The following is a 54,805-nucleotide window of genomic DNA, read 5'->3' on the forward strand; positions in this document are numbered from 1 at the left end:
GATCTGCACAGTCTAGTTGAGGGGCGTCGCCATGTTTCATTCCAGATTGCATTCGTTCTCCCGTCTGATGATCTCGCTGACGCTTGCAGCCGGGTTGGCTGCATTGGCCGGTGGCGCCAAGGCCCAGGACAAGCGGCAGAACACGCCCGGCGAATTCGATTTTTATGTGCTGTCGCTGTCGTGGTCGCCCTCCTTCTGCGAGGAGGCGGCGGAGCGCGGCGGCCGCTCGCAGATCCAGTGCAGCGGACGGCCCTACGCTTTCGTGGTCCACGGTCTGTGGCCGCAATATGAGAACGGTTTTCCGGAATATTGCCAGCGGCCGTCGCCGCGGCTGAACCGCAGCATCGTCTCCTCCATGCTCGATCTGATGCCGGCGCCGGGGCTGATCTTCAACGAGTGGGACAAGCACGGCACCTGCTCGGGGCTGGCCGACCGCAGTTATTTCGAGACGATCCGGAAGGCGCGCGCTGCAATCAAGATTCCGGCCGAATATCTCGATCTATCGCAGGCCAAGACCGTGGCGCCGGCGGAGGTGGAAGAGGCCTTCATCAAGGCCAATCCGGGCCTCAGCAATGCCGCCGTCTCGATCACCTGCAACCGGACGCGGCTATCGGAAGTCCGCATCTGCCTCAGCAAGGACCTGCAATTCCGCGCCTGCGAGGAGATCGACCGCCGCGCCTGCCGCCGCGACCAAGTGACAATGCCGCCGATCCGGGGTGGGTAGCCCAGGCGTCGTGCCTCTTTGCTCAAGCCGTCACGTGGCGTAGTGCTCTTGCATGAATTACCGCCACGCCTTCCATGCCGGCAGCTTCGCCGATGTCATCAAGCACATCGTGCTGGCACGCATCATCACCTACCTCCAGGACAAGCCGGGTGCGTTCCGCGTCATCGACACCCATGCCGGCGCCGGCCTCTACGATCTCGAAAGCGACGAGGCACGCCGCGGCGGCGAGTGGCTGACGGGCATTGGGCGGCTGATGCAGGCGCGGCTGTCGAACGACGCCATGGCGCTGACCAAGCCCTATCTCGACATCGTCCGCGCCTTCAATCCGAAGGGCGAGCTCAAGGCCTATCCGGGCTCGCCGCTGATCGCGCGCGCCCTGATGCGGCCGCAGGACCGCCTCGTCGCCTGCGAACTCGAGCCGAAGGCGCGGAAAGCGCTGATCGGCGTGCTCCGCCACGACGAGCAGGCCCGCGTGGTCGACCTCGACGGCTGGATGGCACTGCCGGCTTTCGTGCCGCCAAAGGAACGGCGCGGGATCGTCCTGATCGACCCGCCGTTCGAGGCCAAGGACGAGTTCGACAAGCTCGGCGAGGCCTTCTCGGCGGCCTTCGCGAAATGGCCGACCGGTATCTATGTAATCTGGTATCCCGCCAAGAGCCGGCGGGCCACTGATGCGCTGGTGCAATCAGTGGCGCGGCTCGCAGCCGTCGCAAAGCCGCCGGGAAAATGCCTGCGGCTTGAATTCAGCGTAGCGCCGCAAGCCGACGGCGCAGCCCTCACCTCCACCGGGCTCTTGATCGTCAATCCCCCTTACACATTGCACGGCGAGCTCAAGACGATCCTGCCGGAGCTGGAAATGCCCCTCGGCCAGGGTGGCGCTGCCAGATTCCGATTAGAGGTGCCGAGGCCGTAACACTCCGGCATCTTGGGAAAAATATGCAGGAGCGGTGGTCAATCTGCAGAGAACCGTATTATGCTGTTTCAGTGACTGGCTTTACGTTCCGCTTCCGCGAATGGTTGCGGCGGAGTGAAGGCCTAAGAAAGATCCAGTCGGACCGAATGGTCTGCCCAAGGATGGCCAGCTCCCGGGCTTCGTAAGGCCCGGTCATGTCGTGACGTGCGTCTGCGTCACGACGGAGGAGCAATGAGGGGGAGTTTCCCGATGGCCATGACGGGAACGGTCAAGTTTTTCAACGGTGAGCGCGGCTACGGATTCATCAAACCGGACGACGGGGGCCGCGACGTCTTCGTGCATATTACTGCTGTGGAGCGGGCCGGACTGAAGGACCTTGCCGAAGGACAGCGTATTACTTTCGAAGTCGAGCCGGACAAGAAGGGCAAGGGGCCGAAGGCGGTCGATTTGGTCATCTTGTCCTAGCGAGTCCGACGCGAAAACACCGGCGAAAAAAAATCCCGGCCGCGAGCGGCCGGGAGGCTGTAGTCCGGTATTTTCTTCTTTGGGTATCAGAAGTGATAGTTCACGCCTGCGCGCACAACGCTGGCGCTATAGCCGTTTGACACGCCTGTAATCGCGAACTGACTCGTCGACAGATCGATGTAGAGATATTCGAGCTTGGCGCTCCAGTTCGGCGCGAAGCCGACTTCCGCACCAGCACCAATGGTCCAACCGGCGCTGGTGTGCGACTCCGTCCAGCCGAACGTCTGTGCACGCAGCTCGCCGAAGGCGAGGCCCGCCGTGCCGTAGAACAGCACGTTGCTGAAGGCGTAGCCGGCGCGGCCGCGCAGGGTGCCGAACCACGGATTGGAGAACTTCCACGGCGCGAAAGTGTCGTCGGCACCGGCGGCCTGGATGTCGCCCTCGACGCCGAACACCCAAGGACCGTTCTGGAAATTGTAGCCGGCCTGAACGCCGCCGACGAAGCCCGACGGTTTTGCGGGATTGTTGTTCACCGAGCCCCATTCGTAGCCGAGATTGGCACCGAGATACGGACCGGCCCAGCTATAGGCGTTGAGCGGCTGATTGACCGTGTAGGGCGCACGCTGCCCGTAATTGAGATCGGCGGCCTCTGCCGAAGCCGTCCAGCCGACTGCAGCCAACGCGGCTGCGCCCACAACGAGCCCCTTCATCACACACTCCAACGCAACTGTCCCAACCGGTGCGATGCCCGCGCCGCCGCGCGAGGCAAAACCGCATGGTTACGGAACCACGACTTTTTCGCGTACGATTTATCGAGAGTTTTAAGTTAAAGGCCTGTTAAGTCGGGTTACCGCGCTGTTAACAGGCTTAAGTAAGCGTTACCGGGAACTGCGCCGCCATCCTGTGCGTGCCGCACGGCCGGAACTTCAAATCGGCACCCGCAGCGCCTAAATTCGCACCATGGTTCACGATTCCACCGACAATCCGGGCGACGCACGCGTACGCAAACCCGTGCACGGCAACGCGCCCGATGTCCCGCCCCAGGAAACGGAAGCGGCGCCGCCGGACCTCGATCCCGCCACCGCAAGCGGCGACGACGAGGACGACGCACGGCTGCCGGACATCCTGGAAGAGAGCGGCACGGTCGGCGAAGAGCCACTGGCGACCGGCCACGAGGCGATCGAACGCGCGGTCCGCCTCGCCCCCACCTCGCCCGGCGTCTATCGCATGCTCAACGCCAGTGCCGACGTGCTCTATGTCGGCAAGGCCAAGAACGTCAAAAAGCGCCTGTCGAACTATGCGCGCCAGAGTGCGCCGCAGCCGGCGCGCATCCTGCGCATGATCGCCGCCACGGTTACGGTGGAAATCATCTCGACCCACACCGAGACCGAGGCGCTGCTGCTGGAGGCCAACCTCATCAAGCAGCTTCGGCCGCGCTTCAACGTGCAGCTGCGCGACGACAAGTCGTTTCCCTATATCCTGATCACGGGCGACCATTGGGCGCCGCAGATCTTGAAGCATCGCGGCGCGCAGACGCGGCCCGGTCGCTATTTCGGCCCGTTCGCCTCCGCGGGCGCCGTCAACCGCACCATCACCGCACTTCAGCGCGCGTTCCTGATCCGCTCCTGCACGGATTCCTTCTTCGAGAGCCGTTCGCGGCCCTGCCTGCTCTACCAGATCCGCCGTTGCGCCGGCCCCTGCACACGTGAGATCGACTTCCCCGGCTACACGACCCTGGTGCGCGAGGCGAGCGACTTCCTGTCCGGCAAGAGCCATGCGGTGAAACAGGAGCTTGCTAGCGAGATGGAGAAGGCCTCCGGCGAGCTCGAATTCGAAAGCGCCGCGCTCTACCGCGACCGCCTCGCTGCGTTGTCCGCGATCCAGTCGCAGCAGGGGATCAATCCGCGCACCGTGGAAGAAGCCGACGTGTTCGCCATCCACCAGGAGGGCGGCTTCTCCTGCGTCGAGGTATTCTTCTTCCGCACCGGGCAGAACTGGGGCAACCGCGCCTATTTCCCGCGCGCGGAGAAGACCTATACGCCGGAAGAGGTGCTCGGCTCCTTCCTCGCCCAGTTCTACGACGACAAGCCGCCGCCGAGGAATATCCTGCTCTCGCACGAGATCGAGGAGAGCGAGCTGCTCGCCAACGCGCTGTCGATCAAGGCCGGCCGCAAGGTCGAGGTTTCCATGCCGAAGCGCGGCGAGAAGAAGGAGCTCGTCACCCACGCGCTCACCAACGCGCGCGAGGCCCTGGGCCGCAAGCTCGCGGACACCGCGACGCAGAGCCGGCTGCTGGACGCCATGGCCACGACCCTGAGCCTGCCACATGCGCCGAAGCGGATTGAAGTCTACGACAACAGCCACATCCAGGGCACCAACGCAGTCGGCGCCATGATCGTTGCCGGCCCGGACGGTTTTGTGAAAAACCAGTACCGCAAGTTCAACATCAAGTCGGAAGGGATCACGCCGGGCGACGACTTCGCCATGATGCGCGAAGTGCTGGAGCGCCGCTTCAAGCGCCTGATCAACCCGCCCGAAGAGGGCGCGGCCAAAACCAAGGACGACGACTTCCCGCAATGGCCCGATCTCGTGATCATCGACGGCGGCCGCGGCCAGCTCAACGCGGTCCGGGAAATCTTTGCAAACCTCGGCCTGACCCAGGTGGCGCTGATGTCGGTCGCCAAGGGGCCGGACCGGGATGCCGGCCGCGAGACCCTGTTCATGCCGGAGCGCGAGGCGATCAAGCTGGAGCCGCGCGACCCCGTACTCTATTTCATCCAGCGGCTGCGGGACGAGGCGCACCGCTTCGTCATCGGTTCGCACCGCAAGCTGCGCAAGAAGGACATCCGCGAGGCCGGCTTGCAGGAGATTCCGGGCATCGGTCCGTCACGCAAACGTGCCTTGCTGCACCATTTCGGAACCCTGAAGGAGATCGAACGGGCTTCGATCACCGATCTCGGCAAGGTTCCGGGGGTGAGCGCCGAGAGCGCCCGCAGGATTTTCGAGTATTTCCATCCCCAGCCGGGGTGAAATAAAGGGGGGCCGCGGTCATATGGTCGTCGCATCCCGCACCCCATTTGGGGAGCGGAACGGTTGACCTTCAGGCTGCAGCGGTATTGGTAGGACGGATGAACATCGCCACGACACGAGGGACCACCAGCCGCGCGATGTCCCTCCCGAACATCCTGACCTACGGCCGGATCGCCGCGATCCCGGTCGTGGTCGGCTGCATCTACGCACAGTCGATCATGGACGGCCCGCTGTGGCTGCGCTGGGTCGCGGTCGCCATTTTCATCGCGGCTGCGGTCACCGACTACCTCGACGGCTATTACGCGCGGATATGGAATCAGCAATCGGCGTTCGGCCGGATGCTCGATCCGATCGCCGACAAGCTGCTGGTCGCCTCGTGCCTGCTGATGCTGGCTGCCGACGGCATCATTCACGGCTGGTCGCTATGGGCCGCCATCGTGATCCTGTGCCGCGAGATCCTGGTCTCGGGCCTGCGCGAATATCTTGCCGCGCTGCGCGTCAGCGTGCCCGTGACCAAGCTTGCGAAGTGGAAGACGACGGTTCAGCTCATCGCCATCGGCTTCCTGCTGGCTGGTCCGGCCGGCGATGAGGTGGTGCCCATGGTCTCGATGATCGGACTGGCGCTGCTCTGGGCCTCGGCGATCCTCACCATGTACACCGGCTACGACTATTTCGGCGCCGGCATCCATCACCTTATCAAGGAGGATGAGGGATGAAGGTGAAGTACTTCGCCTGGGTGCGCGAGCGCGTCGGCAAGGCCGAGGAGACCATCGAGCCGCCCGCAACCGTGCGCACCGTGGAAGAGCTGATCGCCTGGCTGTCCGGCCAAAGCGAAGCCTACGCCTACGCGTTCGAGAAGCCGAAGGTGATCCGTACCGCGATCGACCATGCCCACGTCAAGTCGGACGCCGCGATCGCGGGCGCTCGCGAGATCGCGTTCTTCCCGCCGATGACCGGCGGCTAGACCATGCCCGGCACCACCTGCCCCGTCACCATCCGTATCCAGCAGGACGATTTCGACATCGCGCGCGAGATCGCGGTGCTGACCGGGAACCGCACCGACATCGGTGCGGTCGTGAGCTTTTCCGGCATCTGCCGCAGCGACGAGGACAGCGCGAAGATCGCCGCGCTCTCGCTCGAGCATTATCCTGGCATGGCCGAGGAGGAGATCAGGCGCCATGCCGACGAGGCCACCTCGCGTTGGCCTCTCAACGGCGTCACGGTGATCCATCGCGTCGGCCGGTTCATGCCCGGTCAGAACATCGTGCTGGTGCTGACCGCCTCGCAGCACCGCCAGGCAGCGTTCCAGGCAGCCGAGTTCCTGATGGATTATCTCAAGACCACCGCGCCGTTCTGGAAGAAGGAAGAGAGCGCCTCCGGCACCGGCTGGGTCGAGGCCCAGGCCCGCGACGATGAAGCCGCCGCACGCTGGACCCGATCCTGATGGCAACAACATCCAAAAAGAGCGTGCGCGGCCGCGCCGCGCCAAAGCTCGCGAAAGTAGGCCGCGGAGAGCTTCTCACGCTGGTCGATTTCGTCCGCTATGCGGTGAGCCGCTCCAATGAGGCGAAGCTCGCCTTTGCTCATGGCACGCCCGATCCAGTCGCGGAAGCGGCCTTCCTGGTCTGTGAAGCCCTGCATCTGCACCCCGAGCAGTTCGAGATTTTTGCTAACGCGCGCGTCACGGCCGCCGAGGGCAGGACGATCATCGATCTCATCCATCAGCGCGTCACCACGCGTAAACCGGCTGCCTATCTCGTCAACAAGATCTACATGCGCGGCCTGCCGTTCTATGTCGACGAGCGCGTCATCGTTCCCCGCTCCTTTATCGGCGAGTTGCTGGAATCGCATTTCGGCGGCGACGGCGAAGCCGGCTCGCTGATCGATGACCCCACCGCGGTCGAGCGGGTGCTCGATCTCTGCACGGGGTCGGGATGCCTTGCGATCCTCGCCGCCCAGCATTTTCCGAACGCCACGATCGACGCCGTCGATATCTCCAAGGGCGCGGTCGACGTCGCCAGACGGAATGTCGGCGAATACGGGCTCGATGACCGGATCAGCCTGCATCGCGGCGACCTGTTCGCCCCGCTCGGTGACACCAAATACGACCTGATCATCACCAACCCGCCTTATGTCGACGCCGAAGGCATGGCTGCGTTGCCGCCGGAGTGCCGGGCCGAGCCGAAGCTCGCCTTTGACGGCGGCGCCGACGGTCTCGACGTGGTGCGCCGGATCCTGCGCGACGCGCCCGACCACCTGACGCCGCATGGTGGGCTGATCTGCGAGATCGGCCGCGGCCGCGAATTGGTCGACGAGGCCTTTCCTGAACTGCCGCTGCTCTGGCTCGACACCGAGGACTCCGAGGGCGAAGTGTTCTGGATCGCGGCAGCCGATCTCGGTTGATCCATCACGGCGGTCCGACCTCGTTCGGAACAAGTCAAATACCGCCACGTTCATCCCCCGACGAATTTTCTCGCACTCGGAGGATAACCGCATGCTTGCGCCATCGGGCGAATTGCTGCGCGCTGGCGTCGCGCTCAAGCTCAACCATCTCAAGCGCGCCGCCCAATCCTATGCCCGTGACCGGAGCAATCAGGCCACTGGGCGCATGACCTCGTACGCGACTGCGGCCGGACTGCTCGCGGTTGCGGGCTTGTTCGTCGTCGCAGCCTTCTTCGTCGGCCTGATCGCGCTGTACCGCTGGGTTGCAATCCATTACGGGCAATTCTGGGGGTTCGGCGCCGTTGGCGGCGTGCTCCTGATCCTGGCCGCCGCCTGCGCGGGCGTGGCCATGGCCCAGATGAAGCGCAAGACCAAGCCGATCGTGCCGCTCGCCAGCCGCCTGCGCGTGGCGATCGCCACCCCGCGCATCCCGCGCGGAACGGTGAAACAGGCGGTGAAAGAGGTCGCGACGACAATTCCCCTGGCGCCGCTCGCGCCGGGCGAACGAGGGCATGAACCAGGACATGGCGGCAGCACGTGGCCGGCTCGGTCCAACCGGCCCGTGCAAGTCGGGCTGATGCTCGCAGCCGTTGGGCTGGTCGGCCTCACGGCCGCGCGCCGGCGGCGTCACGGCCACGGAGCGGAGACCTGAAATGCCTATACGGCGCGCCGAACAATTTGACAGCTGGCTGTTGGTGGCAGCCACGACCGTGTTCGTGCTCACCGCGGAACGGTATTTCCAGGATTCCGGCATGGTCCGGGCGGGACCTCCGCACGACCACCGCAAAGGCGAGGCGAATTCGCCGGAAACGAGCCCGGTGGGTGCAGCCTCGCAGCCCGGCCGCGGCCGCCGCGCGAAAAGCCCGTTCGCGATCCCTTGGGCGGGCTGGAAGGACGTCTTCTGGCGCACCTATCAGCGCATCGACGACGATCGCCTGCTCGCGACCGCCGGCGGCGTCGTCTTTTTCGGGCTGCTCGCGATCTTTCCCGCCATCACGGCTCTGGTTTCGTTCTATGGCCTCTTCGCCGACCCCTCGAGGATCAGTTCCAACCTGCAATCGCTCGCGATGATGCTGCCCGAAGGCGCGTTCCAGATCGTCGAGGACCAGGTCGCCCGGGTCGTGTCGAACGGCGGCGCGACCCTTGGTTTCACTTTCCTGTTTGGCCTCTTGCTCGCGATCTGGAGCGCCAATGCCGGCGTCAAGGCCATCTTCGACGCCATCAACGTCGCCTATGAAGAGCGTGAAAAGCGCAGCTTCATCCGGCTGAACTCAGTCTCGCTGGCTTTCACGGTCGGTGGCATCGTTGCCCTGCTCCTGATGGTAGGCGCTGTCGTCGCCTTTCCGCTCGCGCTCAATCACCTCGGCATGGCGCCCGAAAGCAAGACGATCGTGGCGCTGGCGCGATGGCCAGTGCTGTTCGTCATTCTCCTTGCCGCGCTCGCCGTCCTCTACCGCTTCGCGCCCAGCCGCGACGCCCCACGCTGGCAATGGCTGAGCGTCGGAGCGGTGGCGGCCGCGATCCTCTGGATCGCCGGCTCGGCGCTGCTGTCCTGGTATCTCTCGGAATTCGCCAATTACAATGCGACCTACGGCTCGCTCGGCGCTGCGATCGGCTTGATGATGTGGATGTGGATGTCGGCCATCGTCGTCATGTTCGGGGCCGAGCTGAATTCGGAGATCGAACGGCAGACCCTGCGCGACACGACCACCGGGCCGCCCAAGCCGCTTGGCACCCGCCAGGCCGTCTCGGCCGACACGGTCGGCGCTGCGGCGCCATCCTGACTCCGAGATCGGGCCGCTATCCCCTCGAATCAACAATGATGTTAAGCTCATGCCGCTTGGGGGAGCATGCGGCGTGACGGGTTCGATACGCCACCCGTGTTTTCCCGGTCAGGCAGTCAGCTCTTGAGGCGTAACGCGCGGCATGATTCGTATTTCGACGATCTTCATCGCCATCTGCATGGTTCTGGTCGCCGCCTCGCTCGGGCTCGTGCTCTACGCAGTCGCCGGCATCAGCGGAACCGAATCCGCGATCGTGGCACTGACGGTGCTGACCTTCCTGATCCTCTACAATGCAGTGTCGATGCGACTGCGCGACCGCAGCGACGTCGGCGGCCAGATCACCGACCTTTCGCGCGGCACCGCCGACCTCGCCCGCCAGGTCGCCGAGTTCGGCCGCCGGCTTGCCACGATCGAAGCACGCATCGCCTCCTCCAATTCGACCAACTCCGACCGCATCCAGTCGGTGGTCGGCGAGATCAACGAGCTCGGCGGGTTGGTCAGGCAGCTCGCCACCACCGTGTCGGCCCATGAGGATCTGATGGCCGGCCACGCGCCGGTGCCGGCCCCCGCTCCGGTCGCAAGGCAGGAGCCGGAGGCGCCGCTCGACCTGATGGCCACGTTCGAGGAGGAGCGCCCGGCTGCCCCTCCCCCGGCGCCCGCGCCGCAGCCGCGGCCGTCAGCGCCGGCGATCCAGACCCAGACCGCCAATCCGGTTCAGACCGCCAACGGCCGCAACCCGACCCAATTGCTGGCGACGCTCCGCAACGCGATCGACGAGAACCGCATCGACATCTTCCTGCAGCCGATGGTGACGCTGCCGCAGCGCAAGGTCCGCTTCTACGAGGCCGTGACGCGCCTGCGCGACGAGCGCGACCAGTTGGTCGCGGCTGAGGAGTTCATCAGCATCGCGGAGGCCTCCGGCCTGATCGGGCGCATCGACAACATGGTGATGCTGCGCTGCGTGCAGGTGCTGCGACGGCTGATGGTACGCAACAAGGAGGTCGGCGTGTTCTGCAACGTCGCGGCTTCCACGCTCGGCAATTCGACGACCTTCGCGCAATACCTCGATTTCCTCGAAGCCAACCGGGCGCTGGCGCCCTCGCTGGTGCTGGAATTCAAGCAATCGACCTTCCGCAATCTCGGCCCGGCCGAGACCGAGAATCTCGCCGCGCTCGCCCAGCGCGGCTTCCGTTTCTCGATCGACCATGTCACCGATTTGCGTATCGAACCGCGCGAGCTCGCCGATCGCGGCGTGCGCTTCATCAAGGTGCCGGCCTCGCTCCTGCTCGACGCCAGGCAGGCTTCGGCCTCGGACATCCACCCTTCCGACCTCTCCGACCTGCTCGGCCGCTTCGGCATCGACCTGATCGCCGAGCGGATCGAGGGCGAGCGCGCCGTGATCGACCTGCTCGACTATGACGTGCGGTTCGGCCAGGGGTTCCTGTTCGCGCCGCCCCGACCATTGCGGCCGGAGGGGTCATCTGCTACCGCCGCGCCGAACCAGGCACAGGACACCCAGGGATCCAATGGCTCCGGCACCCCCAGCTCAAGCGCGACGTCGGCTGCGTCTGCGCCACAGCGCGTCACCGGCAACGCCGCGCTCGCGCGCCGGATCTGATCGGCCGCACGCATCATGACCACACTGCATTTCGCCGAAAGCCTGCGTGAACTCGTGGCGGGCGTGAACGTCGTACTCAGCGACATCTGGGGCGTGGTCCATAACGGCCTCGAATCCTTCCCCGAAGCCTGCGAGGCGCTGCACACCTATCGTAGCCGCGGCGGTACGGTCATCCTGATCACCAACGCGCCGCGCCCGGCAGACTCGGTGCAGCGGCAATTGCGCAAGCTCGGCGTCGCCGACGAGACCTACGACGCGATCGTGTCTTCAGGCGACCTGACGCGGCTCTATGTCGCCGACCATCCCGGCCGCAAGATGTTCTGGCTCGGCCCCGAGCGCGACAACTCGATCTACCGCGGCCTCGATGCGGTGACCGCGCCGCTGGAGCAGGCAGATTACATCGTCTGCACCGGCCTCTATGACGACGAGACCGAAACGGCGGAAGACTATCGCGGCATGATGCTGAAGGCGCGCGAGCGCAAGCTGACGCTGGTTTGTGCCAACCCGGACATCGTGGTGGAACGCGGCGACCGGCTGATCTATTGCGCCGGCGCGATCGCGGAGCTCTATCGCGAGCTCGGCGGCGAGGTGATCTTCTACGGCAAGCCGCACCGGCCGATCTACGAGCGCGCGATGGCGCTCGCCGGCGAACGCCAGGGCCACCAGATCGACCGCAAAAAGGTGCTCGCGATTGGCGATTCCGTCCGGACCGACCTCACCGGCGCGCGCGAGTTCGGGATCGATTGCCTGTTCGTGACCCGCGGCATCCATGCCGAGGAGTTCGAGGGTCTCGACCAGCTCGACCCGGCTTCGGTGCTGGAATTGTTCGGCCATCCGCCGAAGGCGCTGATGCGCGAACTGAAGTGGTGATGGCTACGGCTTGAAGCGTCGCCTACCAAGACCAATTGCTAAGCCCCCGGACGCCGTCATGGCCGGGCATAGTCGGCCGTAGGACGGCGTCGCTCCCGCTCGCCTACGCCCCGGCCATCCACGCCTTCTTTGCAGCTCCAAGAACGTGGATGCCCGGGACAGGCCCGGGCATGACGATCCCAATGATGGATTATTATCCGGCCAAGCGCGCCTTACGCGCTTGCCATGTCCGGGAAGACCGCCTCGATCTTGGTCTTCAGCGTTGCCGCGTTGAACGGCTTGACGATGTAGTTGTTCACGCCGGCCTTCTTGGCCGCGATCACGTTCTCGGTCTTCGATTCGGCCGTGATCATGATGAAGGGCGTGGTGGCGAGGTTCGGATCCGCGCGCACTTCGCGCAGCAGGTCGTAACCCGTCATCGGCTCCATGTTCCAGTCGGAAATCACGAGCCCGTACTTCTTGCCGCGCATCTTGTTCAGCGCTGCCGAACCGTCGCTTGCATCATCGATATTCTCGAAGCCAAGCTGCTTCAGGAGGTTCCTGATGATACGGATCATGGTGCTGTAGTCGTCAACCACCAGAACCGACATCGACAAATCAACCGCCATCTCGACTCCCCCAACGCAAACCCAGGAAATATTTACGATCGGACCTGCCGGGCCGGAGCCCCGCGGTTCCACGCCCAAGGACTAGCACCAAGGCGTTAAACAGCGCGTTAACTGGGAACGCCCCCGGTGGACTGAAATCGCATTCGATGCGGCCGCCCCCTCCCGCTTGACTTCATCCGGCCCGTCGCGCCACGGTCCCGGCCGGTCCCGCCGGTTCGAGAATTCCCCTGATGGCTCCGCATTTTACCGTTATCCGCGACACCACGCCGGACTCCGCCATTGCAAGGGGTGCCGTGGTCGCCATGGGCAATTTCGACGGCGTTCATCTCGGCCATCGCGCCGTGATCGCCGCAGCCCTGGAAATGGGCAGGATACATGGCCGCCCTGCTCTGGCATTGACCTTCGAGCCGCATCCGCGCCGGTTTTTCAGCCCCAACACCCCGCAATTCCGCCTGACGGATGAGCGTGCCAAGCTGCGGCTTCTGGCCGGCACCGGACTGGACGGCGCCGTGGTCATGACCTTCGACAAGTCCCGCGCCGGGACCAGCGCGCAAGACTTCATTCACCATGACCTGATCGGGCGCCTGGGCATCGGTGGAATCGCCGTCGGCTACGACTTCCATTTCGGCAAGGGTCGGGTCGGCTCGCCGAGCCTCCTTGTCAACGAGGCGCCCCGGCTCGGCATCGAGGTCGACGTGCAGCCGCATGTCGATATCGACGAGCGGCCGGTCTCTTCCAGCGCGATCCGGATCGCGCTCGCCGAAGGCCAACTCGACGAGGCCACGGCCATGCTCGGCGCGCCCTGGTTCATCACCGGCGAGGTCATCCACGGCGAGAAGCGCGGCCGCGACCTCGGATATCCCACCGCCAACATCCGCCTCGATGCCAATTGCGGCCTCAAGCACGGCATCTATGCGGTGCGAGTCGGCCGCGGCGCGGAGCGGCTCGACGGCGTGGCAAGCTTCGGCCGCCGCCCGACCTTCGATAACGGCGCACCGCTGCTGGAAATCTTCCTGTTCGACTTCAAGGGTGATCTTTACGGACAGACGCTCGACTGCGCCTTTATCGGCTTCATCCGCGAGGAGCTGAAATTCGACAGCCTGGAGGCCCTGATCCGCCAGATGGACGACGATTCCGCCCGCGCCCGGGCCATGCTCGCCGCCGCCCCGAACGCGTTTCCGAGGCTTGGCGTCATCGATTAAGGTCGGAAACCGGCCCGCCGAGACCTTTTGCGCTTCCTCCGCCCCCCTGCTATGGAGAGGCCATGTTTGCGCGGCGCATCATAGGGATTAGCGGCCCGGCTTCCGCCTGAGCCTTCGGCTCGGCGCAAGACCGGGATGTTGTCGTTTCACCCGCGATTCCGCATCGCCATCCGTTCCCGCGCCCTTCCGAGCCAGTCAGCCTCATGTCCGACAAGTCCCAAAAATCCGAAGCTAAAGACTATTCGAAAACCCTGTTCCTGCCGCAGACGGAATTCCCGATGCGCGCCGGCCTGCCGCAGCGCGAGCCGGAACTGTTGAAATACTGGAACGACATCGGCCTTTACGAGAGGCTGCGCCAGGAAGCCCAGGGCCGCGCCAAATTCGTGCTGCATGATGGCCCGCCCTACGCCAATGGCAACATCCATATCGGGCACGCGCTGAACAAGATTCTCAAGGACGTCGTGACCAAGAGCCAGCAGATGCTTGGCTTCGACTCCAACTACGTGCCTGGCTGGGATTGCCACGGCCTTCCGATCGAATGGAAGATCGAGGAAGAGAACTACCGTTCCAAGGGCAAGCAGAAGCCCGACTTCCGCGACTCCGCCGCGATGGTGGCATTCCGCAAGGAATGCCGCGCCTATGCGACGCACTGGATCAACGTGCAGCGCGAGGAGTTCAAGCGGCTCGGCATCATCGGCGACTGGGATCATCCCTATCAGACGATGAGCTATCCCGCCGAAGCGCAGATCGCCCGCGAGCTGATGAAGTTCGCCGCCAACGGCACGTTGTACCGCGGCTCCAAGCCGGTGATGTGGAGCGTGGTCGAGAAGACCGCGCTTGCAGAGGCAGAGGTCGAATACGAGGACTACACCTCCGACATGGTTTGGGTGAAGTTTCCCGTCACGTCCCCGGCACATGGTGCGCTCGCCAATGCTTCGGTCGTGATCTGGACCACCACGCCCTGGACACTGCCCGGCAACCGCGCGATCTCGTTCTCACCGAAGATCGCCTACGGCCTCTACAAGGTGACGGATGCGGCCGCGGACAATTGGGCGAAGACCGGCGATCTCCTGATCCTGGCCGATGCGCTCGCCGCAGAGGTGTTCAAGCAGGCGCGCGTCACGGCCTATGAGAAGGTGCGCGACATTCCCGGCGATACGCTGGACGCCGTGGAGTGCGCCCATCCCTTGCGCGGCCTCGATGGCGGTTACGAGTTTATCGTGCCGCTGCTCGCCGGCGAGCATGTCACCGACGATACCGGCACCGGCTTCGTGCACACCGCGCCGAGCCACGGTCGCGAGGACTTCGACGTCTGGATGGCCAACACCCGCGAGCTCGATGAGCGCGGCATCTCGACGGCTATCCCCTACACTGTCGACGAGAACGGCGCCTATACGGCGCAGGCCCCTGGCTTCACCGGCAAGCGCGTGCTCAACGACAAGGGCGAGAAGGGCGATGCCAATGAGGCCGTGATCAAGGCGTTGATCGAGGCTGGCAAGCTGCTCGCGCGCGGCCGCCTCAAGCACCAATATCCGCATTCATGGCGCTCGAAGAAGCCGGTCATTTTCCGCAACACGCCGCAATGGTTCATCGCGATGGACAAGGACATCAGCGACGATGGCCACGCCAAGAAGGGCGATACATTGCGGGCCCGCGCGCTGCATGCGATCTCGGTCACGCAATGGGTACCGCCGTCGGGCGAGAACCGCATCAACGGCATGATCGCCAATCGTCCGGACTGGGTGATCTCGCGCCAGCGCGCCTGGGGCGTTCCGATCGCCGTGTTCGTGCGCGAAAAGAGCGACGGTTCGGCCGAGATCCTGCAGGACGAGATCGTCAATCAGCGCATCACCGAGGCCTTCATGGAGGAAGGCGCCGACGCCTGGTACATGGAAGGCGCCCGCGAGCGCTTCCTTGGATCGCGCGCGAAGGAAGACTGGAGGAAGATCGACGACATCTGCGACGTCTGGTTCGATTCCGGCTCCACGCACGCCTTCGTGCTCGAGGATCGCCAGAACTTCCCGCAGCTCGGCAACATCGTCCGCAAGGTCGACGGCGGCAACGACACCGTGATGTACCTGGAAGGCAGCGACCAGCATCGCGGCTGGTTTCACTCGTCACTGCTGGAGAGCGCCGGCACGCGCGGCCGCGCGCCCTATGACATCGTGCTCACCCACGGCTTCACGCTCGACGAGAACGGCCGCAAGATGTCGAAGTCGATCGGCAACACCGTCGAGCCACAGAAGGTGATCAAGGATTCGGGCGCGGATATCCTGCGCCTGTGGGTCTGCGCCACCGACTATGCCGACGACCAGCGCATCGGCCCGGAGATCCTGAAGAACACCATCGAGACTTACCGCAAGCTGCGCAACACCGTGCGCTGGATGCTTGGAACGCTGGATCACTACAAGCCGGCCGACGCAGTCGCGCCCGCCGACATGCCTGAGCTCGAACGGCTGATGCTGCACGAGCTCGCGGTCCGTGCTGCCGTCGTCCGCAAGGCCTATCAGGAGTTCGACTACAAGACCGTGGTCGCAACCTTGTCCGCCTTCCTGAACAGCGAGCTCTCGGCGTTCTATTTCGACATCCGCAAGGACACGCTGTATTGCGATCCGCCGTCCTCTCTGACGCGCAAGGCGGCGCTGACCACGATCGACCTGTTGTGCAGCTCGATCCTGAAATGGCTGGCGCCGATCCTCAGCTTCACCGCGGAGGAAGCCTGGCGCATGTACAGGCCCGACGCCGAGCCCTCGGTGCACCTGACGCTATTTCCGGAGAACCTCGAAAGCCTGCGCGACGACAAGCTCGCCGCGAAATGGGAAGCGATCCGCAACGTCCGCCGCGTCGTCACCGGTGCGCTGGAGCTCGAACGCGCCGCCAAGAACATCGGCTCGTCGCTGGAGGCATCACCGGTGATCTATGTCGCCGACCGCGACATGCTGGCGACGCTGTTCGACACCGACCTCGCGGAAATCTGCATCACCTCGAATTACGAGGTGCGCGAGGGCGAAGCGCCGGCTTCCGCATTCCGTCTCGATGCCGTTCCAGGCGTCGCTGTCGTGGTGGAGAAGGCGGTCGGCACCAAATGCGCCCGTTCCTGGAAGATTTCGCCGACGGTGGGTGAAGACCCCGAATATCCCGACGTCACCCCGCGCGACGCCAAGGCGCTGCGCGAATGGAAGACGCTGGGGGTCAGCATCTAGCTCTCACCGTCGTCCTGGCGAAAGCCAGGACCCATTACACCGCCGCGAATTGCGACGAAGGCTGATGACCACAAGTCTTTCAAACAACGACCGCCTCGGAGCATGGGTGCTGGCTTTCGCCAGGCCGACGACGGAGCGTGATGTGGCCAGCTGCCCATGACCCCGCTCCGCGCCGGCATCCTCGCGGCCCTGGTCACGCTCGTGGCCGACCAGGCCTCAAAGCTCTGGCTGCTGAACGTGTTCGACCTCGCCCGTCGCGGAGCGGTGAGCGTGACGCCGTTCTTCGACCTGGTGCTGGCCTGGAACATCGGCATCAGCTTCGGCTGGCTCCAGAACGACGGCCAGGCGGCGCAGATGGCGCTGATGGCCGTGAAGGTCCTCGCCGTGGTTGCGCTGGCGATCTGGATGGCCCGCTCGCACACGCTGCTGGCAACCATCGCCCTCGGCCTGATCATCGGCGGCGCCATCGGCAATGGCATCGACCGTTTGGCCTATGGCGCGGTGGTCGATTTCGCCCTGTTCCACGTCGAGATCGGCGGAAATACCTATAATTGGTACGTGTTCAACCTCGCGGACGTGGCCATCGTTGCTGGCGTGGCGGCGCTATTGTATGATTCCTTCCTGGGGGTACCCGCCGCAAAAGCGCCCTGATCCCGGCTGATACGGACCGGCAGGCGGAACCTTGTTTTTGCGAGGGATTATGCCGCGCGAGAGCGGCAAACTGCCACAATTTGGAACAGGTACGGTGATGCGCAGCTCGAAGACCAGCAGTTCGATGGTTGGAGACCCCCGGCAGGGGTTCTGGCGGGCGTTGAAATTGTCCGCTGTCGCGCTCGGCATCGGTCTCGTCATGTCGGCTGGCGCCGCCCGCGCCGGTGACGACGGCGAGGACGATGACGACATGACCTTCGAAGAGAAGCTCATCGACAATCTGATGTCGGGCATCGGCGCCAAGAGCATGGAGAAGAAGGGTATCGAATACCGCGAGCGGTCGCCGCTGGTGGTACCGCCCAAGCTTGACCTGCCGCCGCCCGCCGGGACCGAAGCCAAGAACGCACCAAACTGGCCGAAGGACCCTGACGAGAGACGCCGCAAGGAGGCCATCGCGCAGCGGAAGAAGGCCGTCAAGGCGACGGAGAGCTGGCAGGCAGGGCGGGCGTTGTCACCCGCCGAGATGGAGGTCGGCAGGACAGCCGCACCCGAGCGCACGAGCAATGATCCTATTCAGCCGGGCACCAACGGCAATCCGTCGCTCAGCCCCGCCCAACTCGGCTTCACCGGCGGTCTGTGGGGCATGATGTCGAACAACAAAGGCGAGGCCAAGCAATTCACGACCGAGCCGCCGCGCCAGTCGCTGGTCGAGCCGCCGCCGGGCTACCAGACGCCGTCGCCGAGCTACGCCTATGGCGCCGGAGAGGACAAGACACGGCGGACCTATTTCGACATCATGTCCGGCAAGGACAAGGAACAATAGCCCTCCTGTCCCTTCGCGATATCCGGCAGACGCGGTCCCGCGCCGGCGGCTCGTGCGCGCGGGACGCGGTCTTTTATTGCTTATCAGTAACTTGCGCCCGAGTTGAGTTCTCTGCTTCGTGACGCGAAGCGTTTGCCGCACGGTGTACCATGCCGTGCCTCCGAGCCGGACATCCGGGCTCGGCCTTTCATAAGGATCATGATGTCCTCTTACCGATCGGCTGCCTGCCTCCTTGCCGCGCTGCTTTCGACGAGTGTCCTGACGGCCGGCGCATCCCTTGCGCAGACCACGGTGACATCGGCCCCGCCCGCCAGCTTCACGCTCGGAAACGGCATGCAGGTCGTGGTGATTCCCGACCACCGCACGCCCGTCGTCACGGAAATGATCTGGTACAAGGTCGGCTCGGCTGACGAGACGCCGGGCAAGTCCGGGCTCGCGCACTTCCTTGAGCACCTGATGTTCAAGGGCACTTCGAAGCATCCGGTCGGCGAATTCTCCCAGACCGTGCTCCGCGTCGGCGGCAACGAGAACGCCTCGACCTCAGTGGACTACACCAACTATTACCAGCGAGTACCGAAAGAGCAGCTGCCGAAGATGATGGAGTTCGAGGCCGACCGCATGACCGGCCTGATCCTCAAGGACGAGAACGTGCTGCCCGAGCGCGACGTCGTGCTCGAAGAGTATAACATGCGCGTCGCCAACAATCCGGACGCGCGGCTGAACGAGCAGATCATGGCCGCGCTCTATCTCAACCATCCCTACGGCCGGCCGGTGATCGGCTGGCACCAGGAGATCGAGAAGCTCGATCGCGAGGATGCGCTCGCCTTCTACCGCCGCTTCTATGCGCCGAACAACGCGATCCTGGTGATCGCCGGCGACGTCGAGCCCGCCGACATCCGCCCGCTGGTCGAGCGCAATTTCGGCTCCATCCCGGCCCAGCCCGCAATCCCGGCGCGCCGCGTCCGCCCGCAGGAGCCGGAGCCCGCGGCGCCGCGCACCGTGACCCTGGCCGATCCGCGCGTCGAGCAACCCGGCTTGCGGCGCTATTACCTGGTGCCGTCGGCGACCACGGCTGCGGCCGGCGAAAGCGCGGCCCTCGACGTGCTGGCGCAGCTGATGGGCAGCGGCAGCAATTCCTATCTCTACCGTGCGCTCGTGGTCGACAAGCCGCTCGCGGTCTCCGCCAGCGCCAGCTATTCGAGCATCTCGCTCGACCCGACCCAGTTCGCGATCTCGGCTTCGCCCAAATCCGGCGTCAGCTTCGCCGAGGTCGAGCAGGTGGTCGACGGCGTCATTGCCGACATCGCGCAAAATCCGATCCGCGCCGAGGATCTCGAGCGGGTCAAGACCCAGCTCATCGCCGAAGCGATCTACGCCCAGGACAACCAGGCGGTGCTGGCGCGCTGGTATGGCGGGGCGCTGACCACGGGCCTGTCGGTCGAGGACATCCGGAGCTGGCCCGATCGCATCCGCGCGGTCACCGCCGAGCAGGTCCGCACCGTCGCGCAGAAATGGCTCGAGAAGAAGCGCTCGGTGACGGGCTATCTGATCAAGGACACCGCGACCACCAAGCGCGAGGAGAAGCGTTCGTGACCTATCCCTTCCTTCGACGCGTTGCATTCTCCTTTGCCACCGGCGCTGCACTCGCGCTCGCTGCGGTCTCGCCGTCGCAGGCGGCTGCAAAGATCCAGCATCTGACCTCGCCGGGCGGCATCGAGGCTTGGTTCGTGCAGGATGCGACCGTGCCGCTGATCGCGATGGAATATTCCTTTGCGGGCGGCTCGGCACAGGATCCCAAGGACAAGTCGGGCGTCGCCAATCTGGTCGGCGATCTCCTCGACGAAGGCTCCGGCGATCTCGATTCCAAGACCTTCCACGAGCGGCTCGACCGCCGCGCCATCGAGCTCTCCTTCAGCGCCACCCGCGACACGTTCCGCGGCAGCCTGCGCATGCTGCGCGACAACAAGGACGAGGCCTTCGACCTGCTGCGGAGCGCGCTGACCTCGCCGCATTTCGAAACCGCCGATGTCGAACGCATCCGCTCGCAGGTGATCTCGGGCCTGCGCCGCGAGACCACCAACCCGACTTCGCTCGCGAGCCGCAAATTCCTGGAGGTCGCCTTCGGCGATCATCCCTATAGCCGGCAATCCAATGGCAATCTCGACAGCGTTCCGACCATCACGGTGGCCGACATGAAGGATTATGTCGGCCGCGTGCTCGCCAAGGACTCGCTGAAGATCGCGGTGGTTGGCGATGTCGATCCGGCCACGCTCGGCAAGCTGCTCGACCACACGTTTGGCAGCCTGCCCGCCAAGGCCAACCTCGTGCCGGTCCCCGACGTCGAGGCCGCCAAGCCGCCGCAACGCGCCTTCGTGACGCTCGACGTGCCCCAGACCGTGATCACCTTCGGCGGCCCCGGGGTGAAGCGCAGCGATCCGAACTTCATGGCTGCCTATGTCGTCAACCACATCCTCGGCGGCGGCGGGTTGTCCTCGCGGCTCTATCGCGAGGTGCGCGAGAAGCGTGGCCTGGCTTATTCGGTATTCGAGTCGCTGCTCTGGATGGAGCATTCGGCGGTCTTCATCGGCAATACCGGGACCCGTGCCGACCGTGCCGGCGACACCATCGATGCCATCGACAAGGAAGTGCGCCGGATCGCCGAGGAAGGCCCGACGCAGAAGGAGCTCGACGAGGCCAAGTCCTATCTCAAGGGCTCACAGATGCTGGCGCTCGACACCTCCTCTAAGCTCGCGCAGGCGCTGCTGCAATATCAGCAGGACAAGCTGCCGATCGACTATATCGAGAAGCGCAACGCCGTCATCGAAGCGGTCACCATGGACGACGCCAAGGCGGCCGCAAAGCGCCTCTGGGGCCAAGGCCTCCTGACCGTCGTCGTCGGCCGCGCTCCGCAGGCCGCGGCGCAACCAGCCGCCGCACCGGCGACGAAGTCGAACTGACGTCGTCCGTAGGCTTCCTGAATTGGCCGGGCACGCCCGGCCATTTGCATTTCGGGCACCATTGCCGAACTTGGGCGGCCGGGATATGTCCGGGCATCACGAATGGTGCCACCATGCTGCGGATATCCCGCGATCTCGTCATTGACGAGGACGACATCGAGATCAGCTTTGTCCGCGCCTCCGGCCCGGGCGGGCAGAACGTCAACAAGGTCGCGACCTCGGCGCAATTGCGCTTCGACACCCGCAAACTGACGCTGCCGGAGGATGCCGCGTTGCGCCTCGCCCGGCTCGCAGGGCAGCGCATGACCAAGGACGGCGTCATCGTGATCCAGGCCCAACGCTTCCGCACCCAAGAGCGCAACCGCCAGGACGCCATCGATCGGCTTACGGAGATGCTCGGCGAAGCCATGATCCGGCCGAAGCCGCGGCGCGCGACGAAGCCGACCTTTGGCTCGAAGCAGCGCCGGCTCGAGGGCAAGAAGCGCCGCAGCGACATCAAATCGAAGCGCGGGCGCGGTTTCGACGACTAGCAGACACAGCAAAAGAACTCCGGCCGCAGCGCGACCGGAGTTCTGCCGTTTCACTCCATTGGCTAGTAGCGCTTGCCCGTGGCTGCACCGCCCGTCGCGGAATCGTCGGTGGTCCCTCTGTGCGCAGCACTGCCCGTCGTGCCAACCGTGCCCCTGGTACCCTTCGTCGGCTTCATGCCCGTCGTCTCGCCCGCCGCGCCCGGCTGGGCGCTCATCTCCTCGTCGCCGCTGCCCATTGTGCTGCCTTGCATGGGTTTGCTTTGCACGGTCCCGCTAGGCCTGGCGCCGGACGACGTACCTTGCGCGAGAACGGGTGTCACAATGAGGGCCGAGACGGCGCATGCGATTGCAGAGGTCTTCAACAACTTCATCCATTTCTCCTGGACTTTCGCGATGATCGGTTCGGCGGCTTGATGCGCCGTCCGCCTGAGCCGAACCAGTCCATCGCGTTACGAGCTCGAACGGCGCGGCCGTGATGCAATCTGTCTCGTGTGGTGATCGTTTAGGGATTTGACGGCGGTTTCGCGAAATTGTCCTCCGCATATGCGGCAGCGCGGAACAACGCTGCCCGCGCGCATCTCCGCACGCAGCGAAACAGCCCGCTACTACCACGGCTTGTTTTACCGCGCCTAGAATTTGCGCACGCTGAATTGACGTGGATGGGCGGACTTTTGACGATGCGCGCGATCGTGCTGGGGTTGTGCACCGCGATGGTGCTGGTGGTGCGGGTGGCCGAGGCGCAAATGCCCTTGCCGGCTGCAAAGCCGCCGGATGGCGCGACACTGTTCAAGCAGCAATGCGCGGTGTGCCACACCACGAACCTGTCAGAACCGGTGCGGCAGGGTCCGCCGCTGGTTAGGATCGTCGGGCGTCCCGCCGGAAAGGTCGAAGGCTTTCACTATTCAGAGCCCCTCGCAAAAGCAGCCTTTGCCTGGGACGAGACGAAGCTCGATGCCTGGCTGACCAATCCGCAAGCGGTGATTCCCGGTGTCGTCATGGTCTACCGGCAGGCGAAGCCGGAGACGCGCGCCGCCATCATCGCCTTTCTTAGGGAGCAGCACTGAATGGCGAAGCCGGTCCATTCCATGATCCGCGCACTCGACGAGGCGCGCTCTCTCGACTTCTACCAGCGGGCCTTTGGCCTGGAAATCACCGACCGTCTGAAGTTCGCAGACTTTGTCTTGATCTATCTGCGGCACCCGTCCTCACCCTTCGAGGTGGAGCTGACGGTCAATTTCGATCGCAAGGAACCGTATGCGCTCGGCGACGGCTACGGACATCTAGCCGTGGTGGTCGAGGATCTCGATGCCGAACATGCCCGCTTCGAGCGCGAGAAGCTCGCGCCGGGCCAGCTGCGTGACTTCAAGCACGACGGCAAAACGCTAGCGCGCTTCTTCTTCGTCAGTGATCCCGACGGCTACAAGATAGAGGTGATTCAGCGCGGCGGACGTTTCAACTAACCAAATCAAAAATCAAGATCAACGGAGGAATGCCATGAGAGAAGTCGATCGTCGAAGCAAGCACAGCCGCCGCGTCTTTCTCAAGGGCGCCGCGACCGCCGTGCCGGTCGCGGCAGTCGCGGCCAGCGTCGCCGTCAGCGTCGAGGGCGCATGGGCCGACGAGACCAGTGCGCTTTCGCCCACAACGATGAAGACGCTGCTGAAGGTCGCGCGCGATATTTATCCGCACGACGTCCTCGGCGACAGCTACTACATCACCGCGATCAAGCCGTGGGACGGCAAGGCGGCGAAGGACGCCTCCGTCAAGTCGCTGATCAGCGACGGCATCACACGGCTCGATCAGAATGCGCGTGATCGCCACAAGGTGGCTTACGCCGAAGTGCCGTGGGAAGCCGACCGCGTGGTGCTCCTGAAGGAGATCGAGCAGAGCGAGTTCTTCCAGAAGGTGCGCGGCGAGCTCATCGTGTCTCTCTACAACCAGAAAGAGGTCTGGCCGCGGTTCGGCTACGAGGGCTCCTCCGCCGAGCACGGCGGCTACATCAACCGCGGCTTCGCCGACATCGACTGGCTGCCGAAGGCTTAACGTCCACCCAACGGTTCAGGAGAACGCATATGGCAAAATTCGATCTGAACGATTCAGGCGTTGTGGTGATCGTCGGCTCCGGTGCCGGCGGCGGCACACTGGGCAACGAACTCGCACAGAAGGGCGTCAAGGTCGTCATTCTCGAAGCAGGTCCCCGCATCGAAAATCAGGACTTCGTCAATGACGAGTGGGAGAGTTTCTCCCAACTCGCGTGGACCGATGCCCGCACCACGTCGGGAACATGGCGCGTCGCAAAAGACTTCTCGGGTCTTCCCGCCTGGATCGTCAAGGCGGTCGGCGGCTCGACCACACACTGGGCCGGCGCATCGCTGCGGTTCGAGGAGCACGAGTTCAAGGTGAAGAGCACCTACGGCAACCTTCCCGGCGCCAACCTGCTGGACTGGCCGGTCACGCTTGCCGAGATGGAGCCGTGGTACGCCAAGGCCGAGAACAAGATGGGCGTGACCCGCACCAACGGCATTCCCGGACTTCCCGGCAACAATAACTTCAGGGTGATGGAGGCCGGCGCGAAGAAGCTCGGATACAAAACCGTGCATACCGGCAACATGGCGATCAACAGCCAACCGCGCGATGGCCGCGGCGCCTGCCAGCAGATCGGCTTCTGCTTCCAAGGCTGCAAGTCCGGCGCGAAGTGGTCGACGCTCTATACCGAGATACCCAAGGGCGAGGCGACCGGCAATCTCGAGGTCCGCCCCGCGAACATGGCGGTCAAGATCGAGCATGACGCGGGCGGCAAAGTCACCGGTGTGGTGTATGCCGACGAGACTGGCGCGATGCAGCGCCAGAAGGCCCGCATCGTTGCGGTGGCCGGCAATTCGATCGAAAGCCCGCGGCTGCTGTTGAACAGCGCATCCACCATGTTTCCGGACGGCCTCGGCAACTCATCGGGCCAGGTCGGCCGCAACTACATGCGCCACATGACCGGCAGCGTCTACGCCGTGTTCGAGAAATCGGTGCACATGTATCGCGGCACCACCATGGCCGGCATCATCCGCGACGAGGCCGCAAATAATCCGAAGCGCGGCTTCGTCGGCGGCTATGAGATGGAGACACTATCGATCGGCCTGCCCTTCATGGCGGCGTTCCTCAATCCCGGCGCCTGGGGACGTCCATTCACCGCGGCGCTCGACGGCTATCCGCGGATGGCCGGGATGTGGCTGGTCGGCGAGGACATGGCGCAGGAGACCAACCGCATCACGCTCGATCCTGTCGTGAAGGACAAGTTCGGCCAGCCGGTCGCAAGCGTGCACTTCGACGATCATCCCAACGATCTCGCGATGCGCGCGCACGCCTACAAGCAGGGCGCTGCGGTCTGCGACGCCGTCGGCGCCACCGTGAGCTATCCGACACCGCCCTATCCGAGCACGCACAATCTCGGCACCAACCGGATGAGCGAGAAGCCGCGAGACGGCGTGGTCAACAAGTTCGGCCAGAGCCACGACGTCAAGAACCTGTTCGTCTCCGACGGCAGCCAGTTCACCAGCGGCGCAGCCTGCAATCCGACGCTGACCATCGTCTCGCTCGCGATCCGGCAGGCGGATTACATTGCGGGTGCGATGCAGAAGAAGGAGATTTGATCCAATCTCGTTCGTCGTCCTGGCGAAAGCCAGGACCCATTGCCCCAGGAAGGAGTTCGGCGAAGGCTCGTTGTTCGGGACCCATACCGCCCATCGCTGACGGATTCCGCGGTATGGGTCCTGGCCTTCGCCAGGACGACATCGGGGCTATTCCGCCGCATCGAGGATGGGCGCGACCGTCGTCTTGAACGTCTGCACCGGCGCTGTCGCCTTGGCGCGGTAGATCAGGCAGGAGCAGCGCAGCAACGAAGCGAAGTTGTTGACCTCGCCGTGATGGTCGAGCACCTCGGTGTAGAGCGTCGTCAGGAACTTGCCGACGCTCATGTTCTCCTTGGCCGCGATCTCCTCCAGTGTATCCCAAAATGCCATTTCCAGACGGATCGAGGTGCAATGCCCTCCGATCCGCAACGAGCGGGTCTGGGATTCGTAGTCGCGTTGGGGCTGGTGCGCGAAGAGATGGCACATGGCGTCCTCCCGTCCTGTTGCCGTTTTTTCACGATGCTACACCGCAGCCCGGTACCCCACAATCGGGACCAGCACCGGAGATTGATCCATCCCAGTTGCGCGATATTCTCGAACGTCCAATCTCTTCAATGCGATAGACAGCCCTTTTCCCCAGCCCGCCATGTTCCTGTTGCCCAACACATGCTTTTGACGCAACACGGCCTAGAATATCGCTGTCAGCGAATCCAGGTCGAAGCCCAAGTTTCATGCCCGTCCGCCAATTGCCCGAACAGGTCGTCAACCGCATCGCCGCCGGCGAGGTGGTCGAACGTCCCGCGAGCGTGGTCAAGGAGCTGGTCGAGAACGCCATCGATGCCGGCGCCAGTCGGATCGACGTCTTTACCGATGGTGGCGGGCGCCGGCGGATTGGCATTACCGACGACGGCGGCGGCATGACCGCCAGGGACCTGTCGCTGGCGGTCGAGCGTCACGCCACCTCCAAGCTCGACGACGAGGACCTGCTGCAGATCCGCACGCTCGGATTCCGCGGCGAGGCGCTGCCCTCGATCGGCTCTGTGGCGCGGCTCGCCATCACTACGCGGCATGCCAGTGAGCCGCACGCCTGGGCGCTCAATGTCGAGGGCGGCGAGAAAACCGAGATCATGCCGGCCGCGCTCGCGCACGGCACGCGGGTCGAGGTCAACGACCTCTTCTACGCGACGCCGGCGCGGCTGAAGTTCTTGAAGACCGACCGGACCGAGGCGGAAGCGATCCGTGAGGTGGTGCGGCGGCTGGCGATGGCGCGGCCCGAAATCGCCTTCACGCTTGCGGGCGAAGAGCGCGCGCCGGTGACCTGGGCTGCGGCACTGCCCGGCGTCGCCGGTCGCCTGACCCGTCTCGGCGACATCCTGGGGGCAGAGTTCCGCAGCCATGCCATCGAGGTCCATGCCGAGCGCGAGGGCGTCGTGGTCGCCGGCTATGCCGCAGCGCCGGCGCTAACCAAGGCCAACGCGCTCGGGCAATATCTCTTCGTCAACGGCCGCCCGGTACGCGACAAGCTGATCTTAGGCGCGGTGCGCGGGGCCTATGCCGACTATCTGCCGCGCGACCGCCATCCGGTGCTGGCGCTGTTCGTCACGCTCGATCCGCGCGAGGTCGACGCCAATGTGCATCCGGCCAAGACCGAGGTGCGGTTTCGCAACGCCGGCCTGGTCCGAGCACTGATCGTGCACGGATTAAAGGAAGGGCTTGCACGGGAGGGCCGGCGTACGGCCGCCAACAGCGGCGAGAGCGCGCTGTCGTCGTTCCGCCCCGCATTCACGCCGCGCCCGGCAAGCTGGGACTGGCGCCAGTCGCCATCCGCCCCGGTCGCGCCGATGCCGTCATTCGACGATGTGACCGCGCCCGCCTTCGCCGAGCGCGCGCAAGCGGCGTTCGATGTCGGCGCGCCCAGCGCGGACGTGCGGATCGAATCCCAGCCGGTCAGTGACCTGGTCGACCGCCCGCTCGGCGCTGCGCGCACGCAGATCCACGAGACCTATATCGTCTCTCAAACTCGCGACGGCCTGATCATCGTCGACCAGCACGCCGCGCATGAACGCATCGTCTACGAGCGGCTGAAAGCCTCGCTGGCGGCCAATGGCGTGCAGCGGCAGATCCTGCTGATCCCCGAGATCGTCGAGATGGACGAGGCTACGGTGGAGCGCCTGCTCGAGCGCAGCGAGGAACTGGCGTCGTTTGGCCTCGCGATCGAATCCTTCGGCCCCGGCGCGGTTGCGGTGCGCGAGACGCCGTCGCTGCTCGGCAAGGCCAACGCGGGCGGGCTCTTGCGCGATCTTTCCGAGCACATGGCCGAATGGGACGAGGCGCTGCCGCTGGAGCGCCGCCTGATGCACGTCGCCGCCACCATGGCCTGTCACGGTTCGGTGCGCGCCGGCCGAAGGCTGCGGCCGGAGGAGATGAACGCCCTGCTCCGCGAGATGGAGGACACCCCGAACTCCGGCCAGTGCAATCACGGCCGGCCGACCTATGTCGAGCTGAAGCTGAGCGACGTGGAGAAGCTGTTCGGGCGGAGGTAATTCGTAGGGTGGGTTAGCCCTGCAGATGCGCAAAGCGCATCTGCTCGGCGTAACCCACCAACTTCGTCCCACGTGCGCGGCAAGGTGGTGGGTTACGCCTTCGGCTAACCCACCCTACGAACCGATTGTGAAGTTACGGCCGCTTCAAAAACACGAACTCCGTGTCGTCATAAGCGCGCCGCTCCAATTCCTCGAAGCCCTCAGGCGTGACGAACTGCGCAGCCTTTGCCTCTTCCACCACGAGCAGCGCGCCCGGCGTCAGCCAGTCGCCGTCGCGCAAGCTCGCAAGCGCCTTCTCCGCAAACCCCTTGCCATAGGGCGGATCGAGGAACACCAGCGAGAACGGCTCGACCGGATGTGCGGGCCCGAGATCGGTCGCATCACGACGATAGACTTTTGTCACGCCGCCCAAGCCCAGCGTCTCGACATTGTTCCGCAGCAGGGCGCGCGCTTCCGCGCCGTTGTCGACGAACAGCGTGAACTTCGCGCCGCGTGACGACGCTTCGATGCCCAGCGCGCCGGTACCGGCGAAGAGATCGAGCACACGCGCATCCGCAATCGGATCGTCATAGGCGTGCATGAGGATGTTAAACACGGACTCGCGCAGGCGGTCCGCCGTGGGGCGGATGTCGCGCGAGGACGGTGAGGCCAGATTGCGCCCCTTCAATCGACCGCCGACGACGCGCAACGTCAGTCCTCCTTCGGCGCCAGATCGCGCTTGCCGTGATAGCCGCGCTTGGGACGGCGTGGCGGGCCGTAGCCGCTCGCCTCAGCCTCGTTGCGCTCGCGCGCTTCCTCGCTGCCGGTGCGCTGCACCAGAACGCGGCGGCCCTTGCGGTCGTTGATCACGCCGCGCTTGCTCGCAGGCTTCTTCTCGCGCGGCGCGTCGTCTCCCTCATGCGAGGCAGATTTCTGCGGCACGTCGAACTGTGCGCCCGATTTCTCGATGATCTTTTCGCCGAGCTGGTCGCGCAGCACGCGGGACTTGATCTCCTCGACCTGGCCTTCCGGGACCTCGCCGAGCTGGAACGGGCCGTAGGAGACCCGGATCAGCCGGTTCACCTCGAGCCCGAGATGGGCGCAGACGTTGCGCACTTCGCGGTTCTTGCCTTCGCGGATCGCGAAAACAAGCCAGACATTGGCACCCTGGTCACGCTCCAACGTGGCGTCGATCGGACCGTATTTGACGCCCTCGATCTCGATGCCGTTCTTCAGCTGGTCGAGCTGCGCCTGCGTGACGTCGCCATGGGCGCGGACGCGGTAGCGACGCAGCCAGCCGGTGTCCGGCAGCTCAAGCGTGCGCGCGAGCCCTCCATCATTGGTGAGCAGCAGCAGGCCTTCGGTGTTGAAGTCGAGCCGGCCGATCGAGATCAGCCGCGGCAGACCTTCGGGCAAATTGTCGAACACGGTCGGACGTCCCTCGGGATCGTCATGCGTCGTCATCAGGCCGCGCGGCTTGTGATAGAGGAACAGCCGCGTGCGCTCGCGCTCCGGCAACGGCTTGCCGTCGACAGTAACGACATCGTTCGAGGTGATGTCGAGCGCCGGCGAATTGATCACCCGGCCGTTGACGCTGACGCGGCCCTGCGTGACCATCTCCTCGGCATCGCGGCGGGAGGCGAGGCCCGCACGCGACAGCACCTTGGCGATGCGCTCGCCGGCTTTCTTCGGCTTGACCTCTTCCTCGCGGCGAGGCCGCCGCTCGGAATCACGATCGCGCTCGCGATAGGCGCCGCGACCGCCGAAGGCGGGACGTTTCTCGAAGATCCTGCTCTCATCCTCGTTTTCGCGACGTGGACGATCGCCGGAACGCGCTTCGTTGCGGGGATGCTCGTGCCAGTCGGAACGGCCCTCGGAGCGCTCGCGCGGACGATCGAATTTCGGGCGATCGCCGCCGCGATCGAACCTCGGACGATCATCGCGTGGGCGATCGAACTTGGGACGATCGAATTTGGGCCGCTCGCGGAACGGACGATCACCCGATGTGCGATCGTCGCGCGAACGCGAAAAGCGCGGACGGTCGTCGCCGCCGCCTTGCCGATCGTCGCGCTTCTGCCAGGGCTTGTCCTGACCGCGGTCGCTGCCGCCAAAATCCTTGCGCGGACCCTTGCTGAAGTCCTTGCGCGGCGGCCGGTCGCCGCGGGGAGCCGCATCGCGCTTCTGCCAGGGCTTTGAATCGCTGCGCTCGCTGCGATTGCGGTCCGGTGCACCGCGCGAAAACTTCCGCTCGCCGTCGAACTTGCGTTCCGGACGGTCGCCACGCGGCGCGTAAGGTCGCTTGTCGCCAAACTTCGCGTCACCGGTTCGGCCGGCCGGACGGGAATCGTCGCGATCCCTGCGCGGCGGACGGTCATCACGCCCGTAGGACGGGCGATCACCGCGCGGCTTGAACGGCCGCTTCTCGCCATCGCGCGAGGGGCGATCAGAAAATGGGCGGTCGCCACGAGGCTTGAACGGGCGCTTCTCGCCGTCGCGCGACGGACGATCGGAAAACGGACGGTCTTCGCGCGGCTTGAAGGGACGATCCCCACGCGGCTTGAAGCTGCGCTCGCCACGATCCTCGCCGCGCGGCCGGTCTTCGCGCGGCCGGTCTTCGCGCGGCCGGTCTTGGCGATTGAACTTCGGACGCTCGCTGAAGTCGCGGCGCGGGGCATCGCCCTCCTCGCGGCGGCGGACCGGTCGGCTGTCGCGGTCGCCGCGGGGCGGGCGGCTGTCGCCCTTGCCCTCGAAGCCGCGCTTGGCGAACTTCTTCTCGGGGCCCCGCGCCTTGCCGGAACGGCCGCCCTTGGCCGGGCCGCGATCACGCCGGCCGCGGGAATCGTTGTCTTTGTCGCTGTCGCGAGGCATGAATAATCTCACTCAGGGGGTGGCCAGAAAGCATTGTGCGCGCTCGTCTCGAGCCGCATGCTCAGGCAAATTCGGTCAAGCACTTCTGCTGAAGGCGCAGCTACTAGCAGGTTTCTCGCGATGATACGAGGCTTGAAAGCCCCCTCTTTCATGGATTTGGCGCTCAAAACGGCCGAAAACGCCGGAAAGGCGGGCGAAGTTCCGATCGGATGCGTCGTGGTCCGCAATTACGAGGTCATCGCCACCGCGGCGAACCGGACGCTGACCGATTACGACCCCACGGCTCATGCCGAGATCGTTGCGCTGCGCGACGCCGCCAAAAAAATCGGCAGCGAGCGCCTGGTCGACTGCGACCTCTACGTGACGCTGGAGCCCTGCACCATGTGTGCGGGCGCGATCTCGTTTGCAAGGGTGAGGCGCCTTTATTACGGCGCCGCCGATCCCAAGGGCGGCGCGGTGGAATCAGGCGTCCGGTTCTTCACCTCGCCGACCTGCCATCACGTCCCGGACGTCTATTCCGGGGTCGGCGAAAGCGAGTCCGCGCGGCTGCTCAAGGACTTCTTTCGGGAGCGGCGCTAAGGCGCGGCAAAGAACTCGCGCAGCGCCTTCGCGGTCACATCCGGGTTTTCCTCGGTGAGGAAGTGCCCCGAATCCACCGGCATACCCGTGACGTTGGTCGCCCATTGCTTCCAGATGTCGAGCGGGGTGGCGGCGGCTTGCGCCACGCCGGCGTTGCCCCACAGCGCCAGCATGGGAATCGTGATCTTCTTGCCAGCCTCGAAATCGGCCTTGTCGAGATCGTAGTCGAAATAGGCGCCGGCGCGATAATCCTCGCACATCGCGTGCACGCGGGCGGGATCGCGGAACGGGGCGATGTAGTGTTCGAGCGCGCGCTGGTCGATGGCGTCGAGCGTCTTCGACCTGGTCTGGCTCGCCATCTTGAAGCGCAGGAAGAACTCGCCATTGCTCGCAATCAGCGTCTCCGGCAACGGGGCTGGCTGCGCCAGAAAAGTCCAGTGATAGATCTTTAGCGCGTAGGCGCGGTTCATCCGCTCCCAGTAATTATAGGTCGGCAGGATATCGAGCACCGCAAGCTTCGACAGCCGGCCGGGATGATCGAGCGCCAGCCGATACGAGACGCGGCCGCCGCGATCGTGGCCCGCGAGCGCGAAGTGCACATGGCCGAGTTGCTCCATCGCCTCGACCATGGCCTTGGCCATCGCGCGCTTGCTGTAGGGCATGTGCAGCGCGTCGCTCTCGGGCATGTCGGACCAGCCATAGCCGGGCAGATCGGCGATGATCAGCGTGAACTGGTCGGCCAGCTGCGGCGCGACGCGGTGCCACATCACGTTGGTCTCGGAGAAGCCGTGCAGCAGCAACAGCGGCGGTCCCTTCCCGCCGACGCGGGCGAAGATGCGGCCGAAGGAGGTGTTGATCCATTCGGAGGCGAAGCCGGGATAGAGGTCGGCGAGATCGGACATCTTCTGCATCCTTATCTGTCAGCGTGGGATCTGTTCGGTCTTGAGAATGTCCCAAAACAAAAAAGTCGAAAAACAACCCCATGCACAGTAGCTAAGTCCAACAGCCGCCTACACAATTTCGGAGGGCCGACGGCGCGGTCGCAAATTTCGCCGGCGTGCGAAAAAAGCCTGTCAGCTCTTGGACTTCTCGGCGTCCACCGCCTGCCAGCCGATGTCGCGGCGGCAAAAACCTTCCGGCCAGTTGATGCGGTCGACGGCCTGGTAGGCGCGCCCTTGCGCTTCGGTCACGGTCTTGCCGAGCGCGCAGACATTGAGCACGCGGCCGCCATTGGCGAGGATGGCGCCGTCCTTCTCGACCGTGCCGGCGTGGAATATCTCGGCGGTCTCGACCTCTGAGGCGTCATCGAGCCCCTCGATCCGCGTGCCTTTCTGATAGTCGCCGGGATATCCCTTCGCCGCCATCACCACCGTGAGCGCGGCCTCCGGATGCCAGCGGAGGTCAAAGTTCTTCAGCTGGCCGTCGCAGGCGGCGAGGAAGGCCGGCACGATGTCCGACATCATCCTGAGCATCAGCACCTGGCACTCGGGATCGCCGAAGCGCACGTTGAACTCGAACAGTTTCGGGCCCTGCGTCGTCAGCATGATCCCGGCGTAGAGGATGCCGCGAAACGGCGTGCCGCGCTGCTTCATGCCTGATACCGTCGGCAGAATGATCTTGGCCATGATCGCGTCGTGGATCGCCGGCGTGACCAGCGGCGTCGGCGAATAGGCGCCCATGCCGCCGGTGTTCGGGCCGACGTCGTGGTCGAACACGCGCTTGTGGTCCTGCGCGGACGCCAGCGGAATGGCGGTCTCGCCGTCGCACAGCGCGAAGAAGCTGATCTCGCGGCCCGGCAGAAACTCCTCGATCACGACCTCGGCGCCGGCCTCGCCAAAGGCGCCCTCGAACATCATGGCGATGGCGTCCTCCGCCTCGCGCACCGACTTGGCGACGACGACGCCCTTGCCGGCGGCAAGGCCGTCGGCCTTGACCACGATCGGCGCGCCCTGGCTCTGGACGTAAGCCCGCGCATCGGCGGCGTTGGTGAATCGCTCATAGGCGCCGGTCGGAATGCCGAATTCGGTGCACAGCGCCTTGGTGAAGCCCTTCGAGCTTTCGAGCTGGGCGGGGATCTTGTCCGGCCCGAACGCCTTGATGCCGGCGGCGGTGAGGTCATCGACGATACCGGCCGCCAGCGGCGTCTCCGGGCCGACCACCACGAGCTCGACCGCATTCGTCTTGCAGAAGGCGATCACGGCGGCATGGTCGGCGACGTCGAGCGCCACGCATTCCGCCTCGCGCGCGATCCCGGCATTGCCCGGCGCGCACCAGAATTTGGTCACCAGGGGAGAGGCTGCGATCTTCCACGCCAGGGCATGTTCGCGGCCGCCGGAACCAAGCAGGAGAATGTGCATCGAAGGCTCGAAATGAGGGGTTTGCTGTGGCGGAGGTCGCATGAATCGGGGTGGGGCTCAAGGGGAAACGGACCACCGACGCTGCAACATTGGCTTCGAACAGTGCAAGGCCAAGCCGGACAAGAGCTTCTTCAGCTCTGACGCCCAACACCAGGTTGATTAAGATCCACTTATTGCGCCGGCTCTAGCCGGGGCGTTCCGTTTGCCTTTTTCCAAAGCTCCACTAATCTTTCGCCTTTAGATTGTTAGTCATGGAGCTATTATGCGCCTCGGTACCATAGCCGTCGCCACCTTTATTGCCAGCGTTCCCCCAGCACATGCCCAGACCGTCGACCTCCCGGGCTTGCTGATGAGCAAGGGGCGTATCGTTGGCTCATCAATGACCCCCGATGGAAAAATCCTGGTCACAGTACAGAACAACACTACCACGTCGTTCTGCTTCTTCAGACGACCAGAGCCCAAAGCTGACTCGGTCATGATGTTTGAGAACTGCTACAGCGTCGGCCCAAAATGAACTAGTGCTCGCGCTGCTTTTCCGCTGTTCAACCCCTGATCCACATACAACAGCGAATTCTTTGGCAAGCCATGACTGAATACAAGCCTCACGGGCAGGACGCGCGAGACGCGCACGCCATCGCTATCGGCAAGATAGCAATGGCATGGAATGAGTACCACTCCATCCTTGGAGAACTCTATTCCGAGTTATTCACGCACGGTCGAAATTGGCAGCTAGCGCTTGCTGCTTGGCATGCCATACCTAGCGATAAAACCCAGCGAGACATGCTTCGCAAAGTCGCGGAGCTAAAGTTCAAGGCATCAAGCCGTGAGTTGACGGAGATATCTCATTTCGCAAGGCATGCGCGACCAGCGTAGGAAGAGCCAAGGCGTTCCTGTTAGAGTTGCTAAGGCGGGAGCATGAACGAAGAGGGCACTTCGTTGATCTACTGCTGGATCGACTTTTGGATCAACCAGCGGGCTCACTTTCGACGTCCGAAGCAGATGGCATGGCTTGGGCGTTTGCGCTGACGATGGACGAATTGGCGGTCGAGGCCGTGGGCATCCAGGAATTTGGGAGGAGTGAACTCTGGCGCAAAGCAGTTCATTTGGTGGAGAAGAATAAGCCGTCGGATTTCTCCGACATCGTAACGAGAGGGAAAGCCATCAATTGGCTGTCCCATTTGGTCCGCGATCTGGGCTTTGCCCACGGTCTGCCGAAGGGCAACAGATCCTATCCTGAAAACCAATGGCTCAGCCGTGAGGCGCTTGATGAAGCTGTGATACTCATCACCCGACGATACGAAACGTTCGGTGTGAAGAGGATAATCACCCTGCCGAGCCCCTTGGACGCACTCTATTGCTGGGTTCAGCTCGGCAGCGCGTCCATTGCGAGGCAGTATATCGCTGCAGCAACTCGTGACGATGAGGGCTTTCTAAGTGCTCTCCAGGCGATGCGCGGTTGGCAAAGCAGCTCAGACACGGGCGTAACCCATCCGCTGCGTGATGATGTCGTCGGCCTTTTCCTCGATAAGGGAGAGGCATTCTCGCGTTTGGAAGTGTTGGCAAATGCAGGTCGTCCGCGCGCGATTCGTAAAAAGGCCTCAGCGCTATTGAAAGCGTGGCAAAGAAACGAAAGTGCCAGGCAACCCGTTGCCGAAATAGCAATGGACGATGCAAGCGACGAGTAAGTTATGTGAGAGTACACGGGCAGTCGCCCCACAAGGATTACTGCTTCTCAAGGACGCGATCGAGTCAGTTGCCACCGGGCTCGGTGGAGCAACGGGGCGAGGCGCGGAGCCCTCGGCATAGCGCAGCGGACAGGGGTTCGCAGAGATGTCTAGCAAAATGAAAACTCCTGCTACGAAAAAGACCTGACACGAAACGCAAGCTCGCTACTCCTTTCGAAGCCGACGTCGTTGTTCGTGATAACCAATCGACGGTACAGTCTGACCAATGGCCTACCCCTGCTTCCCCGCAATAATCTCCTGCAACGTCGCCACATGCCGCGCGAACGCGCCGCGGCCCGCCGCGGTCGCGGTGACGGTGGTCTGCGGCTTCTTGCCGACGAAGGCTTTTTCAACCGACACGTAGCCCGCCTTGGCGAGTGTCTCGATATGCGCGCCGAGATTGCCGTCGGTCGCGCCGGTGAGCTTTTTCAGCCGGGAAAACTCCAATCCTGCGGTGGCCGGCAACGCGTTTAGCGCCGCCATGATCTTCAGCCGCAACGGCTGGTGGATGATGTCGTCGAGCTCGGCCATCAGATCCGCCGCATCCAGAGGCCGCCGAGGATCAGGCCTCCGCCGTTGACGAAGGCCATCCAGAGCGGGAACGCCTCGCCGATGTAGAAATAACCGATCAGCGTCAGCGCGGAGATGCCGAGACCGATCGCCATGAAGGCATAGCCGAACCAGAGACCCGCCAGCGTATAGAACAGCATGAAGTAGAGCGGCCAGAACGTGCCGAGCTGGCGCGGACCGAAATGACCGAGCAAATTGGTGCAGAGATAACCGAAGGCGAAGAACAGCACGAACACCAGGAGCAGTCTGACGTTGAAGGCGGCGCCATGGGCGCGGTGCGGCGGATTGAAAATGCGCAGCGCCACCAGACCGCCGGCGCCCAACGCGTCCGCGGCAACCCAGGCGTAGACCGCATAAACCGGCCAAAGCCAGGTCACGAGATTGGCCGCGAACACCAAGACGCCCCACCAGACGGCAGCAAAGCTCGCCAGCTCATAGAGCTGCGATTGCTTCACGCGCTGGACGATATCGTCGATATCGGCCAGCGCCGCGGAGGCTTCCTTGCTGTCGATCATGACTGCCCTGCCCCGCGCGTTGCCACATCGTCGGCGATGACCGAGATCGCCTTCGGGTTGGTGACGATGCCCATATGGTTGATGCCGTCGATGATCCTGACGTCGACCGACGGTTTGATGGCCTGCACGACTTCCGCATATTTATCCGAGATCATCATCTCGTCCTCGGCGCCGCCGAAGATCGTGATGGGGCGTGTCGTTGCCGGAAGATCGATGCGATAGCCGCGCGTCGCGAAATTGCGCGTCAGGCGATCGGAATAGGTGGAGACGAGGTACTTTGCCGAAGTCGCGGGCACGGCGAGCGCGAGCACCGGAAGCTGCGAACAACAGTCGATGCCGAGCTTGCGCAGCGTGGCCAGCCCGAAGAAGCGCGGCAGGTCGACATTGGCCCAGCCGCCGGCATGCGGCTTGTTGGTCGGCGCGTCATAGCCGAGATAGGGCGCGAGCAGCACGGTGCGCACGAACATGTCCTGCATGATCGGTGTCGCGGCGACGCGCAGCGAGAAGCCGGCGCCTGCGGAATGGCCGATCAAGGTGAGCGGCAGCTCCGGGGCGGTCTTGCGGATTTGAGCGACGAAGTCGACGAGGTCGTCTTCGAGCTGGCCGACATAGCCGATATCGCCGCGCGTGCCGGAGCCGCCATGGCCGCGGATGTCGAGCGCCCAGGTCTCCACCCCGCGCGAGGCGATGGCATGGGTCAGGGCATGATTGACGGTGCCGCTGGAGCCGGACGAGCCGTGGATGAAGACCGCGCCGCGACCCGTGGCGGGGCCGGAGCCATTTCCGTTCCGATGGGATCGGAACGGGGCTCCGGATTCTTGTTTTGACGCGTTTTCTTCACGCGAACCGGCTTCCACTTCGCTTGAAAACGCTTTGGCAGCGTAGTGGCGGAAGCCGATCCAGGTGCCGTCGCGGGCCTGGAAGCGCTCGAGCGGAGGCAGCGTGGACCAATCGATGCCCTTGGCGGAGTCGGAGACCGATCGCATCTCCGGTGGTCGCTCCAGCGGCGTTGCGATCATGGCGGCCAGGATCAGCGCCACGCCGCCGACCGCACACAGGGCCCATTTCAGCCCGTTCAAAACGCCGCGCAGCAGTCGAATTGCCATGACCACACCTCTCAGACCGATAAAATATAGAGAACTCTATAATACAGAGTACTCTCTTGATCAATCCCCGGATTGGCGCCGCGCTGCAAAAATCCTTAACGTCGGGTCTGATCCCAACATGCCGAATCGTTTGCCGATGCCGTCTGCGGAACCCCTGCTCAACACTCCCGAATTCACCGTTTCCGAGCTCTCGCAGTCCCTGAAACGGACGGTCGAGGACACCTATGGCCATGTCCGGGTCCGCGGCGAGATCTCCGGCTTCCGCGGGGCGCATTCCTCCGGCCATTGCTATTTCGCGCTCAAGGACGAGAGCGCCAAGATCGAGGCGGTGATCTGGAAGGGCGTGCACGGCCGGATGCGCTTCAAGCCCCAGGAGGGGCTTGAGGTCATCGCCACCGGCAAGCTCACGACCTATCCGGGCTCCTCGAAATACCAGATCGTGATCGAGGCGCTGGAGCCGGCCGGCATCGGCGCGCTGATGGCGCTGATGGAGGAGCGCAAGAGGAAGCTCGCCGCCGAAGGCCTGTTCGACGAAGCGCGCAAGCAGCTTCTGCCGTGGCTGCCGGAGGTGATCGGCGTGGTGACCTCGCCGACCGGCGCCGTGATCCGCGACATCCTTCATCGGCTGGAGGACCGCTTTCCCCGCCACGTGCTGGTGTGGCCGGTGAAAGTTCAGGGCGAAGGCTCGGCCGAGCAGGTCGCGGCCGCGATCCGTGGCTTCAACGCGCTGCCGGAGGGCGGGAAGATTCCGCGCCCGGACGTGCTGATCGTCGCGCGCGGCGGCGGCTCGCTGGAGGACCTCTGGTCGTTCAACGAGGAGATCGTGGTTCGCGCCGCGGCCGAGAGCATGATCCCGCTGATCTCGGCCGTGGGGCATGAGACCGACATCACGCTGATCGATTTCGTCGCCGACAAGCGCGCGCCGACGCCGACGGCGGCGGCCGAGATGGCGGTGCCGGTGCGCAGCGATCTCTTTGTCGAGGTCGGCGATCTGGGGCGACGCACCCGGTCCTGCTGGCAACGCGGCCAGGAGAGCCGCCGCAGCGAGCTGCGTGCCGCCGCGCGCGCGCTGCCGGCCGCCGGCGATTTGCTGGCGATCCAGCGGCAGCGGCTGGATTCGGCGGGTGCGTCCCTGCCCCGCTGCCTCAAGGCCAACACCCATGCGCATTTCCGAAGGTTCACCGCCGCAGGCGCCAAGCTGACGCTGCGGGTGCTGCACGGCCAGATCGCGCAGGCCGATCATCGCCTCACCGTGTGCGGCGAGCGGCTCGGGCTGTCCACGCGCTCGCTGCTGCGGCGGCGGCGCGACCGCTTTGCCGGGCTGGAGGTGCGCTTGCGCGCCTCAAAGCTCTCCAATGCGCAGGCGCAACGCAACGCGATTCACCGCCAGCGCGAGCGCACGCATCGCCTTGCCGAGCGCGCGGGCCGCGCGCTGGTGACGCTGTTGCATCGGCTGGATGCCCGCGTCGAGAACAGCGGCAAGCTGCTCTCCGCCTTGTCCTATCGCGGCGTGCTCGCGCGCGGCTTTGCGCTGGTGCGCGACGAGGCCGGCCATCCCGTGCATGCGGCCGACAGCGTCGGCCCCGGTGCAAGGGTCGAGATCGAGTTTGCGGATGGACGCGTGGGTGCGACCGCGGATGCGGATCGTGCAGCACCGACGGCAAAGCGCGCGCCGGCGCAAGCCAAGCCGGCTGCGCAGGAGGCCAAGCCAGCGCCGAAGCGCGTGGGCAAGCCGGTGGATCAGGGGAATTTGTTTTAGGCGGAGCGGCGGCATCGCCTCACCCTCGGCGTCGTCCCGGCCTAGTGCGCAATTGCGCACGGGGGCCGGGACCCATAACCACAGGGAGAGGTTTGGCGAAAACTGGTCGCTCGGGACTGATGCCACGCGCAATTGATAGATCACGCGGTATGGGTCCCGGCCCCCCGTGCGCAATTGCGCACTAGGCCGGGACGACGATGGAGAGGCCCCAACCTCGTCATTGCGAGCGCAGCGAAGCAATCCAGAATCTTTCCGCGGAGGGACTCTGGATTGCTTCGCTGCGCTCGCAATGACGGTGTGGAAGCAGTTCGCCCTAGCGGCAGGACAATCCCGCGTCGATCGTGGTCCAGAAGCCGCAATGTTCCGGCGCGAGTTGCGGCGCGCCGGCATGGGCTTCGAAGAGATGGGCTTCGAACAGGAAGACCGCGACGGTGAAGACGATCAGGGCGGAGGAGAACAGGACGAAGCGGTTGCGCATGAGATTGCGTTTAATCGACATCGTGGTCGAATGATGGCGTCGTCACATGCTGAAACCATCACGGCGCGCGATCCGTAGAGTCACGGTCGGCCATTTTCCGTGCAGGGCGGTGGTCGATGCGGGGCTGTCCGCTGTTGTTCCCAAGGGCGGCCCCGCCTTCGCTTCTCACGAGCTACGGCGCGGCGAGCCCGCTCATTCCAGGCTACCGCGCCAGCCACTCCGCGACCTCCTTCTGCGACGCCGCGCGCGCCTGCGCATCGGTGCCGAGATGGCCGTGCTCGGGCGCCGCCGCATCGGTGCTGCCGGCGAGTGCGTGCAGCGGGGTGTTGGCGCGATCGAAGTCGTGAAAGGCGCCGGGATAGACCACGATGCGCGCGAGCGCGCTGCGGCCATGCGCACCATCGACCATCTGGCGGCAGGCCGGCGGCGACGAGACGTCGTCATTGCCGCCGATCAGCACCAGCGTCGGCACCCGTGTGCTCCACCCCAGGCCAGCGGAAATCCTGCAGTCCGGATAGAACGCGATCGCGGCGCGGAAATCCGGGCCCACATCGCGCGCAAGGCTCTGCGGACGCACGGCCCAGAGCAGCGCGCTGGCGCCATTCGCCCAGCCCATCAGGCTGACGCGGTCGCGCGCAACCCAGCTCTGCCGCATCAACCAGGCGCGCGACGCCACGATGTCGGTGACGCGTTCGCGCCGCGCCTTGACGTGCATCTCCTTGACGCGGCATTGCGGCCCGAGCTCGCGCGAGCCGTAGCTGTCAGGGAGCAGGACGGCGTTGCCGGATTTGAGCAGCCGCTCGGCCCACTCGCGGTAGCGCGGCAGCACGGAATCGGAATGGCCACCGAGGCCGCCGCAGCCGTGGAGCGCGATCACGGTCGGAAACGGCCCCGTGCCCTCGGGCTTGTAGAGCTGCGCATGCAGCACGCCGGACGCCAGCGGAATCTCAACCGGCTGCGGCGCCGGCGACGCGTGCGCGGCCGAGATCAGGAACGTCAGGAACAGGGCGGTGAACGGAAGGCGCATCGAACTTTGCCGTTGGATCCTTCGCTCAAGCACTATCATGCGGAAACGGCGCCAAAACATCACAAACCGGTGGGTTTACCGGGCGGACAAGCCACCCTATCTATGCTACATCCCGTCCAACACATCGTGCCCTCCAAGGTGACTCCGGAGCGGCCTTCCACGGAGACTTTCGACCGTGCTGAACAAGTTCGGCCCCTCGGGCCATGGCGAAGCGCAGGTGCAGTATCTCGACGGCGATTTCCGCGTGATCTCGCCGGGGACTTTCGTTCGCTGCGCGATCACCGATACGCGCATCCCGCTCGACGAGTTGAAATACTGGAGCGTGGATTTGCAGGAAGCCTACGCCACGCCCGCCGCCGTGCTCGAGCGGCATTACCCGGGCGCGCCCAAGCCGCAAGCGTGAGGCGGCGGCCGCGCGTCTAGTGCTGCTCCGTGCCATCCGCGCCCACGCAGGTTTTGATGAAACTCTTCCTGGTCTCGCCGACGATCTTCTGATCGATCGCCTGCTTCAGACAATCAAGCCGCGCCTGCGCCATGCAGAGCTGCATCTGGTCGCGCTTGTCTTGTCCCTTCAGATTTTGCGTTGAGCTGAGGCACGTCACGCGCTTGGTTGCGGGCACCGGCACTGTCGCGCTTGAAGCAGCGGGCGACGTCGTCTGTGCAAGCACGCGCGCAGCGATCAGACACGCAACGCTGGCGACAACAATCGCGGACGGCAGCTTCATCGAACTCTCCTGATCGTCTGAACGGTTAGGAGTTTTGCGATGAACGACGCCTGAATGGCGGCTGCCGTCGGCGAGCAAAGCGCAGCTGCCCTGTCGACGCAGCACGAAATGTGCAGCTTATCGCGAGGCATGGAAATGGTCCGCATCGGCGTCGCGACGATGTTCGCGCGCGCATGAAGTGCGCGTCTCACCGCAAATGATCTCCGTCACGCCGATCCGCGTTGCATCGGAGAGTGCTTGCACTCCGTGGTTAGTCATTTCGCGTTGTGGTTGGATTCTTTGTTGCGATTGGCGCTCTTAGGTTGTTTGACGAAGTCTTGCTGAAACAGAGCGCCGCTATGCTTCATCTTAGGTAATTGGCCCTGCTCTTTTTATCGCACAGACAATCAAGTCAACCAAACGGCCACTGAGCTCTGGAATTGGCGCAGTCTGTGAACGGGCTCATATCGAAGAGCCATCTGTCGGGCTACGATCACCTCGAAAATTCGCGGTGGAATATTTGTAAATCGAAAATCAACGATGGGGGTGATCATGCCCACCATATTAAACCTGCTCTATCGTGAGTATTGCCGCGCCCGCCTCGCTGAAATGCGGAAACAGCTTCTGATCGCAGCTGAACGCTCTGAAGCTCTCGAAGCGCATCATCATCCGGATCAGGGTGACGATGAGAGGACGGACACACAACGCAAGACCGGTCGCGGCACGCCGAATTGAAGCGGCCCGAGACCGGCGATTTCTCCCGTAGCAGTGACCAAGCAGTTGGCAACAGTTTGGGAGGCAGCAATGAATACACCCGAGTACTATACCGCCATGGTGGCCTGCGTCTCGTGCCTGACCATTATCGGATTGATGGCCGTTGGGGCGTGGTGAGCATGATTGACTGCTGAACCGCAATCGCAGGCCGTTACCGAGGCCGCTGGCAAGCGCGTTCGGTCGGACCTATGACGCCGGACGCAGCACGCGTCGTACAGCATTGTCCGTCAACGACGCAGGAGGCCTTCGCCTTGCCTCGGCTTGCAAACATTATTCTTGCTGTGAGGTGAGCGTTGCCGCCGCTTCGTTCGACTGCGGCGGCTTCGCTTTAGATCCGGATGTCAGCTTCCGGGCGGGGTATACGAAGAACGCAGCTTCGCCGCGTTCTGGCGGACCTGCTTGATCTCGTCCTGCGTGAACAGCCGCGTCAATTTCACGTTCTGCAGGGTGCCCGCCGTGACGGTCAGGCCGGAAATGGCCGGAGCCGCACCCGGATCAGGCACATCGAAAATCACCAAAACGCCTGGGCCGTCGGCCGCAACGCTGAACATCGAAATCAGCTTTCCGCCGGCCGCTTCGATGAGTTTTCTTGCCGCCTCCTGACGATCGGTCTTGGGGTTCTCCAAAATGGCATTGAGAGCGCGTGGTGTGTATTGTCCGGTGAGGCAAAAATGCATGGCATGTTCTCCTCTGGGTTTTTGGCAATGACTTTCCCTGCCGTTCCGAACTCGTCGTTACGGCTGCTGCATCTGAAATGATGAAGGTACTGCCCGCCGTGGGCATAAACGCCGTCGATGATTTCCGGGAGTTCGGCACGTCCCGGTGACGGCTCTCATGAAAGGCTACATCAACTGCCCAACATGCGGAAGGGAATTCGTCAGCCGCGACATGTCACCTCGGTTGCCACATATCGCATCCGCGCAGGAAATGCTTTTCGTCACACCGTGGCGTCCACAACGAGTGCGAGCGCGGTTCGCGCGCCGTCCGACATTATCGCCTGCCGAATCTTCGCTCGCGCGCCTTGTAGAGATGATCGCTGATCAATTGCCGGAGCGCAGCCGGGTCGTCGAACTCGAGCTGGACGGCGAACGGCACGATGCCGTCCGGCACGCCTTCGCGGCCGCGCAGACGCGCGAGATCCTTTTCCGTCGTCACCAGCGTTTGCTGCTCGCGTTGCGCCTCTGTGGCGAGGGCTGCGATCTCGTCGTTTGAAAACATGTGATGATCGGCGAAGGCGCGCGTGCGCGCGACCTCGATGCCGCTGGCACGCAAGCTGCGGAAGAACCGTTCGGGATCGCCGATGCCGGCGAACGCGAACACCGGCTTGCCCAATAGTCTTGCGACCGACTCGGTCTCGGGTCTCAGCCGCGCGCGCAGCTCCGGCTTGTTGCGCCTGGCAAGCTCGGCGGCGACATCGTCGGCGGCGCGCCCGCCGCCGATCACGACCAGCGCGTCGGTGCGCGCGAGCTGCGCCTGCAGTGGCGCACGCAGGGGACCGGCCGGGAACACCCTGCCGTTGCCGAGGCCGCGCTCGCTGTCGATCACGATCAGCGAGGTGTCCTTGAGAAGACGAGGGTTCTGGAAACCGTCGTCCATCAGGATCACGGTAGCGCCTTGCGACTTGGCCAGCACGACGCCCTCGAGGCGGTCGCGCGCAACCGTGACAGGAACGTCGCGCGCCATCATCAGCGGCTCGTCGCCGATATCGGAAGCGGTGTGACGCATCCGGTCCACCATCACCGGGCCCTTGAGGCTGCCGCCATAGCCGCGGCTGAGCACCACCGGCGTCTCGCCGAGCTCGCGCAAGAGCTTGGTCAGCGCCAGCACGGTCGGCGTCTTGCCGGCGCCGCCGACATGATAGTTGCCGACGCAGATCACGGGGATGCCGGCGTCGACGCCACCGCGCAGCATCCGGCGTTCGGTGATCGCGCCATAGAGCGCAGCCAGCGGCCCCAATGCGTAGGATTCGAGGGAACGTGGCCGGTACCAGAAGGCCGGCTCACGCATTGGCGGCCCCCATCTCGATCCGCAACTGCAGAAGATAAGGCTCGAGCGCGGTCATGGTGCGGTTGAGCGCGCCGCCGAGATCCTCGACCACGCCGGCGCCCGACTGCTGGATCTTCTGGCGCAGGGCGGAATCGGCGAGCAGCTGGCCAAGCTGCTTGATCAGCAGTTCCTGCGTGTCGGCCTGGCGCGCGCCGCCGCTGTGATCGAGCGCCTCGTAGACATCGGCGAAATTGAAGACGTGCGGACCATGGACGATGGCCGCGCCGAGCTTGATCGCTTCGATCGGATTCTGGCCGCCGTGGCGGATCAGCGATCCGCCCATGAACACGATCTCCGAGAGACGATAGAACAGGCCGAGCTCGCCCATGGTGTCGGCGACATAAACGTCGGTGGCCGCCGTCGGCAGCTCATCGCGCGAGCGCAGGGCCGGCTTCAGGCCGGACGCCGTGATCAGGCCCGTGATCGAGGAGCCGCGATCCGGATGGCGCGGCACGATCACGGTCAGGAGCTGCGGAAAGAATCCGCTAAGGCTGCGATGCGCCGCCACCAGCATCTCCTCCTCGCCCGGATGGGTCGAGGCCGCGACGATGATCGGACGCCCGCGCGTCATCGCCATCAGCCGTTCGAGCTTGGCGGGGTCGGCCGGCGGCGCCGGAACGTCGAGCTTGAGATTGCCCGTGGTGACGACATCGCGGCCGCCGAGCGTCGAGAAGCGCTCGGCATCGGTCTTCGACTGCGCCAGACAGATGTCGAAACGCGACAGCAGCGCCGAGATGGTGCCCTGCATGCGGCGCCAGCGCGGGAAGGAGCGCGGCGACATCCGCCCGTTGATCAGCACCATCGGCACGCGGCGCGCAGCGCCAGCCAGGATCAGGTTCGGCCACAGATCGGATTCGATGAACAGCGCCAGCGACGGCTTCCAATGGTCGAGGAAGCGCGCGACATAACGGGGGGAATCATACGGCACGTATTGATGGATGACGTCGGGCGGAAAGCGCTTTGCCACAATGGCAGCCGACGTGACCGTGCCCGAGGTGAGCAGAATGCGCAGGTTCAGATCGCGCAAGCGCTCGATCAGGGCCGCCGCGGCGAGGACCTCGCCGACGCTGGCGCCGTGAATCCAGACCAGCGGACCGTGCGGCCGCACGTCCCGGGACAGGCCCCGCCGTTCGCCGACGCGCGCGGGATCTTCCTTGCCCTGCTTGAGGCGCCGCTTGATCAGCGCAGGCGCGAGCGGCACCAGGCCGCGCGCCAGGCGCCGGTACATCCGCAGCGTCAACGGCAGCGAGCCGGGCAGCGATTTAGGCATCTGCAGGTCCCGGCCGGCCGAGTTGGGCATAGGCTTGGCGGGTCGCCTCGTTCAAGGTCTCCTCCAGCTCGAGCCGCAGCGCTTCCATGGTGGCGGCGTTCGCATCCGGCGGAACGTGGATTTCCTTGATGCCGACCAATGCGCCCCGCCCGAACGGCAGGTTGATGGTGGTGCGGTCCCAGTTCTTGAGCCGGACGAAGCGGCTGGTCGCCATCGCAAAAGGCATGATCGGCCGCCCCGATTCCCGTGCCAGCATGATGATGCCGAGCCCGGCCACGCGCGAGCGCTTGGGGACGTCGGCGGTCAGCGCGACATTACAACCGTCCTGGAGCGTCCGCACCATTTCCTTGAAGGCACCGACCCCGCCCTTGCGGTGAAACGCGCTGCCATGGTCGCCCGACCCGCGGATGGTGCCGATGCCGAGCCGCTCGGCGGCAATCGCATTGAACTCGCCGTCGCGGTGGCGGGAGATCAGGACCCTGGCCTTGTACCGGTCCTTGTTCTTGATGAAGGGGGTGAGGAAATGCTGGCCGTGCCAGAACGCGAAGATCGCCGGGATCTGCGGCTCGACCCGGTCATAGACGTCCGGCGGGTCGAACGTGAATTTGTTCGTCCGCCAGACCAGACGCAGATATTCGGCCGCCAGGATTCCGACGGCACGCTGGACGAAGCTGCTCCTCAGCGTATTGCGAAGCAGCTTTTTCAACGCGCCGGTTCTTGATTCGGGTCGAGCAGCCGGTGGAGATGGACGATGAAATAGCGCATCTGCGCGTTGTCGACCGTGCTCTGCGCCTTGGCGCGCCAGGCGGCGTGCGCGGTCGCATAGTTCGGGTAGAGGCCGACGATCTCGACGTCGTCGAGGTTCTTGAAGGTGTTGTGCTCGAGATCGACGAGCTCGCCGCCGACGACGAGGTGGAGCAGTTGTTGCGGGGCACTATCTGGCATCGGTTCTGTTCCTAACGGGCTGCCCGGCAAAGCAGTGTTCGACAAGCACGAGAAAGCGCTTCACGGCAAGGGGCGGTTTCGAAAATGCGAGACAATGCTCGCATGACGATCGCGACCCGCTGCCACCAGCACCCCATGCGTGACTTGCCGGCGGTTATAGAGGATGGGATCTCCGGAGAGATCGCTCATCCTACCATCGGCTTCCTGCACGATCAAATCCGCCGCCGCAAGGTCCCAATCATGACTGTTGCCGCCCGCAAAAGCCGCATCCAGCGCGCCATGGGCGACCCGGCACAGACGCAGCGCGAGCGAACCGATTCGCGGATGCAGCTTGATCTCGCCCAGTGACGGCTTAAGGCGCTCGACCAGGGGCTTCGGACCCGCGACACGCGAGAAGTCGAGCTCGGATCCCGCGCTCGCCCGCACCGGCACGTCGTTGAGGGTCGTGCCCTGGCCGCGGGCAGCGAAGAAGAACTCATCGCTCGTCGGCGCGAACACCGCGGCGAGCACGGGCGAGGCATCCTCGACCAGCGCGACGCTGACGCACCATTCGTCATGGCCATTGAGGTAGTTGCGGGTGCCGTCGATGGGATCGACGATCCAGGTCAGCCGCCGCGACAGCCGCACCTCGTCGTCGGCGCTCTCCTCCGACAGCCAGCCATAGTCGGGCGTCGCCGCACGCAGGCGCGATTCCAGGAGATCGTTGACGGCAATGTCGGCTTCCGAGACCGGCGAGGACGCGCCCTTGGTCCACTTCTTCAGCTCGGTGCGGAACATCGACTGCGCGAGTGCCCCCGCCTCCCGCACCGTGTCTTGCAGCAGCGCCGCGTCGCGCGCCTGGATGCCTTCACCCGTTGCGTTCGCGTCAACGTCCGCCAAGCGTCAAACCCTCGATGCGCACCGTCGGCGCATTGACACCGTAGCGGAACTCGAGATTGTTCGCCGGCTGCATCGACTTGAAGATCTCGAACAGATGACCGGCGATCGTCACCTCGCTCACGGGATAAGTGAGTTCGCCGTTCTCGATCCAGAAGCCGGAGGCGCCGCGGCTGTAATCGCCGGTTACGCCGTTGACGCCCGAGCCGATCAAATCGGTGACGTAGAAACCCTGCTTGATGTCGGAGATCAGCTCGGCCGGGGTGGGCGTGCCGGGTTCAAGATGCAGATTGTACGGCCCGGGCGACGGCGAAGAGGAGACGCCGCGATGGGCGTGGCCGGTGGTGGTGAGACCGAGCTCACGCGCGGTGGCGCAATCGAGCAGCCAGGTCGTCAGCACGCCTTCGTCGATCAGTGCGATCTTCTTCACGGCAACGCCTTCGGCGTCAAACGTCTGCGAGCGCAGGCCGCGTTTGCGCAGCGGATCGTCGATGATGCGGATGTTTTTGGCGAACAGCTGCTGACCGAGCTTGTCCTTCAGGAAGCTGGTCTTGCGCGCGATCGAAGCGCCATTGATGGCGCCGACGACGTGACCGACCAGCGAGCCCGCGACGCGCGGATCGAACACCACAGGCACCTTGCAGGTCTCGACCTTGCGCGGATTGAAGCGCGCCACGGTGCGCTCGCCCGCGGAACGGCCGACGATCTCCGGCGACAAGAGGTCCGCACCATGCGGCGCCGAGGTGAAATCGTAGTCGCGCTCCATGCCTGTGCCGTCGCCGACAATGGCAGTGGCGGAGATGCCCTGGCTGGAACGCAGGTAAGAGCCGTGAAAACCAGTGCTGGTGACGAGCACCATGCCGCCCATGCCGGCGGAGGCCGAAGCGCCGCCGGATTTGGTCACGCCCTTCACACCGAGCGCCGCAGCCTCGGCTTCGAGCGCGCGGCGCTCGAGTTCGGAGGTCGCGGGCACGTCAGGATCGAGCAGATCGAGATCGGGGAAGTCGCGCGCGAGCAGTGCGGGATCGGCCAGGCCGACATATTTGTCGTCGGGCGCGACGCGCGCCATCGCAACCGCTCGCTCGGCAAGCTTGGTCACGGCATCGCCGCTGGCGTCGTTGGTCGAGACCACCGCCTGACGCCGGCCGACCAGCACGCGCAAGCCGACATCGTCGCCCTCGGAACGTTCGGATTCCTCGACCCTGCCGTCGCGGACCTCGACGCCTTGCGAGACGCCACGCACGGCGACCGCATCGGCCGCATCCGCGCCGGCCCGCTTGGCCGCCTCCACCAGCCGCTGCGCGAGATCGGAGAGCGCAGACTGGTCGAACAGGTCGCGGCTGGCTGTGGACGAATCCTTGGGCGAAAGCGTCGAGCTTGGTGAAGGGTTCACAAACGAAATCCTGTTGGGGCGGGCTGCGGGACCGGAACCCACAGATGTGCCCTGATCGCGCGGACTTCAAGCATTTTCAGCCCACCAAAAGCTCAGATTCGCACCTTGCGCGCAACGTCTCGTCAATCATGCGCGCCAAGGTCTTGTCAATCATGCGCGGCGGTGAGGTTGGATTAACCAGCCTTTTTAAGCGGTTTCGGAAAGCCGCGCGCTAAGGTCCTCGCATCGACCGGGAACATAATCCCGGCGGGGAGAACTAAAGCCGTGAGGCGTCAAACAGCAACAAGCGGGATCGCTCCCGCCGGGTCGAGCCGCTCCCTGCGGCTCGACCCCCTTTCCCTTCCGGTTCGCTTCGATGCGCATGATCCGCGCGCCGACGGATATGTCCGGCAGATCGAGCTTCATCGCGAACGCGTCGTGCTGCACCGTGCCGTCCGCGGCATGCGGATGGCGATCAACGTCCGCGTCAGCGACTTCATCGGCGTCGCTCTGCGCGGCAACGACGAGGCCCAGACCCTCGTCCTCGTGCATCGCGATCCCTCGCTCTCCATTCCGCTGCTGGTCAGCGCCGATGGCGACGAACTCGTTGAGGCCTGGGCGATCTGGAGCGAGCTGTTCGCACTTCCGCAGCTCGACGAAGGCGCGCGCAAACCCGCGCCGCGCCGTCGCCGCGCCAACGCGATCCGCGACCGCCGCCCGAAATTTCTGATGCGCCGTCGCACCGGTGTCGCACGCGAGCTGTCGGTGCATCGCGATGAGCGCGAGATCATCGCACGGAGTTAAGCCGCTCGCATCACCGCGTCGGCGAGCAAACCCGCAAACAGCAGAAATCCCGCGTCGCGGTTCGAATAGAACAGGCGCTTGCAGAGATCGCCGTCGCTGATATTCAGCCGCGCGATCTGCGAGGCCAGATGCACGGCGAAGGCCACAAGTCCGAGCCAGGCTGGCCAGCGCGCATCGCCCGACGCCAGCGCCACGCCGATCAGCAGCACCGCCAGGCCGTAGAACAGGATCAGCGCCTGGTGCGTATGCGCGCCGAAAAGGCGCGCTGTGGACTTGATGCCGATCAGCGCATCGTCCTCGGCGTCTTGATGCGCATAGATCGTGTCGTAGCCGATCACCCAGGAAATCGCGCCGGCATAGAGCACGAGCGCGGTGACGTCGATCCGCCCGAAGGTGACGGCAAATCCCATCAGGGCGCCCCAGGAGAACGCGAGCCCGAGCACGGTCTGCGGCCACCAGGTGATGCGCTTCATGAACGGGTAGATCGCGACGATCAGCAGCGAGGCAATGCCGGTCAGGATCGCGAAGCGGTTGAACTGCAGCAACACCACGAGCCCGATCAGCGCTTGCGCGACCATGAAGGCCAGCGCCTGCTTCGCGCTCACCTGGCCCGACGGCAGCGGCCGTGAACGGGTGCGCTCGACCTTGTCGTCGAGGTCACGGTCGGTGATGTCGTTCCAGGTACAGCCTGCTCCCCGCATCACGAAGGCGCCGACGAAGAACAGGACGATGGTGAGCGGCAGGCCGCGGACGTCATGCGCCATGCCGGCGGCGAGCGCCGCCGACCACCAGCACGGCATCAACAGGAGCCAGGAGCCGATCGGACGATCGAAGCGGGACAAGCGCAGATAAGGCCGCGCCCATTGCGGTGCGCGCGTATCGACCCAGTTGCCGGTGGAATCGGCAACTCGGGCGGATGTGTCGCTCATCGGGTCAGGACGTTGCCGTTGAGTGTGTCGAAGGTGCTGCCGCCCTTCTTGCCCGCATTGGCCTCGGGCGCCGAGCCCGAACCCAGCACTTCGCTCAGCGACGGACCGGCCGGACCGCGTGGCTGGTTCTGCATCTGCTGCGCAACATTGCAGACCTTCGCGGCCATCGCCTCGGTGTTCTTGTGGCCGTCCTTCATCTGCGCGCCGATTTGCGCCGGAATCCCGCACTTCGAGGCGTTGGCCTCGATGTACTTGATCATCTTGGTCTCAGCCTGGCTGAAGTTGCGGATCAGCTTGCAGGCCTCGTCAGGCGGGGCGTGACGGTCGCTCGCGGCCTTGATCAGCTTGCCGCGCTTTTCGGCATCCTCGCGCAGAGGCATGAAGGCCTTCATGCAGTCCTCGCCGGGACCGGCTTGCGTCGGCGGGGCCGCGCTGAAGGCGCCGGCGCCACCGACGGGTGCGGCGCCGTTCACGGGAAAGGACGATTGCGGCGCGCCGCCGACGGAGGCGACGGGCGCCGAGCCATTCACGGGCGGGAAGGCGGAACTCGTTGGGGCCTGGCCCGGCAGCGGCGCGGGGAAACCCTGCGCATAGGCACACACGGCGCCCATCGTGACCATGGCGGCAGTGATCGGAACCATCAAATGACGGATCATCAAGGCAGTCTCTCCGGCAGGAGCTTGCGGGGTTCGGCGTCTTCCCAATTGAAGCGCAACCAGCGTGCTCGCGATTTTACGATTCCCGCCGGCCCTTAACAACCCGTTGAATAGGGCAAGAGCGCGGCGCGCCGACGCACCAATTTGGCAAAATTTACCCCGAAAGTACTGCTTTCGGTTAAGAACGGCGGCAAATCGGACCCTTGAACGATGCCTTCCCACGATTTCCGCGGCCCCCGCCTGTTCGTCGATGCCCCCCTTGCCCAGGACGGCAGGGTCGAGCTCGACCGCGACCAGAGCAATTATCTCGGCAATGTGCTGCGGCTTGCCGTCGGGGCCGAGGTTTTGGCGTTCAACGGCCGCGACGGCGAATGGCAGGCTGCCATTGAAGGCCGCAAGCGGCCGGACGGCCTCGTCATCCTCCAGCAGACCCGGCCGCAGGACCGGCTGCCCGATCTCGCCTACGTCTTCGCCCCGCTCAAGCATGCCCGGCTCGACTACATGGTGCAGAAGGCCATCGAGATGGGCGCTGCCTCGCTTCAGCCGGTGCTGACACGATTTACCCAGGCTTCCCGCGTCAATACCGAGCGGATGCGCGCCAATGTTGTCGAGGCGGCCGAGCAATGCGGCATTCTCAGCATCGCCACCGTTGCCGAGCCGGTGCCGCTGGAGCGATTCCTCAGCCAGCGCGCCGCCGGCAGGCTGCTGATCTTCTGCGACGAGGCGGCGGAGCTCGAAAACCCCATTCAGAGTCTGCAAGGCGCAGGCGCGGCGGAGGGCATCGACGTGCTGATCGGCCCCGAAGGCGGCTTTGCTGAGGAAGAGCGGGCGCTGCTACTGCGGCAGCCGAAAATCCTGCGGCTGGCGCTGGGACCCCGGATCATGCGGGCCGACACGGCCGCAGTGGCCGCGCTGGCGATGGTGCAGGCGGTACTGGGCGACTGGGGTGGCGAACGCGGCTAGGCAAGCATTGGTTGCCTTCCGGCTGCCGATCATCTGAGCAGCCCAAGGCCACCGAACCAGGTAGAGGGCGACCGCGCCGTGCTATTCGCCTCGTAGCGATCGGTTCAGAGTCTCGGAAGGCAACTCTCCGAAAGCCTCTCTGTAGCTCGCTGCGAACTCGCTGAGATGCCAGAAGCCATGCGCAAGCGCACAGGACTTCACACTCCGGCCCGCTCGGCCGGTGCGCAGTTGCTTGCGCACCGACCAGAGGCGCAAGACCCGGCTATAGCGATGTGGGCTCATGCCGCAGATGGCCCGTGTCGCACTCTGGAGAGTCCGGACCGACACGCCCGCCTGCTCCGCCAGTTCGGTCGTCTTGTGCCAGATCATCAGATCGCGCCGGATCAGTTTCTCCATATCGGCTACGATCCGCCGATAATGCTCGGTGGTGGATGACACAGGTCCGCTTGCGACGCTGGACCAGATCGCCGCATCCATCGTGCTGAGCAGTGACTGTTCGACAATCGTTTGCGAAGCCGGCTCGTTCAAGAAGTCTGGGTCATTTGCTGCGGTTTCAAGCGATATCGAGATCAGACGGCGTAGCGAGGCAAGCACGTCCGGCGCCGGATTCAGCAAATGGCATCCATCGCCTAATTCAGGCAATGGCTCCCGCCCGGATGGACTGAAGTAGACCACTGCCAGCAGACGCCCCTCCGGCTCATGCACCAGGCAATCTGAATCACCTTTCAATACCAGGACAGAACCGCCCATCGATTGCCCGTTGATGCGGGCAGAGGTCACGTGATCCATCGGGACCGCCACTGCGGCAGCATTGGTGAACTGATAGCCTCGAATGATCCGGGGGAAGGTTTTCAACAGCGACAGGGTCAGGGTCGGCAAGGTGAGCCGGGCACGCATGATCGGGGTAGCCCCGGCCGACAACGGCATGCTCGATGCGCCGGCGTATTTCTCGGTCTCGCCGAAATGATCGATGTCATACGAATTGAGCTCGAGCGCCGAGGACGGCTTGAGATCCTGGAACGACATCAAGCGATCCGCCGCTCTCTTTTGCATTCCCTCGCGAGCAGGGACTAGACGGCTTTGATCCATGTTCTGCTGCTTACTTGGCCTTCTTCTTGGAAACGGCGACTTTGGCGCCCCGCAGATCATCCGGCCCGTTGACGCCGGCGCGCCGCAGGTCGCGCGGCATTGAGAATGGCATGAACGATCAGAAGGTCGAGTGGATCGAATTCGTCATAGTGCCGGAACATCTCGCAGATCGAAATCAGCGGCCAGCGCGTGTCACGAGACCGACCGTATATCGTCTGTTGCATCGCTATGAATCGGAAACCAACTTTCGCATTGTAAACGAAGGTTCCGCGAACGGATCGTCCCCCTACCCAAATTGAGTATGTGACCGGTGGAGCATTCTGAAGCGGGCCGAGCAGCTCGCGGATGAAGTTGCGATCGAGGCGGCCGAGCTTTCCGCCCCAGGCGACCCATTCATCTTGGAAGCGCCCCAGAGACGTCCCTGCCCCGAAATGAATGAGGGTGAGGCCTCCCTATCCATCTGGGTCGACGCAGTGGGATGAATAGGTGCTATATTACCCGAGCTGGCGCGAGACCTGATTTAAGCTTCGCTCCTCTGATGACGGCGCGTCGCTCCGACGCTGTTAAGCGATTGATCCTTTGGAGGTCGAAACCGCTTTCGGGCCATGCTAAGGCCTGCGGCAATTCGTTCCCCTTGCTTGCCCTGCCCGGTTCTTCCGGGACGATGGACCCCGAGATGACCGCGACTGCTACCTCAAATGCTGCCGGCTCCGCCGCCTGGGCGGATACGCTGCTGCTGTCGTTCGCGCAGGCCGGCTATGTCAGGGCCGAGCCCGCGATCCTGCAACCGGCCGAACCGTTCCTGGACCTCTCCGGCGAGGACATCCGCAAGAGCCTGTACCTGACCACGGACCTCTCCGGCGAGGAGCTCTGCCTGCGGCCGGACCTGACCATTCCGGTGGCCCGCGATTACCTCAGCTCTGGCCGTGCTGGCCAGCCGGCCGGGTTCAGTTATCTCGGCCCGGTGTTTCGCTACCGCAACGGCCAGAGCAGCGAATTCCTGCAGGCCGGCATCGAATCGTTCGGCCGCCAGGACCGCGCCGCGGCCGATGCCGAGATGCTGGCGCTGGCGCTGGAGGCGACCGCCGCCTTCGGCGTCCGCGACGTCGAGATCCGCACCGGCGACGTGGCGCTGTTCAACGCGCTGCTCGACGCGCTCAACCTCTATCCGGTCTGGCGCCGCCGCCTGGTCAAGGATTTCAACCGCAAGATCAGCCTGGAGCAGGATCTGGAGCGGCTGGCAGCCGCGACCACCGCGACCCGCAGCGAATATGAGGGCGTGCTCGCGGCGCTCGCCGGCTCCGACCGCAAGGCGGCACTCGCTTTCGTCACCGATCTGATGTCGATCGCCGGCACCACCAATGTCGGCGGCCGCACCACGGCCGAGATTGCCGACCGCTTCCTCGAGCAGTCGACGTTGAAGGGCGGCGCG

Annotated in this window: 57 protein-coding genes (1 of these 57 only partly in view); 33 read left to right on the forward strand and 24 right to left on the reverse strand. The window is 64.5% G+C overall.

Annotated elements, in window-relative coordinates:
- Positions 1 to 31: 31 nt before the first annotated feature.
- From ABIB66_RS18815 to ABIB66_RS18825, 3 genes are all read left to right on the forward strand, one after another.
- Positions 32 to 724, forward strand: a complete 693-nt coding sequence (locus tag ABIB66_RS18815) for a ribonuclease T2 family protein (RefSeq protein WP_354208220.1) — start codon at positions 32 to 34, stop codon at positions 722 to 724.
- Between the two features lie 52 nt (positions 725 to 776).
- Entirely contained in the window at positions 777 to 1,637 is an 861-nt protein-coding gene (locus ABIB66_RS18820; protein WP_354208221.1) for a 23S rRNA (adenine(2030)-N(6))-methyltransferase RlmJ, read from the forward strand.
- Positions 1,638 to 1,886: 249 nt separating this feature from the next.
- A complete protein-coding gene (locus ABIB66_RS18825) occupies positions 1,887 to 2,102 on the forward strand; it encodes a cold-shock protein (RefSeq protein WP_092029496.1) in 216 nt (71 codons plus the stop codon).
- An 86-nt stretch (positions 2,103 to 2,188) separates the two neighbouring features.
- Here ABIB66_RS18825 and ABIB66_RS18830 read toward each other — a convergent pair whose 3' ends face one another.
- On the reverse strand, positions 2,189 to 2,812 hold the full coding sequence (locus ABIB66_RS18830; RefSeq protein ID WP_275172436.1) for an outer membrane protein: 624 nt from the start codon (positions 2,810 to 2,812) through the stop codon (positions 2,189 to 2,191).
- A 250-nt stretch (positions 2,813 to 3,062) separates the two neighbouring features.
- Between ABIB66_RS18830 and uvrC the strand changes: the two genes are divergently transcribed.
- The 9 genes from uvrC to ABIB66_RS18875 all read left to right on the forward strand — a co-directional run bounded on the left by uvrC (position 3,063) and on the right by ABIB66_RS18875 (position 11,846).
- Positions 3,063 to 5,132, forward strand: coding sequence for an excinuclease ABC subunit UvrC (gene uvrC / locus ABIB66_RS18835; RefSeq protein ID WP_354255193.1), 2,070 nt, complete (start codon positions 3,063 to 3,065; stop codon positions 5,130 to 5,132).
- Positions 5,133 to 5,230: 98 nt separating this feature from the next.
- Complete coding sequence (pgsA, locus tag ABIB66_RS18840; RefSeq protein ID WP_007596859.1) at positions 5,231 to 5,848, forward strand: CDP-diacylglycerol--glycerol-3-phosphate 3-phosphatidyltransferase; 618 nt, start codon at positions 5,231 to 5,233, stop codon at positions 5,846 to 5,848.
- Positions 5,845 to 6,096: a molybdopterin converting factor subunit 1 gene (gene moaD / locus ABIB66_RS18845; protein WP_018318355.1), complete on the forward strand. Its 252-nt coding sequence runs from the start codon at positions 5,845 to 5,847 to the stop codon at positions 6,094 to 6,096. Before pgsA ends, moaD begins: the two co-directional genes overlap by 4 nt.
- Before the next feature lie 3 nt (positions 6,097 to 6,099).
- Positions 6,100 to 6,576, forward strand: a complete 477-nt coding sequence (locus tag ABIB66_RS18850; protein WP_354255196.1) for a molybdenum cofactor biosynthesis protein MoaE — start codon at positions 6,100 to 6,102, stop codon at positions 6,574 to 6,576.
- Complete coding sequence (gene prmB / locus ABIB66_RS18855; protein ID WP_354208224.1) at positions 6,576 to 7,535, forward strand: 50S ribosomal protein L3 N(5)-glutamine methyltransferase; 960 nt, start codon at positions 6,576 to 6,578, stop codon at positions 7,533 to 7,535. Before ABIB66_RS18850 ends, prmB begins: the two co-directional genes overlap by 1 nt.
- A 91-nt stretch (positions 7,536 to 7,626) precedes the next feature.
- Complete coding sequence (locus ABIB66_RS18860; protein WP_354208225.1) at positions 7,627 to 8,226, forward strand: phage holin family protein; 600 nt, start codon at positions 7,627 to 7,629, stop codon at positions 8,224 to 8,226.
- Between the two features lies 1 nt (position 8,227).
- Entirely contained in the window at positions 8,228 to 9,358 is a 1,131-nt protein-coding gene (locus ABIB66_RS18865) for a YihY/virulence factor BrkB family protein (RefSeq protein ID WP_354208226.1), read from the forward strand.
- 142 nt (positions 9,359 to 9,500) lie between these two features.
- Entirely contained in the window at positions 9,501 to 10,976 is a 1,476-nt protein-coding gene (locus tag ABIB66_RS18870) for an EAL domain-containing protein (protein ID WP_354208227.1), read from the forward strand.
- Between the two features lie 15 nt (positions 10,977 to 10,991).
- Positions 10,992 to 11,846: a TIGR01459 family HAD-type hydrolase gene (locus tag ABIB66_RS18875; RefSeq protein ID WP_354208228.1), complete on the forward strand. Its 855-nt coding sequence runs from the start codon at positions 10,992 to 10,994 to the stop codon at positions 11,844 to 11,846.
- A gap of 212 nt (positions 11,847 to 12,058) precedes the next feature.
- On the opposite strand, the gene ABIB66_RS18880 is transcribed toward ABIB66_RS18875, so the two are convergent.
- Positions 12,059 to 12,454 carry a response regulator gene (locus tag ABIB66_RS18880; RefSeq protein WP_007596883.1) on the reverse strand — a complete coding sequence of 132 codons (396 nt, stop codon included), beginning with the start codon at positions 12,452 to 12,454 and terminating at the stop codon, positions 12,059 to 12,061.
- A 230-nt stretch (positions 12,455 to 12,684) separates the two neighbouring features.
- On the opposite strand from ABIB66_RS18880, the gene ABIB66_RS18885 reads away from it, so the two are divergent.
- The 7 genes from ABIB66_RS18885 (at position 12,685) to arfB (ending at position 21,820) form a co-directional block, all read left to right on the forward strand.
- Positions 12,685 to 13,656, forward strand: a complete 972-nt coding sequence (locus tag ABIB66_RS18885) for a bifunctional riboflavin kinase/FAD synthetase (RefSeq protein ID WP_354208229.1) — start codon at positions 12,685 to 12,687, stop codon at positions 13,654 to 13,656.
- Between the two features lie 203 nt (positions 13,657 to 13,859).
- Positions 13,860 to 16,859 carry an isoleucine--tRNA ligase gene (ileS, locus tag ABIB66_RS18890; protein WP_354208230.1) on the forward strand — a complete coding sequence of 1,000 codons (3,000 nt, stop codon included), beginning with the start codon at positions 13,860 to 13,862 and terminating at the stop codon, positions 16,857 to 16,859.
- A 156-nt stretch (positions 16,860 to 17,015) separates the two neighbouring features.
- On the forward strand, positions 17,016 to 17,510 hold the full coding sequence (gene lspA / locus ABIB66_RS18895) for a signal peptidase II (RefSeq protein WP_199198057.1): 495 nt from the start codon (positions 17,016 to 17,018) through the stop codon (positions 17,508 to 17,510).
- Between the two features lie 97 nt (positions 17,511 to 17,607).
- Entirely contained in the window at positions 17,608 to 18,333 is a 726-nt protein-coding gene (locus ABIB66_RS18900) for a hypothetical protein (RefSeq protein WP_354255260.1), read from the forward strand.
- A gap of 198 nt (positions 18,334 to 18,531) precedes the next feature.
- Complete coding sequence (locus ABIB66_RS18905; RefSeq protein WP_473304537.1) at positions 18,532 to 19,926, forward strand: M16 family metallopeptidase; 1,395 nt, start codon at positions 18,532 to 18,534, stop codon at positions 19,924 to 19,926.
- Positions 19,923 to 21,290, forward strand: coding sequence for a M16 family metallopeptidase (locus ABIB66_RS18910; protein WP_354208231.1), 1,368 nt, complete (start codon positions 19,923 to 19,925; stop codon positions 21,288 to 21,290). Before ABIB66_RS18905 ends, ABIB66_RS18910 begins: the two co-directional genes overlap by 4 nt.
- Positions 21,291 to 21,403: 113 nt before the next feature.
- Positions 21,404 to 21,820 (forward strand): alternative ribosome rescue aminoacyl-tRNA hydrolase ArfB, encoded by a 417-nt coding sequence (arfB, locus tag ABIB66_RS18915; protein ID WP_354208232.1) that lies wholly within the window; start codon positions 21,404 to 21,406, stop codon positions 21,818 to 21,820.
- Positions 21,821 to 21,882: 62 nt separating this feature from the next.
- Here the strand turns inward: arfB and ABIB66_RS18920 are convergent, their stop codons facing one another.
- The gene (locus tag ABIB66_RS18920) at positions 21,883 to 22,071 is read right to left on the reverse strand and encodes a hypothetical protein (RefSeq protein ID WP_354101211.1); all 189 of its coding nucleotides are present in this window, start codon (positions 22,069 to 22,071) and stop codon (positions 21,883 to 21,885) included.
- A 426-nt stretch (positions 22,072 to 22,497) separates the two neighbouring features.
- Here ABIB66_RS18920 and ABIB66_RS18925 point away from each other — a divergent pair, with 426 nt between their 5' ends.
- From ABIB66_RS18925 to ABIB66_RS18940, 4 genes are read left to right on the forward strand one after another with little or no spacing between them, the layout of a single operon-like run.
- On the forward strand, positions 22,498 to 22,884 hold the full coding sequence (locus ABIB66_RS18925; RefSeq protein WP_354208362.1) for a c-type cytochrome: 387 nt from the start codon (positions 22,498 to 22,500) through the stop codon (positions 22,882 to 22,884).
- On the forward strand, positions 22,885 to 23,280 hold the full coding sequence (locus tag ABIB66_RS18930; RefSeq protein ID WP_275172421.1) for a VOC family protein: 396 nt from the start codon (positions 22,885 to 22,887) through the stop codon (positions 23,278 to 23,280). It begins immediately after the preceding gene.
- Positions 23,281 to 23,314: 34 nt separating this feature from the next.
- Positions 23,315 to 23,863, forward strand: coding sequence for a gluconate 2-dehydrogenase subunit 3 family protein (locus tag ABIB66_RS18935; protein ID WP_354208233.1), 549 nt, complete (start codon positions 23,315 to 23,317; stop codon positions 23,861 to 23,863).
- Between the two features lie 29 nt (positions 23,864 to 23,892).
- Positions 23,893 to 25,461 (forward strand): GMC family oxidoreductase, encoded by a 1,569-nt coding sequence (locus ABIB66_RS18940; RefSeq protein WP_354255200.1) that lies wholly within the window; start codon positions 23,893 to 23,895, stop codon positions 25,459 to 25,461.
- Positions 25,462 to 25,608: 147 nt separating this feature from the next.
- Here ABIB66_RS18940 and ABIB66_RS18945 read toward each other — a convergent pair whose 3' ends face one another.
- On the reverse strand, positions 25,609 to 25,926 hold the full coding sequence (locus ABIB66_RS18945) for a ribbon-helix-helix domain-containing protein (RefSeq protein WP_275172418.1): 318 nt from the start codon (positions 25,924 to 25,926) through the stop codon (positions 25,609 to 25,611).
- A 245-nt stretch (positions 25,927 to 26,171) separates the two neighbouring features.
- Here ABIB66_RS18945 and mutL point away from each other — a divergent pair, with 245 nt between their 5' ends.
- Positions 26,172 to 27,983 carry a DNA mismatch repair endonuclease MutL gene (mutL, locus tag ABIB66_RS18950; protein WP_354208235.1) on the forward strand — a complete coding sequence of 604 codons (1,812 nt, stop codon included), beginning with the start codon at positions 26,172 to 26,174 and terminating at the stop codon, positions 27,981 to 27,983.
- Between the two features lie 133 nt (positions 27,984 to 28,116).
- Here mutL and rsmD read toward each other — a convergent pair whose 3' ends face one another.
- Together rsmD and ABIB66_RS18960 are read right to left on the reverse strand one after the other, a co-directional pair.
- Entirely contained in the window at positions 28,117 to 28,671 is a 555-nt protein-coding gene (rsmD, locus tag ABIB66_RS18955) for a 16S rRNA (guanine(966)-N(2))-methyltransferase RsmD (protein ID WP_354208236.1), read from the reverse strand.
- Positions 28,672 to 28,673: 2 nt separating this feature from the next.
- Positions 28,674 to 30,830: a pseudouridine synthase gene (locus ABIB66_RS18960; protein WP_354255203.1), complete on the reverse strand. Its 2,157-nt coding sequence runs from the start codon at positions 30,828 to 30,830 to the stop codon at positions 28,674 to 28,676.
- A 120-nt stretch (positions 30,831 to 30,950) separates the two neighbouring features.
- Here ABIB66_RS18960 and ABIB66_RS18965 point away from each other — a divergent pair, with 120 nt between their 5' ends.
- On the forward strand, positions 30,951 to 31,409 hold the full coding sequence (locus ABIB66_RS18965) for a nucleoside deaminase (RefSeq protein WP_275172521.1): 459 nt from the start codon (positions 30,951 to 30,953) through the stop codon (positions 31,407 to 31,409).
- Here the strand turns inward: ABIB66_RS18965 and ABIB66_RS18970 are convergent.
- Both ABIB66_RS18970 and purD read right to left on the reverse strand, forming a co-directional pair.
- Positions 31,406 to 32,311 carry an alpha/beta fold hydrolase gene (locus ABIB66_RS18970; RefSeq protein WP_354208238.1) on the reverse strand — a complete coding sequence of 302 codons (906 nt, stop codon included), beginning with the start codon at positions 32,309 to 32,311 and terminating at the stop codon, positions 31,406 to 31,408. The two genes, ABIB66_RS18965 and ABIB66_RS18970, sit on opposite strands and share 4 nt — an antisense overlap.
- Positions 32,312 to 32,482: 171 nt before the next feature.
- Complete coding sequence (gene purD, locus ABIB66_RS18975; protein WP_354208239.1) at positions 32,483 to 33,766, reverse strand: phosphoribosylamine--glycine ligase; 1,284 nt, start codon at positions 33,764 to 33,766, stop codon at positions 32,483 to 32,485.
- Positions 33,767 to 34,028: 262 nt separating this feature from the next.
- On the opposite strand from purD, the gene ABIB66_RS18980 reads away from it, so the two are divergent.
- The gene (locus ABIB66_RS18980; protein WP_354255206.1) at positions 34,029 to 34,280 is read left to right on the forward strand and encodes a hypothetical protein; all 252 of its coding nucleotides are present in this window, start codon (positions 34,029 to 34,031) and stop codon (positions 34,278 to 34,280) included.
- A gap of 490 nt (positions 34,281 to 34,770) precedes the next feature.
- The gene (locus tag ABIB66_RS18985; RefSeq protein ID WP_354255209.1) at positions 34,771 to 35,451 is read left to right on the forward strand and encodes a hypothetical protein; all 681 of its coding nucleotides are present in this window, start codon (positions 34,771 to 34,773) and stop codon (positions 35,449 to 35,451) included.
- 270 nt (positions 35,452 to 35,721) lie between these two features.
- Here the strand turns inward: ABIB66_RS18985 and ABIB66_RS18990 are convergent, their stop codons facing one another.
- From ABIB66_RS18990 to ABIB66_RS19000, 3 genes are read right to left on the reverse strand one after another with little or no spacing between them, the layout of a single operon-like run.
- Positions 35,722 to 36,021, reverse strand: coding sequence for a winged helix-turn-helix domain-containing protein (locus tag ABIB66_RS18990; RefSeq protein WP_018453460.1), 300 nt, complete (start codon positions 36,019 to 36,021; stop codon positions 35,722 to 35,724).
- Positions 36,021 to 36,575, reverse strand: coding sequence for a hypothetical protein (locus tag ABIB66_RS18995; protein WP_354208240.1), 555 nt, complete (start codon positions 36,573 to 36,575; stop codon positions 36,021 to 36,023). Before ABIB66_RS18995 ends, ABIB66_RS18990 begins: the two co-directional genes overlap by 1 nt.
- Positions 36,572 to 37,681 (reverse strand): alpha/beta hydrolase, encoded by a 1,110-nt coding sequence (locus ABIB66_RS19000; protein WP_354255212.1) that lies wholly within the window; start codon positions 37,679 to 37,681, stop codon positions 36,572 to 36,574. Before ABIB66_RS19000 ends, ABIB66_RS18995 begins: the two co-directional genes overlap by 4 nt.
- Before the next feature lie 118 nt (positions 37,682 to 37,799).
- Between ABIB66_RS19000 and xseA the strand changes: the two genes are divergently transcribed.
- On the forward strand, positions 37,800 to 39,440 hold the full coding sequence (gene xseA, locus ABIB66_RS19005; protein ID WP_354208241.1) for an exodeoxyribonuclease VII large subunit: 1,641 nt from the start codon (positions 37,800 to 37,802) through the stop codon (positions 39,438 to 39,440).
- Positions 39,441 to 39,753: 313 nt separating this feature from the next.
- Here the strand turns inward: xseA and ABIB66_RS19010 are convergent, their stop codons facing one another.
- Positions 39,754 to 39,939 (reverse strand): hypothetical protein, encoded by a 186-nt coding sequence (locus ABIB66_RS19010; RefSeq protein ID WP_354208242.1) that lies wholly within the window; start codon positions 39,937 to 39,939, stop codon positions 39,754 to 39,756.
- Positions 39,940 to 40,120: 181 nt separating this feature from the next.
- Entirely contained in the window at positions 40,121 to 40,945 is an 825-nt protein-coding gene (locus ABIB66_RS19015) for a dienelactone hydrolase family protein (protein ID WP_354208243.1), read from the reverse strand.
- Positions 40,946 to 41,120: 175 nt separating this feature from the next.
- On the opposite strand from ABIB66_RS19015, the gene ABIB66_RS19020 reads away from it, so the two are divergent.
- A complete protein-coding gene (locus tag ABIB66_RS19020) occupies positions 41,121 to 41,348 on the forward strand; it encodes a DUF2093 domain-containing protein (RefSeq protein ID WP_007596922.1) in 228 nt (75 codons plus the stop codon).
- Between the two features lie 16 nt (positions 41,349 to 41,364).
- Here the strand turns inward: ABIB66_RS19020 and ABIB66_RS19025 are convergent, their stop codons facing one another.
- Complete coding sequence (locus ABIB66_RS19025; RefSeq protein ID WP_473318817.1) at positions 41,365 to 41,748, reverse strand: hypothetical protein; 384 nt, start codon at positions 41,746 to 41,748, stop codon at positions 41,365 to 41,367.
- Between the two features lie 441 nt (positions 41,749 to 42,189).
- Here ABIB66_RS19025 and ABIB66_RS19030 point away from each other — a divergent pair, with 441 nt between their 5' ends.
- Entirely contained in the window at positions 42,190 to 42,384 is a 195-nt protein-coding gene (locus tag ABIB66_RS19030; RefSeq protein WP_275172402.1) for a hypothetical protein, read from the forward strand.
- A 380-nt stretch (positions 42,385 to 42,764) separates the two neighbouring features.
- On the opposite strand, the gene ABIB66_RS19035 is transcribed toward ABIB66_RS19030, so the two are convergent.
- From ABIB66_RS19035 to ABIB66_RS19065, 7 genes are all read right to left on the reverse strand, one after another.
- Positions 42,765 to 43,100: a GYD domain-containing protein gene (locus tag ABIB66_RS19035; protein WP_007596925.1), complete on the reverse strand. Its 336-nt coding sequence runs from the start codon at positions 43,098 to 43,100 to the stop codon at positions 42,765 to 42,767.
- Positions 43,101 to 43,413: 313 nt separating this feature from the next.
- Positions 43,414 to 44,430: a tetraacyldisaccharide 4'-kinase gene (gene lpxK, locus ABIB66_RS19040; RefSeq protein ID WP_354208244.1), complete on the reverse strand. Its 1,017-nt coding sequence runs from the start codon at positions 44,428 to 44,430 to the stop codon at positions 43,414 to 43,416.
- Positions 44,423 to 45,769 (reverse strand): 3-deoxy-D-manno-octulosonic acid transferase, encoded by a 1,347-nt coding sequence (locus ABIB66_RS19045; RefSeq protein WP_354208245.1) that lies wholly within the window; start codon positions 45,767 to 45,769, stop codon positions 44,423 to 44,425. Before ABIB66_RS19045 ends, lpxK begins: the two co-directional genes overlap by 8 nt.
- Positions 45,732 to 46,445, reverse strand: coding sequence for a lysophospholipid acyltransferase family protein (locus ABIB66_RS19050; protein WP_354208246.1), 714 nt, complete (start codon positions 46,443 to 46,445; stop codon positions 45,732 to 45,734). Before ABIB66_RS19050 ends, ABIB66_RS19045 begins: the two co-directional genes overlap by 38 nt.
- Complete coding sequence (locus ABIB66_RS19055) at positions 46,442 to 46,684, reverse strand: DUF4170 domain-containing protein (protein ID WP_007596929.1); 243 nt, start codon at positions 46,682 to 46,684, stop codon at positions 46,442 to 46,444. Before ABIB66_RS19055 ends, ABIB66_RS19050 begins: the two co-directional genes overlap by 4 nt.
- Before the next feature lie 60 nt (positions 46,685 to 46,744).
- Positions 46,745 to 47,563 (reverse strand): inositol monophosphatase family protein, encoded by an 819-nt coding sequence (locus ABIB66_RS19060; RefSeq protein ID WP_354208247.1) that lies wholly within the window; start codon positions 47,561 to 47,563, stop codon positions 46,745 to 46,747.
- Complete coding sequence (locus ABIB66_RS19065; protein WP_354208248.1) at positions 47,550 to 48,953, reverse strand: TldD/PmbA family protein; 1,404 nt, start codon at positions 48,951 to 48,953, stop codon at positions 47,550 to 47,552. The genes ABIB66_RS19060 and ABIB66_RS19065 overlap by 14 nt, the downstream gene beginning before the upstream one ends.
- A 264-nt stretch (positions 48,954 to 49,217) precedes the next feature.
- Here ABIB66_RS19065 and ABIB66_RS19070 point away from each other — a divergent pair, with 264 nt between their 5' ends.
- Positions 49,218 to 49,736 (forward strand): DUF6101 family protein, encoded by a 519-nt coding sequence (locus ABIB66_RS19070; protein ID WP_354208249.1) that lies wholly within the window; start codon positions 49,218 to 49,220, stop codon positions 49,734 to 49,736.
- Here the strand turns inward: ABIB66_RS19070 and ubiA are convergent.
- Both ubiA and ABIB66_RS19080 read right to left on the reverse strand, forming a co-directional pair.
- Positions 49,733 to 50,665, reverse strand: coding sequence for a 4-hydroxybenzoate octaprenyltransferase (gene ubiA / locus ABIB66_RS19075; protein ID WP_354208250.1), 933 nt, complete (start codon positions 50,663 to 50,665; stop codon positions 49,733 to 49,735). The two genes, ABIB66_RS19070 and ubiA, sit on opposite strands and share 4 nt — an antisense overlap.
- A complete protein-coding gene (locus tag ABIB66_RS19080; RefSeq protein ID WP_275172395.1) occupies positions 50,662 to 51,321 on the reverse strand; it encodes a hypothetical protein in 660 nt (219 codons plus the stop codon). The genes ubiA and ABIB66_RS19080 overlap by 4 nt, the downstream gene beginning before the upstream one ends.
- A gap of 210 nt (positions 51,322 to 51,531) precedes the next feature.
- Between ABIB66_RS19080 and ABIB66_RS19085 the strand changes: the two genes are divergently transcribed.
- Entirely contained in the window at positions 51,532 to 52,284 is a 753-nt protein-coding gene (locus ABIB66_RS19085) for a 16S rRNA (uracil(1498)-N(3))-methyltransferase (protein ID WP_354208251.1), read from the forward strand.
- Positions 52,285 to 52,365: 81 nt separating this feature from the next.
- Here the strand turns inward: ABIB66_RS19085 and ABIB66_RS19090 are convergent, their stop codons facing one another.
- Positions 52,366 to 53,310: a helix-turn-helix domain-containing protein gene (locus ABIB66_RS19090; RefSeq protein ID WP_354255216.1), complete on the reverse strand. Its 945-nt coding sequence runs from the start codon at positions 53,308 to 53,310 to the stop codon at positions 52,366 to 52,368.
- A 739-nt stretch (positions 53,311 to 54,049) separates the two neighbouring features.
- Between ABIB66_RS19090 and ABIB66_RS19095 the strand changes: the two genes are divergently transcribed.
- Positions 54,050 to 54,805, forward strand: the 5' portion of a protein-coding gene (locus ABIB66_RS19095) for an ATP phosphoribosyltransferase regulatory subunit (protein WP_354208253.1). The gene runs 396 nt beyond the window's last position; the window shows 756 of its 1,152 coding nt (coding positions 1-756); the start codon lies at positions 54,050 to 54,052; the stop codon falls past the right edge of the window.

The sequence above is a fragment of the Bradyrhizobium sp. F1.13.3 genome, assembly GCF_040548265.1.
In the GTDB taxonomy this organism is placed as follows: Bacteria; Pseudomonadota; Alphaproteobacteria; order Rhizobiales; family Xanthobacteraceae; genus Bradyrhizobium.

What these genes read in the sequence shown, in the direction of transcription:
- ABIB66_RS18940 (WP_354255200.1), top strand. Translation starts at nt 23,893, where the DNA reads ATGGCAAAATTCGATCTGAACGATTCAGGCGTTGTGGTGATCGTCGGC.
- ABIB66_RS18880 (WP_007596883.1), bottom strand. Translation starts at nt 12,454, where the DNA reads ATGGCGGTTGATTTGTCGATGTCGGTTCTGGTGGTTGACGACTACAGC.
- ABIB66_RS18875 (WP_354208228.1), top strand. Translation starts at nt 10,992, where the DNA reads ATGACCACACTGCATTTCGCCGAAAGCCTGCGTGAACTCGTGGCGGGC.
- ubiA (WP_354208250.1), bottom strand. Translation starts at nt 50,665, where the DNA reads ATGAGCGACACATCCGCCCGAGTTGCCGATTCCACCGGCAACTGGGTC.
- ABIB66_RS19090 (WP_354255216.1), bottom strand. Translation starts at nt 53,310, where the DNA reads ATGTCGTTCCAGGATCTCAAGCCGTCCTCGGCGCTCGAGCTCAATTCG.
- ABIB66_RS18970 (WP_354208238.1), bottom strand. Translation starts at nt 32,311, where the DNA reads ATGTCCGATCTCGCCGACCTCTATCCCGGCTTCGCCTCCGAATGGATC.
- prmB (WP_354208224.1), top strand. Translation starts at nt 6,576, where the DNA reads ATGGCAACAACATCCAAAAAGAGCGTGCGCGGCCGCGCCGCGCCAAAG.
- uvrC (WP_354255193.1), top strand. Translation starts at nt 3,063, where the DNA reads ATGGTTCACGATTCCACCGACAATCCGGGCGACGCACGCGTACGCAAA.
- ABIB66_RS18980 (WP_354255206.1), top strand. Translation starts at nt 34,029, where the DNA reads ATGCGCCTCGGTACCATAGCCGTCGCCACCTTTATTGCCAGCGTTCCC.
- ABIB66_RS18820 (WP_354208221.1), top strand. Translation starts at nt 777, where the DNA reads ATGAATTACCGCCACGCCTTCCATGCCGGCAGCTTCGCCGATGTCATC.
- ABIB66_RS19030 (WP_275172402.1), top strand. Translation starts at nt 42,190, where the DNA reads ATGGGGGTGATCATGCCCACCATATTAAACCTGCTCTATCGTGAGTAT.
- ABIB66_RS19085 (WP_354208251.1), top strand. Translation starts at nt 51,532, where the DNA reads ATGCCTTCCCACGATTTCCGCGGCCCCCGCCTGTTCGTCGATGCCCCC.
- ABIB66_RS18885 (WP_354208229.1), top strand. Translation starts at nt 12,685, where the DNA reads ATGGCTCCGCATTTTACCGTTATCCGCGACACCACGCCGGACTCCGCC.
- ABIB66_RS19080 (WP_275172395.1), bottom strand. Translation starts at nt 51,321, where the DNA reads ATGATCCGTCATTTGATGGTTCCGATCACTGCCGCCATGGTCACGATG.
- ABIB66_RS18985 (WP_354255209.1), top strand. Translation starts at nt 34,771, where the DNA reads ATGGCTTGGGCGTTTGCGCTGACGATGGACGAATTGGCGGTCGAGGCC.
- ABIB66_RS18920 (WP_354101211.1), bottom strand. Translation starts at nt 22,071, where the DNA reads ATGCAAGGCAGCACAATGGGCAGCGGCGACGAGGAGATGAGCGCCCAG.
- ABIB66_RS18850 (WP_354255196.1), top strand. Translation starts at nt 6,100, where the DNA reads ATGCCCGGCACCACCTGCCCCGTCACCATCCGTATCCAGCAGGACGAT.
- ABIB66_RS18995 (WP_354208240.1), bottom strand. Translation starts at nt 36,575, where the DNA reads ATGATCGACAGCAAGGAAGCCTCCGCGGCGCTGGCCGATATCGACGAT.
- lpxK (WP_354208244.1), bottom strand. Translation starts at nt 44,430, where the DNA reads ATGCGTGAGCCGGCCTTCTGGTACCGGCCACGTTCCCTCGAATCCTAC.
- purD (WP_354208239.1), bottom strand. Translation starts at nt 33,766, where the DNA reads ATGCACATTCTCCTGCTTGGTTCCGGCGGCCGCGAACATGCCCTGGCG.
- ABIB66_RS18935 (WP_354208233.1), top strand. Translation starts at nt 23,315, where the DNA reads ATGAGAGAAGTCGATCGTCGAAGCAAGCACAGCCGCCGCGTCTTTCTC.
- ABIB66_RS18825 (WP_092029496.1), top strand. Translation starts at nt 1,887, where the DNA reads ATGGCCATGACGGGAACGGTCAAGTTTTTCAACGGTGAGCGCGGCTAC.
- ABIB66_RS18965 (WP_275172521.1), top strand. Translation starts at nt 30,951, where the DNA reads ATGATACGAGGCTTGAAAGCCCCCTCTTTCATGGATTTGGCGCTCAAA.
- ABIB66_RS18860 (WP_354208225.1), top strand. Translation starts at nt 7,627, where the DNA reads ATGCTTGCGCCATCGGGCGAATTGCTGCGCGCTGGCGTCGCGCTCAAG.
- ABIB66_RS19055 (WP_007596929.1), bottom strand. Translation starts at nt 46,684, where the DNA reads ATGCCAGATAGTGCCCCGCAACAACTGCTCCACCTCGTCGTCGGCGGC.
- ABIB66_RS18960 (WP_354255203.1), bottom strand. Translation starts at nt 30,830, where the DNA reads ATGCCTCGCGACAGCGACAAAGACAACGATTCCCGCGGCCGGCGTGAT.
- ABIB66_RS18900 (WP_354255260.1), top strand. Translation starts at nt 17,608, where the DNA reads ATGCGCAGCTCGAAGACCAGCAGTTCGATGGTTGGAGACCCCCGGCAG.
- ABIB66_RS18905 (WP_473304537.1), top strand. Translation starts at nt 18,532, where the DNA reads ATGATGTCCTCTTACCGATCGGCTGCCTGCCTCCTTGCCGCGCTGCTT.
- ileS (WP_354208230.1), top strand. Translation starts at nt 13,860, where the DNA reads ATGTCCGACAAGTCCCAAAAATCCGAAGCTAAAGACTATTCGAAAACC.
- ABIB66_RS18945 (WP_275172418.1), bottom strand. Translation starts at nt 25,926, where the DNA reads ATGTGCCATCTCTTCGCGCACCAGCCCCAACGCGACTACGAATCCCAG.
- xseA (WP_354208241.1), top strand. Translation starts at nt 37,800, where the DNA reads ATGCCGAATCGTTTGCCGATGCCGTCTGCGGAACCCCTGCTCAACACT.
- pgsA (WP_007596859.1), top strand. Translation starts at nt 5,231, where the DNA reads ATGAACATCGCCACGACACGAGGGACCACCAGCCGCGCGATGTCCCTC.
- arfB (WP_354208232.1), top strand. Translation starts at nt 21,404, where the DNA reads ATGCTGCGGATATCCCGCGATCTCGTCATTGACGAGGACGACATCGAG.
- ABIB66_RS18830 (WP_275172436.1), bottom strand. Translation starts at nt 2,812, where the DNA reads ATGAAGGGGCTCGTTGTGGGCGCAGCCGCGTTGGCTGCAGTCGGCTGG.
- ABIB66_RS18815 (WP_354208220.1), top strand. Translation starts at nt 32, where the DNA reads ATGTTTCATTCCAGATTGCATTCGTTCTCCCGTCTGATGATCTCGCTG.
- mutL (WP_354208235.1), top strand. Translation starts at nt 26,172, where the DNA reads ATGCCCGTCCGCCAATTGCCCGAACAGGTCGTCAACCGCATCGCCGCC.
- ABIB66_RS18990 (WP_018453460.1), bottom strand. Translation starts at nt 36,021, where the DNA reads ATGGCCGAGCTCGACGACATCATCCACCAGCCGTTGCGGCTGAAGATC.
- ABIB66_RS18925 (WP_354208362.1), top strand. Translation starts at nt 22,498, where the DNA reads ATGCGCGCGATCGTGCTGGGGTTGTGCACCGCGATGGTGCTGGTGGTG.
- ABIB66_RS18870 (WP_354208227.1), top strand. Translation starts at nt 9,501, where the DNA reads ATGATTCGTATTTCGACGATCTTCATCGCCATCTGCATGGTTCTGGTC.
- ABIB66_RS19015 (WP_354208243.1), bottom strand. Translation starts at nt 40,945, where the DNA reads ATGCGCCTTCCGTTCACCGCCCTGTTCCTGACGTTCCTGATCTCGGCC.
- ABIB66_RS18930 (WP_275172421.1), top strand. Translation starts at nt 22,885, where the DNA reads ATGGCGAAGCCGGTCCATTCCATGATCCGCGCACTCGACGAGGCGCGC.
- ABIB66_RS19000 (WP_354255212.1), bottom strand. Translation starts at nt 37,681, where the DNA reads ATGGCAATTCGACTGCTGCGCGGCGTTTTGAACGGGCTGAAATGGGCC.
- ABIB66_RS18865 (WP_354208226.1), top strand. Translation starts at nt 8,228, where the DNA reads ATGCCTATACGGCGCGCCGAACAATTTGACAGCTGGCTGTTGGTGGCA.
- ABIB66_RS19045 (WP_354208245.1), bottom strand. Translation starts at nt 45,769, where the DNA reads ATGCCCAACTCGGCCGGCCGGGACCTGCAGATGCCTAAATCGCTGCCC.
- ABIB66_RS19010 (WP_354208242.1), bottom strand. Translation starts at nt 39,939, where the DNA reads ATGTCGATTAAACGCAATCTCATGCGCAACCGCTTCGTCCTGTTCTCC.
- ABIB66_RS19035 (WP_007596925.1), bottom strand. Translation starts at nt 43,100, where the DNA reads ATGCATTTTTGCCTCACCGGACAATACACACCACGCGCTCTCAATGCC.
- lspA (WP_199198057.1), top strand. Translation starts at nt 17,016, where the DNA reads ATGACCCCGCTCCGCGCCGGCATCCTCGCGGCCCTGGTCACGCTCGTG.
- moaD (WP_018318355.1), top strand. Translation starts at nt 5,845, where the DNA reads ATGAAGGTGAAGTACTTCGCCTGGGTGCGCGAGCGCGTCGGCAAGGCC.